This is a genomic window from Micromonospora sp. NPDC047521 (assembly GCF_055587305.1).
Genome location: NZ_JBVJGN010000003.1, coordinates 470,003 through 527,089, shown reverse-complemented (window position 1 = coordinate 527,089; position 57,087 = coordinate 470,003). Strand labels below are relative to the sequence as shown.

Annotated in this window: 52 protein-coding genes and 1 pseudogene (2 of these 53 only partly in view); 13 read left to right on the top strand and 40 right to left on the bottom strand. The window is 73.5% G+C overall.

Features of this window, described 5'->3' with window-relative positions; all coding sequences use genetic code 11:
• The 6 genes in view from ACZ6N8_RS10125 to hisD are tightly spaced (at most 58 nt apart) and all read right to left on the bottom strand, a layout consistent with a single transcriptional unit that may run on beyond the window.
• Nucleotides 1-245, bottom strand: the 5' portion of a protein-coding gene (locus tag ACZ6N8_RS10125) for a hypothetical protein (RefSeq protein ID WP_387120162.1). It extends 79 nt beyond the left edge of the window; the window shows 245 of its 324 coding nt (coding positions 1-245); the start codon lies at nt 243-245; its stop codon lies beyond the left edge, outside the window.
• Nucleotides 246-284: 39 nt separating this feature from the next.
• Entirely contained in the window at nt 285-920 is a 636-nt protein-coding gene (gene hisH, locus ACZ6N8_RS10120) for an imidazole glycerol phosphate synthase subunit HisH (RefSeq protein WP_466008976.1), read from the bottom strand.
• A complete protein-coding gene (locus tag ACZ6N8_RS10115; protein ID WP_357989978.1) occupies nt 917-1,090 on the bottom strand; it encodes a hypothetical protein in 174 nt (57 codons plus the stop codon). The genes hisH and ACZ6N8_RS10115 overlap by 4 nt, the downstream gene beginning before the upstream one ends.
• 58 nt (nt 1,091-1,148) lie before the next feature.
• Nucleotides 1,149-1,760, bottom strand: a complete 612-nt coding sequence (gene hisB / locus ACZ6N8_RS10110) for an imidazoleglycerol-phosphate dehydratase HisB (RefSeq protein WP_357989976.1) — start codon at nt 1,758-1,760, stop codon at nt 1,149-1,151.
• Nucleotides 1,760-2,830 carry a histidinol-phosphate transaminase gene (locus tag ACZ6N8_RS10105; protein WP_466008975.1) on the bottom strand — a complete coding sequence of 357 codons (1,071 nt, stop codon included), beginning with the start codon at nt 2,828-2,830 and terminating at the stop codon, nt 1,760-1,762. Before ACZ6N8_RS10105 ends, hisB begins: the two co-directional genes overlap by 1 nt.
• Complete coding sequence (gene hisD / locus ACZ6N8_RS10100; RefSeq protein WP_466008973.1) at nt 2,827-4,149, bottom strand: histidinol dehydrogenase; 1,323 nt, start codon at nt 4,147-4,149, stop codon at nt 2,827-2,829. Before hisD ends, ACZ6N8_RS10105 begins: the two co-directional genes overlap by 4 nt.
• A gap of 106 nt (nt 4,150-4,255) precedes the next feature.
• Here hisD and ACZ6N8_RS10095 point away from each other — a divergent pair, with 106 nt between their 5' ends.
• The gene (locus ACZ6N8_RS10095) at nt 4,256-4,960 is read left to right on the top strand and encodes an LON peptidase substrate-binding domain-containing protein (RefSeq protein WP_466008972.1); all 705 of its coding nucleotides are present in this window, start codon (nt 4,256-4,258) and stop codon (nt 4,958-4,960) included.
• Here ACZ6N8_RS10095 and ACZ6N8_RS10090 read toward each other — a convergent pair.
• The 25 genes and pseudogenes from ACZ6N8_RS10090 to mraZ all read right to left on the bottom strand — a co-directional run bounded on the left by ACZ6N8_RS10090 (nt 4,875) and on the right by mraZ (nt 31,558).
• Nucleotides 4,875-5,648, bottom strand: a complete 774-nt coding sequence (locus tag ACZ6N8_RS10090; RefSeq protein ID WP_466008970.1) for a DUF2567 domain-containing protein — start codon at nt 5,646-5,648, stop codon at nt 4,875-4,877. The two genes, ACZ6N8_RS10095 and ACZ6N8_RS10090, sit on opposite strands and share 86 nt — an antisense overlap.
• A gap of 56 nt (nt 5,649-5,704) precedes the next feature.
• Nucleotides 5,705-7,387, bottom strand: a complete 1,683-nt coding sequence (locus tag ACZ6N8_RS10085) for a MinD/ParA family ATP-binding protein (protein WP_466008968.1) — start codon at nt 7,385-7,387, stop codon at nt 5,705-5,707.
• Nucleotides 7,388-7,482: 95 nt separating this feature from the next.
• Entirely contained in the window at nt 7,483-8,511 is a 1,029-nt protein-coding gene (locus tag ACZ6N8_RS10080; RefSeq protein WP_466008966.1) for a hypothetical protein, read from the bottom strand.
• A gap of 42 nt (nt 8,512-8,553) precedes the next feature.
• Nucleotides 8,554-9,498, bottom strand: coding sequence for an RluA family pseudouridine synthase (locus tag ACZ6N8_RS10075; RefSeq protein ID WP_364362608.1), 945 nt, complete (start codon nt 9,496-9,498; stop codon nt 8,554-8,556).
• Nucleotides 9,495-10,112, bottom strand: a complete 618-nt coding sequence (gene lspA / locus ACZ6N8_RS10070) for a signal peptidase II (protein ID WP_466008964.1) — start codon at nt 10,110-10,112, stop codon at nt 9,495-9,497. Before lspA ends, ACZ6N8_RS10075 begins: the two co-directional genes overlap by 4 nt.
• Nucleotides 10,113-10,176: 64 nt before the next feature.
• Nucleotides 10,177-10,596: a TraR/DksA family transcriptional regulator gene (locus tag ACZ6N8_RS10065; protein WP_139586058.1), complete on the bottom strand. Its 420-nt coding sequence runs from the start codon at nt 10,594-10,596 to the stop codon at nt 10,177-10,179.
• Between the two features lie 224 nt (nt 10,597-10,820).
• A complete protein-coding gene (locus ACZ6N8_RS10060) occupies nt 10,821-12,320 on the bottom strand; it encodes a potassium/proton antiporter (protein ID WP_364362606.1) in 1,500 nt (499 codons plus the stop codon).
• A gap of 22 nt (nt 12,321-12,342) precedes the next feature.
• Nucleotides 12,343-12,648 (bottom strand): DUF167 domain-containing protein, encoded by a 306-nt coding sequence (locus tag ACZ6N8_RS10055; RefSeq protein ID WP_466008961.1) that lies wholly within the window; start codon nt 12,646-12,648, stop codon nt 12,343-12,345.
• 11 nt (nt 12,649-12,659) lie between these two features.
• Nucleotides 12,660-13,379: a hypothetical protein gene (locus ACZ6N8_RS10050; RefSeq protein WP_466008959.1), complete on the bottom strand. Its 720-nt coding sequence runs from the start codon at nt 13,377-13,379 to the stop codon at nt 12,660-12,662.
• A gap of 75 nt (nt 13,380-13,454) precedes the next feature.
• On the bottom strand, nt 13,455-14,258 hold the full coding sequence (locus ACZ6N8_RS10045; protein ID WP_139586062.1) for a DivIVA domain-containing protein: 804 nt from the start codon (nt 14,256-14,258) through the stop codon (nt 13,455-13,457).
• Nucleotides 14,259-14,302: 44 nt separating this feature from the next.
• Nucleotides 14,303-14,608 (bottom strand): YggT family protein, encoded by a 306-nt coding sequence (locus ACZ6N8_RS10040; RefSeq protein WP_030334503.1) that lies wholly within the window; start codon nt 14,606-14,608, stop codon nt 14,303-14,305.
• A 30-nt stretch (nt 14,609-14,638) separates the two neighbouring features.
• Entirely contained in the window at nt 14,639-15,334 is a 696-nt protein-coding gene (locus tag ACZ6N8_RS10035) for a cell division protein SepF (protein ID WP_466008958.1), read from the bottom strand.
• 192 nt (nt 15,335-15,526) lie between these two features.
• Nucleotides 15,527-16,270, bottom strand: a complete 744-nt coding sequence (locus ACZ6N8_RS10030; protein ID WP_466008956.1) for a YggS family pyridoxal phosphate-dependent enzyme — start codon at nt 16,268-16,270, stop codon at nt 15,527-15,529.
• 9 nt (nt 16,271-16,279) lie between these two features.
• Nucleotides 16,280-17,395 (bottom strand): cell division protein FtsZ, encoded by a 1,116-nt coding sequence (gene ftsZ / locus ACZ6N8_RS10025; protein WP_139586065.1) that lies wholly within the window; start codon nt 17,393-17,395, stop codon nt 16,280-16,282.
• Nucleotides 17,396-17,641: 246 nt separating this feature from the next.
• Nucleotides 17,642-18,460 (bottom strand): cell division protein FtsQ/DivIB, encoded by an 819-nt coding sequence (locus ACZ6N8_RS10020; RefSeq protein ID WP_364362600.1) that lies wholly within the window; start codon nt 18,458-18,460, stop codon nt 17,642-17,644.
• On the bottom strand, nt 18,457-20,022 hold the full coding sequence (gene murC, locus ACZ6N8_RS10015) for a UDP-N-acetylmuramate--L-alanine ligase (protein ID WP_466008954.1): 1,566 nt from the start codon (nt 20,020-20,022) through the stop codon (nt 18,457-18,459). The genes ACZ6N8_RS10020 and murC overlap by 4 nt, the downstream gene beginning before the upstream one ends.
• A complete protein-coding gene (gene murG / locus ACZ6N8_RS10010; protein WP_466008953.1) occupies nt 20,019-21,125 on the bottom strand; it encodes an undecaprenyldiphospho-muramoylpentapeptide beta-N-acetylglucosaminyltransferase in 1,107 nt (368 codons plus the stop codon). Before murG ends, murC begins: the two co-directional genes overlap by 4 nt.
• Nucleotides 21,125-22,651, bottom strand: a complete 1,527-nt coding sequence (locus tag ACZ6N8_RS10005; protein ID WP_466009176.1) for an FtsW/RodA/SpoVE family cell cycle protein — start codon at nt 22,649-22,651, stop codon at nt 21,125-21,127. The genes murG and ACZ6N8_RS10005 overlap by 1 nt, the downstream gene beginning before the upstream one ends.
• A 224-nt stretch (nt 22,652-22,875) precedes the next feature.
• Nucleotides 22,876-24,000 (bottom strand): phospho-N-acetylmuramoyl-pentapeptide-transferase, encoded by a 1,125-nt coding sequence (mraY, locus tag ACZ6N8_RS10000; protein WP_357989944.1) that lies wholly within the window; start codon nt 23,998-24,000, stop codon nt 22,876-22,878.
• Nucleotides 23,997-25,394, bottom strand: a complete 1,398-nt coding sequence (locus ACZ6N8_RS09995; protein WP_466008951.1) for a UDP-N-acetylmuramoyl-tripeptide--D-alanyl-D-alanine ligase — start codon at nt 25,392-25,394, stop codon at nt 23,997-23,999. The genes mraY and ACZ6N8_RS09995 overlap by 4 nt, the downstream gene beginning before the upstream one ends.
• The gene (locus ACZ6N8_RS09990; protein ID WP_466008949.1) at nt 25,391-26,953 is read right to left on the bottom strand and encodes a UDP-N-acetylmuramoyl-L-alanyl-D-glutamate--2,6-diaminopimelate ligase; all 1,563 of its coding nucleotides are present in this window, start codon (nt 26,951-26,953) and stop codon (nt 25,391-25,393) included. Before ACZ6N8_RS09990 ends, ACZ6N8_RS09995 begins: the two co-directional genes overlap by 4 nt.
• A gap of 52 nt (nt 26,954-27,005) precedes the next feature.
• Nucleotides 27,006-29,210, bottom strand: coding sequence for a peptidoglycan D,D-transpeptidase FtsI family protein (locus ACZ6N8_RS09985; protein WP_466008948.1), 2,205 nt, complete (start codon nt 29,208-29,210; stop codon nt 27,006-27,008).
• 2 nt (nt 29,211-29,212) lie between these two features.
• Nucleotides 29,213-29,821 (bottom strand): cell division protein FtsL, encoded by a 609-nt coding sequence (gene ftsL, locus ACZ6N8_RS09980; RefSeq protein ID WP_139587165.1) that lies wholly within the window; start codon nt 29,819-29,821, stop codon nt 29,213-29,215.
• Nucleotides 29,811-30,920, bottom strand: a pseudogene (gene rsmH, locus ACZ6N8_RS09975) (16S rRNA (cytosine(1402)-N(4))-methyltransferase RsmH). Before rsmH ends, ftsL begins: the two are co-directional and overlap by 11 nt.
• A 206-nt stretch (nt 30,921-31,126) precedes the next feature.
• A complete protein-coding gene (gene mraZ / locus ACZ6N8_RS09970) occupies nt 31,127-31,558 on the bottom strand; it encodes a division/cell wall cluster transcriptional repressor MraZ (RefSeq protein ID WP_355049459.1) in 432 nt (143 codons plus the stop codon).
• Between the two features lie 355 nt (nt 31,559-31,913).
• Here mraZ and ACZ6N8_RS09965 point away from each other — a divergent pair, with 355 nt between their 5' ends.
• Genes ACZ6N8_RS09965 through ACZ6N8_RS09950 form a run of 4 tightly spaced genes read left to right on the top strand, consistent with a single transcriptional unit; the run spans nt 31,914 to nt 35,317 of the window.
• Nucleotides 31,914-33,161 carry a MurT ligase domain-containing protein gene (locus ACZ6N8_RS09965; RefSeq protein ID WP_139587178.1) on the top strand — a complete coding sequence of 416 codons (1,248 nt, stop codon included), beginning with the start codon at nt 31,914-31,916 and terminating at the stop codon, nt 33,159-33,161.
• On the top strand, nt 33,151-33,870 hold the full coding sequence (locus ACZ6N8_RS09960) for a type 1 glutamine amidotransferase (RefSeq protein WP_466008945.1): 720 nt from the start codon (nt 33,151-33,153) through the stop codon (nt 33,868-33,870). The genes ACZ6N8_RS09965 and ACZ6N8_RS09960 overlap by 11 nt, the downstream gene beginning before the upstream one ends.
• Nucleotides 33,813-34,553, top strand: a complete 741-nt coding sequence (locus tag ACZ6N8_RS09955) for a TVP38/TMEM64 family protein (protein ID WP_466009174.1) — start codon at nt 33,813-33,815, stop codon at nt 34,551-34,553. The genes ACZ6N8_RS09960 and ACZ6N8_RS09955 overlap by 58 nt, the downstream gene beginning before the upstream one ends.
• Nucleotides 34,550-35,317 (top strand): phosphotransferase, encoded by a 768-nt coding sequence (locus tag ACZ6N8_RS09950; RefSeq protein ID WP_466008943.1) that lies wholly within the window; start codon nt 34,550-34,552, stop codon nt 35,315-35,317. The genes ACZ6N8_RS09955 and ACZ6N8_RS09950 overlap by 4 nt, the downstream gene beginning before the upstream one ends.
• A 73-nt stretch (nt 35,318-35,390) precedes the next feature.
• Here the strand turns inward: ACZ6N8_RS09950 and leuS are convergent, their stop codons facing one another.
• A complete protein-coding gene (gene leuS, locus ACZ6N8_RS09945; RefSeq protein WP_466008942.1) occupies nt 35,391-38,231 on the bottom strand; it encodes a leucine--tRNA ligase in 2,841 nt (946 codons plus the stop codon).
• Between the two features lie 391 nt (nt 38,232-38,622).
• On the opposite strand from leuS, the gene ACZ6N8_RS09940 reads away from it, so the two are divergent.
• Genes ACZ6N8_RS09940 through ACZ6N8_RS09930 form a run of 3 tightly spaced genes read left to right on the top strand, consistent with a single transcriptional unit; the run spans nt 38,623 to nt 43,475 of the window.
• Nucleotides 38,623-39,675, top strand: coding sequence for an AAA family ATPase (locus ACZ6N8_RS09940; RefSeq protein WP_357993461.1), 1,053 nt, complete (start codon nt 38,623-38,625; stop codon nt 39,673-39,675).
• Between the two features lies 1 nt (nt 39,676).
• Entirely contained in the window at nt 39,677-40,975 is a 1,299-nt protein-coding gene (locus ACZ6N8_RS09935) for a DUF58 domain-containing protein (RefSeq protein WP_466008940.1), read from the top strand.
• A gap of 16 nt (nt 40,976-40,991) precedes the next feature.
• Nucleotides 40,992-43,475 (top strand): transglutaminase TgpA family protein, encoded by a 2,484-nt coding sequence (locus tag ACZ6N8_RS09930; protein ID WP_466008939.1) that lies wholly within the window; start codon nt 40,992-40,994, stop codon nt 43,473-43,475.
• A 233-nt stretch (nt 43,476-43,708) separates the two neighbouring features.
• Here ACZ6N8_RS09930 and ACZ6N8_RS09925 read toward each other — a convergent pair whose 3' ends face one another.
• From ACZ6N8_RS09925 to ACZ6N8_RS09890, 8 genes are all read right to left on the bottom strand, one after another.
• Nucleotides 43,709-44,110 carry a DUF3040 domain-containing protein gene (locus tag ACZ6N8_RS09925; protein ID WP_139587174.1) on the bottom strand — a complete coding sequence of 134 codons (402 nt, stop codon included), beginning with the start codon at nt 44,108-44,110 and terminating at the stop codon, nt 43,709-43,711.
• Between the two features lie 116 nt (nt 44,111-44,226).
• Nucleotides 44,227-45,486: a DNA polymerase IV gene (locus ACZ6N8_RS09920; RefSeq protein WP_364362588.1), complete on the bottom strand. Its 1,260-nt coding sequence runs from the start codon at nt 45,484-45,486 to the stop codon at nt 44,227-44,229.
• A gap of 160 nt (nt 45,487-45,646) precedes the next feature.
• Nucleotides 45,647-46,417, bottom strand: coding sequence for a methyltransferase domain-containing protein (locus ACZ6N8_RS09915; RefSeq protein WP_466009172.1), 771 nt, complete (start codon nt 46,415-46,417; stop codon nt 45,647-45,649).
• Nucleotides 46,414-46,593 (bottom strand): hypothetical protein, encoded by a 180-nt coding sequence (locus tag ACZ6N8_RS09910; protein ID WP_466008936.1) that lies wholly within the window; start codon nt 46,591-46,593, stop codon nt 46,414-46,416. The genes ACZ6N8_RS09915 and ACZ6N8_RS09910 overlap by 4 nt, the downstream gene beginning before the upstream one ends.
• Nucleotides 46,594-46,686: 93 nt before the next feature.
• A complete protein-coding gene (locus ACZ6N8_RS09905; RefSeq protein WP_466008934.1) occupies nt 46,687-50,073 on the bottom strand; it encodes an error-prone DNA polymerase in 3,387 nt (1,128 codons plus the stop codon).
• Nucleotides 50,074-50,217: 144 nt separating this feature from the next.
• Entirely contained in the window at nt 50,218-51,780 is a 1,563-nt protein-coding gene (locus tag ACZ6N8_RS09900) for a DNA polymerase Y family protein (RefSeq protein WP_466008932.1), read from the bottom strand.
• A complete protein-coding gene (locus ACZ6N8_RS09895) occupies nt 51,777-52,502 on the bottom strand; it encodes a hypothetical protein (protein WP_466008930.1) in 726 nt (241 codons plus the stop codon). Before ACZ6N8_RS09895 ends, ACZ6N8_RS09900 begins: the two co-directional genes overlap by 4 nt.
• Nucleotides 52,503-52,604: 102 nt before the next feature.
• Nucleotides 52,605-53,054 carry an SAV_6107 family HEPN domain-containing protein gene (locus ACZ6N8_RS09890; RefSeq protein ID WP_139587588.1) on the bottom strand — a complete coding sequence of 150 codons (450 nt, stop codon included), beginning with the start codon at nt 53,052-53,054 and terminating at the stop codon, nt 52,605-52,607.
• 455 nt (nt 53,055-53,509) lie between these two features.
• Here ACZ6N8_RS09890 and ACZ6N8_RS09885 point away from each other — a divergent pair, with 455 nt between their 5' ends.
• The 5 genes in view from ACZ6N8_RS09885 to ACZ6N8_RS09865 are tightly spaced (each overlapping or abutting the next) and all read left to right on the top strand, a layout consistent with a single transcriptional unit that may run on beyond the window.
• On the top strand, nt 53,510-53,998 hold the full coding sequence (locus ACZ6N8_RS09885) for a YbaK/EbsC family protein (protein WP_466008928.1): 489 nt from the start codon (nt 53,510-53,512) through the stop codon (nt 53,996-53,998).
• On the top strand, nt 53,995-54,732 hold the full coding sequence (locus ACZ6N8_RS09880; RefSeq protein ID WP_466008927.1) for a monooxygenase: 738 nt from the start codon (nt 53,995-53,997) through the stop codon (nt 54,730-54,732). Before ACZ6N8_RS09885 ends, ACZ6N8_RS09880 begins: the two co-directional genes overlap by 4 nt.
• On the top strand, nt 54,729-55,280 hold the full coding sequence (locus ACZ6N8_RS09875) for a GNAT family N-acetyltransferase (RefSeq protein WP_364362579.1): 552 nt from the start codon (nt 54,729-54,731) through the stop codon (nt 55,278-55,280). Before ACZ6N8_RS09880 ends, ACZ6N8_RS09875 begins: the two co-directional genes overlap by 4 nt.
• Entirely contained in the window at nt 55,277-56,131 is an 855-nt protein-coding gene (locus ACZ6N8_RS09870; RefSeq protein ID WP_466008926.1) for a carotenoid biosynthesis protein, read from the top strand. Before ACZ6N8_RS09875 ends, ACZ6N8_RS09870 begins: the two co-directional genes overlap by 4 nt.
• Nucleotides 56,128-57,087, top strand: partial view of a glycosyltransferase family 2 protein gene (locus ACZ6N8_RS09865; protein ID WP_466008924.1) — the 5' portion only. Its footprint extends 165 nt past the window's final position; 960 of the gene's 1,125 nt are visible here — the first part of the coding sequence; its start codon is at nt 56,128-56,130; the stop codon falls past the right edge of the window. Before ACZ6N8_RS09870 ends, ACZ6N8_RS09865 begins: the two co-directional genes overlap by 4 nt.

Genomic DNA, 57,087 nt, shown 5'->3' with positions numbered 1-57,087 from the left:
GCCAGATCGTCGACGAACGCCCAGATGAGGATCAGCGCCGCCCCGGTGAGCAGCACGATCGCGGCCCGCTCCCCCCGGGAGTGCCGGGCCAGCCGACCCGACCGGCCCCGGCGCAGCTGCGGCGTCAACCGGCGGACCACCGCCCGGCGGCGCTGCCGGCGAGCCACCCGCCGCTGCCGCACCGCCCGCTCACGCGCCTGCTCCGCCTCACGCTCCGCCCGGCGGCGGGCCCGCTCCCGACTCACCGCGCGCCCCACCGGACGGGCAGCGGGCGCCGACGACCCTCAGCCACCGGTGGACAGCGTGGCGAGCCAGTTGCGCAGCAGCGCGGCACCGGTGTCGGCGGACTTCTCCGGATGGAACTGGGCCGCCGACAACGCACCGCGCTCCACCGCCGCCACGAAATCCGTGTCGTGGTGGGCGGTGGTCACCAACGCGCCGGCCGCGGACAACGCCGCCGGGTCGCCCATCGCGTACGAGTGGACGAAGTAGAACCGGCTCTGCGGCCCCATCCCGGCGAAGAGCACCGACTCCCGGGGCGCCCGCACCGTGTTCCACCCCATGTGCGGCAACCGGGTCGCGGCCAACCGGGTCACCCCGCCCGGCAGCAGCCCGAGCCCCTTGGTCACCACACCGTGCTCGTCACCGTGCTCGAACAGCACCTGCATCCCCACACAGATGCCCAGCACCGGCCGGCCGGCGGCCACCCGCTCGGCGATCACCGGACCCGCCCCGAGCGCCTCGATCCCCGCCATGCACGCGGCGTACGCGCCAACCCCCGGCACCACCAGCCCGTCGGCGGCGGCAGCGGCGGCCAGGTCGTCGGTCACCCGCACGTTCGCACCGGCGGCGGCCAACGCCCGCTCCGCCGACCGCAGGTTGCCCGAACCGTAGTCGAGCACCACCACGTCGGCGCTCACGAGCCCGACCCCGGAATCAGACGCAGCACCCCGGCGGCCGTGGCGAGGACCGCCAGCAGCCCGGTGATGACCACCGCGCCCCTCGGCGCGCCCTGCCGGTGCAGCGACCAGGTGCCGCCCACCAGCACCCCCGCCAGGATCAGCAGCAACGTCGGCAACGCGGCCCCCATCAGAGGCACCTTCCATTCGCGACTGCGGGGCTCCGCTGCGCTGCACTCCTCGCGCTCATCAGAGCGCACCCTTCGTGCTGGGGATCGCACCCGCCGCACGCGGGTCGATCGCGGTGGCCTCGCGCAACGCCCGGGAGACCGCCTTGAACTGTGCCTCCACCACGTGGTGCGCGTCCGGGTGACCACCCGGGCGGGCCGCCCGCAGCACGTCGACGTGCAACGTGACCCGAGCGGCCTGACCGAACGACTCCCAGATGTGCCGGGTCATGCTCGTCGCGTACACCGGCCCGATGTACGGCGCCAGCAGCGGCTCGTCGTGCACCACGTACGGCCGGCCGGACAGGTCGACCGCTGCCCGCACCAGCACCTCGTCCATCGGAACTGTCGCCGAACCGTACCGTCGGATGCCGGCCTTGTCGCCGAGCGCCTGGTCGAACGCGGCGCCCAGGGCCAGCGCGGTGTCCTCCATCGTGTGGTGCGCGTCGATCTCCAGGTCACCCACGGTGCGTACGGTCAGGTCGAAGCCGCCGTGCCTGGCGATCTGGTTGAGCATGTGGTCGTAGAAGCCCACGCCGGTGCTGATCTCGGCGGCGCCGGTGCCGTCGAGGTCGATCTCGACGAGGACCTTGGTCTCCTTGGTGATCCGCTCCACCCGGGCGGTCCGGCTCATCACACAGTCTCCATCGCAGAAAGGAAGGCGTCGGTCTCGGCGGGGGTGCCGGCGGTCACCCGCAGCCAGCCGGGCAGACCGACGTCACGGACCAGCACACCCCGGTCCAGCAGGGCACGCCAGGCGGTGGCCTGGTCGCCACCGGTCTCGAAGAGCACGAAGTTGGCGTCGCTGTCGGCCACCCGCAGACCGCGCTCGCGCAGCGTCGCCACGATCCGGTCCCGCTCCCCCATGATCGCGCTCACCGTACCGAGCAGGGCGTCGCGGTGCGCGAGCGCCGCGCGCGCGGCGGCCTGGGTCAGCGCCGACAGGTGGTACGGCAACCGGACCAGCTGCACCGCCTGCACCACCGCCGCGTCGGCGGCCAGGTAACCCAGCCGGCCGCCGGCGAAGCCGAACGCCTTGCTCATCGTCCGGGTGACCACCAGCCGCGGGTGACCGGGCAGCACCGCGAGGGCGCTGACCGTGCCGGGTCGGGCGAACTCGGCGTACGCCTCGTCGACCACCACCATTCCGGGCGCCGCGTCGAGCACGGCGGCGACCACCGACGGGTCCAGTGCGGTGCCCGTGGGGTTGTTCGGCGAGCAGAGGAACACCACGTCGGGCCGGTGCTCGCGCACCTGGGCGACCGCCTCGTCGGCGGTCAACCCGAAGTCGACGCCGCGCCGCGCCGGCACCCACCGGGTGCCGGTGCCGAGCGCCAGCAGCGGGTGCATCGAGTACGCGGGGACGAAGCCCAACGCGCTGCGCCCCGGGCCACCGAACGCCTGGAGCAGCTGCTGCTGGATCTCGTTGGAGCCGTTGGCCGCCCACACCTGCTCGACGGTGAGCCCGTGCCCCAGGTAGCCGGCCAGGTCGGCGCGTAGCGCCACCGCGTCCCGGTCCGGGTAGCGGTTCAGGTCGCGCAGCTCGGCCGCGAGCGCCTTGCCGATCGCCTCGACCACCGGCTCGGGCAGCGGGTACGAGTTCTCGTTGGTGTTGAGCCGCACCGGCACGTCCAGTTGCGGCGCCCCGTACGGCGTCAGCCCGCGCAGGTCGTCGCGGATCGGCAGATCCTCCAGGCCCGTCACGCCGCTCCTCCCGGGAAGCGGGCCTGGACGGCCTGGCCGTGCGCCGGCAGGTCCTCCACGTTCGCCAGGGTGACCACGTGCGGTGCCACGTCGCGCAGCGCGGCCTCGGTGTACTCGATCAGGTGCACACCGCGCAGGAAGGACTGCACGGACAGCCCGGACGAGTGCCGGGCGCACCCGCCGGTGGGCAGCACGTGGTTGGAGCCGGCGCAGTAGTCGCCGAGCGACACAGGCGACCAGGCGCCCACGAAGATCGCCCCGGCGTTGCGTACCCGCAGCGCCCACTCCCGCGCGTCGGCCGTCTGGATCTCCAGGTGCTCGGCCGCGTACGCGTCGACCACCCGCAGCCCGGCCTCCAGGTCGTCCACCAGGACCACGCCGCTCTGCTCACCGGTCAGCGCGGTGGTCACCCGCTCGGCGTGCTTGGTCGCCGGCACCTGCCGGGCCAGCTCCCGCTCGACCGCCTCGACGAGCGCCGGCGACGGGGTGACGAGCACGCTCGCGGCCAGCGGATCGTGCTCGGCCTGGCTGATCAGGTCGGCGGCGACGTGCGCCGGGTCGGCGGTGTCGTCGGCCAGGATGGCGATCTCGGTCGGGCCGGCCTCGGCGTCGATGCCGACCACGCCGCGCAGCAGCCGCTTCGCCGCGGTCACCCAGATGTTGCCGGGGCCGGTGACCAGGTCGACCGGATCGCACCGCAGCTCACCCGCCGGGTCGACAGCCGAGCCGTACGCCAGCATCGCCACCGCCTGGGCGCCGCCGACGGCGTACACCTCGTCGACGCCGAGCAGCGCGCACGCGGCGAGCACCCGAGGGTCGGGCAGGCCACCGTTGTCCTTCTGCGGCGGGCTGACCACCACCAGCGACCGCACCCCGGCCGCCTGGGCCGGCACCACGTTCATCACAACCGTCGACGGGTACATGGCGAGCCCGCCGGGGACGTAGAGGCCGACCCGGTCGACCGGCAGCCACCGCTCGGTGACGGTGCCACCGGGCACCACCTGGGTGACGTGGTCGGTACGCCGCTGGTCGGCGTGCACCCTGCGGGCCCGGCTGATCGACTCCAGCAGCGCGGCACGCACCGCCGGGTCGAGCACCCCCTCGGCCTCGGTGATCGCCTCGACGGGCACCCGCAGCACCTCCGGCGAGATGCCGTCGAACCGTTCGCTGGCCTCCCGGATCGCCGGGTACCCATGCTCCCGGACCGCCTCCACCAGCGGGCGGATCCGCTCGACGGCCACCGACACGTCGAGCTGGGCACGGGGCAGCAGACGGCGCGGGTCTCCGAGACCGTCGCGCAGGTCGATCCGATTCAGCACCCTTGCGAGTCTAGGCGGCCCGGCCGCAGCTCACCCGAGCCGCCCGCCCGCCGGGACGGTGAGCCGGGCCACGCCCCGCCGGACGGGATTCGTTAGGCTCGACCACGTGACCGCACGGCTGCCGGTGTTCCCGCTCGCAACGGTGCTCTTTCCCGGGTTGGTGCTGCCGCTGCACATCTTCGAGGAGCGTTACCGGGCGCTGGTCCGGCACCTGGTGGACCTGCCCGAGGGTGCCCCGCGCGAGTTCGGCGTGGTGGCCATCCAGGCCGGCTGGGAGGTCGCGCCCGCCGGGCCGGGCGGGCGACCCGTCCCCGGTGTCGGCGAGGTCACCCTGCACGAGGTGGGGTGCACCGCCGAGCTGCGCCAGGTCACCGAGCTCGCCGACGGCGGCTTCGACATCGTCACAGTCGGCCGACGCCGGTTCCGCATCGCGGAGGTCGACGAGAACGCCGCGCCCTTCCTGACCGCCGAGGTCGAGTGGCTGCCCGAGCCGGCCGGCGCGGACGAGGTGGCCGATCTGCTGGCCGCCCGGGTCATCGCGGTGTTCCGGCAGTACCTGGGCCTGGTCCGCTCCGACCCGGAGGAGATCTCCGAACAGCTCCCGGAGGACCCGACGGTGCTGTCGCACCTGGTGGCGGCGACGGCGGCGCTGACCGTCGACGACCGGCAGCGGCTGCTGGCGATCGACGACACCGCGGCCCGGCTCCGCGCCGAGCTGCGGTTGCTCAACCGCGAGGCGGCTCTGTTGCGCCAGGTGCGGGCGGTTCCGGTGCCGCTGTCGGAGCTGGCGTCCCCGCCGACGCCCAACTGAGCGACGCCAACTCGGGCTCCGGCCGCAGCGACGGCCACCGCGACCAGCCCGCCAGCAGGGTGTACGTGATCGCGGCGCCGAACGCCGGCAGCAGCAGGTTGCCGTGCGGCACCGGCAGCACACCGAGCAGCCAGTCGACGCCACCGGCGCGCAGGTCGGCGGGTTTGGTGAACGCCTGACCGTCCGGCGCGGTGTCCAGCAGCCGGTCGAAGGTGGCAAGGCCCACCCGCCGGCCCACCTGCCAGGCCACCGGCGCCGCGGCCACCGCGCCCAGCACCACGGCGAGCAGGCCGACCGGGCCGCGTCGGCGGCGCAGCACGAACCACACGACGAGGGCCGCGAGCACCCCGAAGGCGAGACCGAGCAGGCTGAACCAGCCGTCCGCGGCGATCGGCTGCTCCGGCTGCGGCTCGGCGTAGATCGCCCCCTCGGCGGTCTTGAGCACCGGCGTGTCCGGCGCGAGCGCGGCCCAGAGCAGCCCGAGCGGCGCGCCCAGCACTGCGATCGCGAGCACGAAGCCCAGCACCGTCAGCACCGTGCGCGACTGGCCACGCGGCTCGTCGGGCGGCGCGGGCCGGTCGGTCTCGTCGACAGGCCGGTCGGTCTCGTCGACAGGCCGGTCGGTCTCGTCGACAGGCCGGTCGGTCTCGTCGACGGGCCGCTCGGGGTCGGGGTTGTCCGGGCTCACCCGATGATCCTCTCAGGCCCGGCGGTGGGCCAGGGCGCCGGTGGCGGCAGAGCAGCTCACCGGGCGAACGGCTCCACCATCATCGCCGCCGCGCGCAGCCACGCCTGCCGGGTCTCGGGCTGAAGCTGGTGGTACTCGATGGACGACCCGGTCTCCAGCGCCGGGTCGTACGGCACCACCGCGACACCCCGGGTCCGGGTGGCGAAGTGCCGCTCCAGGTCGTCCTGGAGGGCGGACCGCCCAGCGGTGGGACAGGAGATGAGGGTGATCGCGTTGTCGGCCAGCTCGCTCATGCCCTCCTCGTGCAGCAGGTCGAGCATCCAGTCGGCGCTGAACGCCGCGTCCTCACGGGGCACGGTGGTCACCACCAGCTGGTCGGCGGCCTGCATCACGGTGCGCCAGTTGGGGCTCTCCACGTTGTTGCCGGTGTCCACGCAGACCACGTCGTGGGTCCGGCGCAGCAGCTCCAGCACCCGCCGGACGGTGAACTGGTCGAGTCGCTGCGCGAAGCGCGGGCTCTCCTCGCCGGCCAGCACGTCGTACGAGCCGTCGGAGGCGTGCCTGAGGAAGTCGTCCAGCCGGTCCAGCAGGGTCGCCCCCTCCAGGATCTCGATCTGGGCCAGCTCGCCGATCAGGTGGCGAATGGTCCGGGCGTGCCGGGCGCTGCCGGCGCGCAGCCCGAGGGTGCCGCGCAGTTCGTTGTCGTCCCAGGCCAGCACGCCCCGCCCGCGCACACTGCCGACCGTGGCGGCGGCGAGGACGGTGGCGGTGGTCTTGTGCACCCCGCCCTTGGGGTTGGCGAACGCGAACACCCTTGGCGTGCCCAGGTCCCGGCGGAGCACCCCGGTGGCCCGTTCCACCTCCTGGTCGACGCCCTGCGGCCGCCACTCGATGCGGGGCGGGTAGCCGCGCTCGGCGACCGCCGAGCCGATCGACGGCGCGGGTGGCAGCGTAGGTGGCGGTGCGACCGGCGGGGCGGGTGGCGGGATCACCGGCGGTGCGGGCGGCGCGACGGGAGAGGGCGCGACGGGAGGGGGCGCCGCGACCGGGTAGCCCGTCTCCGGCTGGTAGCCGGTCTCCAGCAACGCGTAGCGCGACTCGACAGGCGGGCCACCCTGGCGGTAGCCGTTGTCCAGCAACGCGTAGCGCGACTCGACCGGCTCGGGTGGCGGTGCCGGCGGCTCGGGTGCGGCCCGGTACGTCGGCTCGGGCCGGTAGTCCGGCTCCGGCCGGTAGGTGGGCTCGGCCCGGTAGGCGGGCTCGGAACGGTAGTCCGGATCGGCCCGGTAGGCGGGTTCGGCCCGGTAGTCCGGCTCCGACCGGTAGGTGGGCCCGGAGCGGTACTCCGGCTCCGAGCGGTAGGCGGGCTCGGCCCGGTAGTCCGGTTCGGCCCGGTAGTCGGGCTCCGCCCGGTAGGCCGGCTCGGCCCGGTAGTCGGGCTCCGCCCGGTAGGCCGGCTCGGCCCGGTACGCGGGGTCGACCCGGTAGGTCGCCTCGGCCCGGTAGGCGGGCTCCGCGCCGTACGACAGCTCGGCCGGATGCCCGATGGCCGGCGCGCGCCCGGCGTAGCCGTTGGGGGCCGCGCGTCGGGGCAGCGGATCCGGTCCTGGCTCCTCGGCCCGCCGGTCGGGCTCGGCCTGCTCGGCGGCACGGCCGCCCAGCCGGGCGCGGTCCAGCAACGCCCGCCACCGCGGCGCTGGTTCGGCCGGCCGGCCCCAGCCGGTCTCACTGCCCTCCACGGCCCGCCCTCCCAGCACCATCGATCTCCGTCTGACAGGCTACGAAGGAAACACTATTCGGACCACACCTCAGGACGCACACCGCCCGGCACAGATCACGACGGGGTGGGGGCGAGCGGGCCGACTTCGGTCACGTCCTGGGAGGTGGTGACGCTCGGCACGGCCGACTCGGTCGCCACCACCGACGACGCGTCCGGTGACGGAATAGTGACGAGCGGTGCGGGTTCCGACGATTCGCCCACCGACGCCGAGGGCAGAGGGGCGGGCCGCGTCGACGCCGTGGCCCCGGCCGGGCGCGACGTCGGGCCCGGTCCGGTGTCGACAGGCGGGCGGACCACGTCGCGCTGTTCGGGAAGCGGCGGGGTGAAGACCGCGCGGTCCAGCCGGTACACCTCGGGGGCCGGGTCGACGGCACGTACCGCCGGCCGGGTTGCCACACCGCGCAGCACCTCGGGGGCGGCCCGGACGACCGCCGCGTACACACAGTCGCAGCCACCCCGGTACGCCGCCGCCTCCGCATCCGCCACCTCGGCGCCGTCGACGTACCGCGCGCGCAGTTCCCGCTCGTCGACGCCGTCGCCTGTCGTCGCGGCGGCCCGCGCCCGGTAGTCGGCGGCCTCGGTGGCCTTGCGGGCGGCAACCTCCGCCATCCCGGCGACGACGTCGTCCGGCACCCGCAGCGCCGGGATCCTGACGATCTCGGTCTGCCGCCCGGGCAGTGGCACCCGCCCGAAGACGGTCGAGACCGGCACGTCGCCGAGCACGTCCCCCAGGCGCTGCGGCGGAAGGTACGCGTCGAACGTGACAAGCGCGTACGTCCCGTCGCCGGTGGACGGCGTCGCGGTGGACAGGGCGGCCAGGTCCGCCGCCGCGGAACGCAGGTAGCCGGGGACGGAGTCGCCGTCGGACACCCCGACCCGGGTCACCTCGCCCACCGTCCGGTCGCCCACCGGGGCGTCGTCGGCCGCCCACACGGCGGTGCCCAGCACCGCCGCCAGGGAGACCAGCGCGGCCCAGGTGAGCACCCCGGACCGCCCCGAGCGGTCACCCAACCGGGCGACGCCCCGGGTCAACGGCGGCAGCAGCCGTTGGTCCAACTGCCGCAGCAGGTCGCCGGCGCGCACGGGCGGATCCCCTCGTCGGATCGGTGTCGGACGGTCGCCGCTCTAGTCACGCAGGATCTGAAGCGCGCGCTCCAGGTCGTCAGGGTAGTCGCTGACGAACCGGACCTCGTCCCCCGAACGGGGGTGCAAAAAGCTCAATTCGCGAGCGTGCAGCCACTGTCGGGCCAGTCCGAGACGGGCCGAGAGGGTGGGGTCGGCACCGTACGTGAGGTCACCCACGCAGGGGTGCCGCAGGGTGGAGAAGTGCACCCGGATCTGGTGGGTCCGGCCGGTCTCCAGCCGCACGTCGACGAGGCTCGCCGCCGGGAACGCCTCAAGCGTGTCGTAGTGGGTGATGCTCGGCTTGCCGCCGGAGACCACAGCCCACCGGTAGTCGTGGGTGGGATGCCTGTCGATCGGCGCGTCGACGGTGCCGCGCAGCGGGTCGAGGTGACCCTGGACCACCGCGTGGTAGCCCTTGTCCACCTCGCGGTACTTGAAGGCGCGCTTCAACGCCGTGTACGCCTGCTCGCTCTTGGCCACCACCATGATCCCGGTGGTGCCCACGTCGAGGCGGTGCACGACACCCTGGCGTTCGGCGGCGCCGCTGGTGGAGATGCGGTGCCCGATGGCGGCGAGGGCGCCGATGACCGTCGGGCCGGTCCAGCCGGGGCTGGGGTGCGCGGCAACGCCCACCGGCTTGTCCACCACCACGATGTCGTCGTCGGCGTACACGACGCGCAGGCCGGGCACCGCCTGCGGCACCACTGTCGGCGGGGCGACCGGGGCGGGCAGGGTGACCTCCAGCCAGGAGCCGGCCTTGACCTTGTGCGAGTTGGCCCGGGCAGTGCCGTCGACAAGCGCGTCCCCGGCGTCGATCAGGGCCGCGGCGGCGGTGCGGGAGAGCCCGAACAGGCGGGAGACGGCCTGGTCCAGGCGCATCCCGTCGAGGCCGTCGGGCACGGGCAGGGAACGGTGGTCGCCGCCGGCGGCGAACGCGGAGGTCATGCCCGCTCCCGCTGGTCGGCGGTGTTCGGGGTGGCGTCCGCGTCGCTCGCGTCACCGTCGCGGCCGGCCCGGCGGCCGTCGCGCTGACGACCTGTCAACTCCAGCAGGACGGCCAGCAGCACGCCGCAGACCAGCGAGCTGTCGGCCAGGTTGAACACCGGCCACACCTGGCCGTACGGGTCGAACAGGCTGATCATGTCGACCACGTGGCCGTGGAACGGCGAGGGTGCCCGGAAGATCCGGTCGACGAGGTTGCCCAGCGCGCCGCCGAGCACCAGGCCCAGGGAGATCGCCCAGGGCAGCGAGCGCAGGCGCAGCGCCATCCACACGATCCAGCCGACCACACCGATGGTGATCAGCGGGAAGATCCAGGTGTGGTCGGAGCCGATGCTCCACGCCGCGCCGCTGTTGCGGGTGAGGCTCAGGTAGACCAGGCCGCCGAGCAGCCGGACCGGCTCCCGGTCGGTCAACGCGCCAAGCGCGAGGTGCTTGGTGACCAGGTCGGCCAGCAGGGCCACCAGGGCGACCCCGGCGAGGATCGCGACGGCCCGGGGCCGGGGCTTGCCGCCACCCGGCTCACTGCGGCCCGGCTCGGCGGACGGTGCTGCGGTCATTCGCTCCCCATCGACAGTCTCGGCGGTGATCGCTCACCGTCCCATCGCCGCCGGGGAACGGACCTCAGCGCCGCTCCTCCAGCTGCTTGCACGTCACACACAGGGTGGCCGACGGGAAGGCGGCGAGGCGCTCGACAGGGATCGGGTTGCCGCACCGCTCGCACCAGCCGTAACCACCCTCGTCCAGGCGCTCGAGGGCGCGCTCGACCTGCGTGATCCGTTCCAGGATGCTGTTGGCGAGTGAGATCTCCTGCTCACGCTCGAACGTCTTGGTGCCGGTGTCGGCCTGGTCGTCCCCGGCCGAGTCGGTCAGCCGGTCGCGCTGCAGCTCGGTGATCTCGCTCAGCGTCTGATCGTACTCGGCGCGAAGCTCGTCCCGCCGCGCCGCCAGCGCCGCGCGGATCTTCTCGGTCTCCGCCGCGCTGCGGGTGACCTTGGCCACCGCCTTGCGGCCGGCGGTCCTCGTGTCGGCTGGCTTCGCCATGGTCGCTCCCTCGGCCGCGGAACCGCGTGGTCCACGGTTCCTGGTCAGGGGGCGCCAACCAGGGCGTCCCCTATGTACAAAAAGGGGCGCACGGCGACGATGGCCGCGCACTCCGGAGGTTCGCAAGGATACGGAACGTACAGGCGTCCGACAACGTGCCGCACCGTCGTACCGCTTAACTGCCCCGAGACCCGCCTAACTGGGGCAAAAGGAACGCTAGCAGATCAACGGTCTGAGTCGTCCCCGTACTCCCCAAACCATCGGGCCAGCCGACCCCGACGGCTGACCGCCCGCAACCGCCGTTCGGCGGCGTCACGCACCCCGGCGGTGGCGACGATCAACAGGCTGTCGCCGGTCTTCAGCCGGGTGTCCGGGCCGGGCACGAACCCCACCCCGTCACGCAGCACCAGGGTCACCGAGGCACCGACCGGCAACCGCAACTCGTCGACGTGCACCCCCGCCAGACGGGACCCCTGCGGCACCTCGAGCTGGAGCAGGTCGGCCCGCATCCGCTCCAGCGGAGCCGTCTCCACGTGGATCTCGCTGGCCTCGGCCGGCGCCGTGATCCCCAGCCGGCGGGCCAGCGGCCCGAGTGTCCCGGTCTGCACAAGCGTGAAGATGACCACCAGCACGAAGACCGCGTCGAACAACCGCTCCGCGCCAGGCACCCGCTCGGAGAGCGGAATGGTGGCCAGCACGATCGGCACCGCACCGCGCAACCCGGCCCAGGACAGGAACGCCTGCTCGCGCAGACCCACCCGGAACGGCACCGCCGACGCCGCCACCGACAACGGTCGCGCCAGCAGCACCAGCGCCAACCCCGCGACCACCGCCGGCAGCACCGCCGCGTCCAGCCGGCCCGGCGAGACCAGCAGACCGAGCAGCACGAACAGGCCGATCTGCGCGAGCCACGCCAACCCGTCGGCGAAGCCGAGGATCGCCCGCCGGTGCGACAGGCGCGCGTTGCCCAGCAGTACCCCAGCCACGTAGACGGCGAGGAACCCGGAGGCGTGCAGCACCGCGCCTGCCGCGTACGCCAGCACCGTGATCCCGACCGCCGCGATCGGGTACAGCCCGGCCGCGGGCAGCGCGGCCCGGCGCAGCGCCCACGTCCCGGCCACGCCGGCGGCCACGCCCACCGCCGCGCCGACCCCCAGCTCGTAGACGACGAGCCCGGCCTCGTACCACCACGGATGCGCCCAGCCCGAATGCGACAGCAGCACCACCAGCAGCACCACTGGGGCATCGTTCATCCCTGACTCGGCCTCCAGCGTGGCCACCAGCCGCGGTGGCAGGCGCAGCCGGCGCAGCGTCGCGAAGACCGCCGCCGCGTCGGTGGACGAGAGCACCGCCCCGTAGAGCAACGCCAGCCGCCAGTCCAGACCCAACAGCAGGTGTACGGCGACACCGACGACCAGGATGCTGACCACCACGCCGACTGTGGAGAGCGCGGAGGCCAGCCCGAGCACCGGGCGCAGCGTGCTCCACCGCGCGGTCAGGCCACCCTCGGCGATGATCACGATCAGGGCGCAGAACCCGAGGGTCCTGGTCAACTCGACGTCGTCGAAGCGGATGCCCAGCCCGCCCTCGCCGATCGCCACACCCAACGCCAGGTAGACGAGCAGGCTTGGCACCCCGAGACGGGTGGAGAGACGCACCGCGCCGACCGCCACCAGCAGCACGCCCGCACCGAGCAGCAGCGCGATGTCCAGCCCCGGTGTCACAGCTGCCCGGCCCGGACGTTCCTCACTCGACGGATCCGTCGCGCAATCGGCTGAGCAGCCCGGACAGCTCCGGGCCGGGCCCGTCGACGAGGAAGAGCTTGTCCCGGCTGGCCGCGCCGGCCCGCAACGACACCGCGGCCTGCCGCACACCCAACGCGCCGGCGAGGGCCCGACGGGCCGCCTCGGTGGCGCGTCCGTCGACGGCCGGCGCGTGCACGGCGATCACCAGAGCCGGACCGTGCGGCCCGTCGAAACGGCCGCCGACCCGGTCCCGGGACGCACCGGGCTTCACCCGTACCGCCACGGTGAGCGTGTCCTGGGCGGGCACCGGAAGCCGCTTCAGATCGGTCGGACGTCGGCGAGCAGGACGGTGGCCGGCGCGCAGCGCGCACACGGGGTGAAGCCCAGCTCGACCGCCTCGGCGACCGGCAGCGTCTCCGCCGCCCGACCGACAAGGTGCGCACAGTGGGCGAGGTGGTAGCGGGGCCTGCCGTCCACCACCTGGACGGGATCGGGCAGCCGGGCCACCCGGGCCGCCTCGGCCGGGGTGACCGGCTGGGCGGCCGGTTCACCTGCCAACGCCTCGGCGGCCACCGCATCGACGGCCGACGCCCCGTCCGACGGCGCCGGACTCACCGGCGGCGACGACGCGCCGTCGACCGGGGCCACGAACGGGGCATCCCGGTCGACCGACGCGTCGAATGGTGAAGCGTGGTCGACCGGCGGCTCGGGTGGTTGCCGCCACCCGGTGCCGCCGGAACCGACAGTCGACGGCATGTGCTGCACCGGCACGTCCGGCTCGACCAGCGGCGGCCCGTGCGGAACACCCGACGTGGCCTGGCTGGCCGTACGGGGTGCGCGGGAGGTGCGCCGGTCGGACCGGCCCGGAGCCGCCGTGGCGCGGTTGGCAGCTGCCTGGCGGGCACCCACCACCAACGCGACGGCGGCCAGCAGACTGGCCGCGATGGAGATGATCAACATGATGCTGGAGCCCCCGGCCAGGCCGAGAACCAGCAGCACCACCGCGACGAGGATGAGCAGGAGACTCGCGACTATCACGGCTCACCCCCGCCGCTTCGTACCGTAAGAGCGGGGCCGGCGACCGTCACCATTGGCGCGATCGCCGGCCGGTGCTCAGCGTCCGGCTTCGAGGGCGCCGGAGCGCCCGCCACCGTACGAACCGGCGAGCCCCGCGGCGGCCAGCCCGTTGCCACCGGCGACCCGGCCCGCCTCGGAGCGGGTCATCTCGGCCTCAAGGCCCTGCCCGCGACCGTCGAGGTCACGCAGCTGGCTCTCCAGGTACGCCTTGAGCCGGGTGCGGTACTCGCGCTCGAACTGCTTGAGCTCCTCGATGTGCTTCTGCAGCGCCGTGCGCTTGGCGTCCAGGCCGCCCATGGCCTCCTGGTGCCGCTGGCGGGCGTCCCGCTCCAGGGCGTCGGCCTTCGCACGAGCCTCGCGGGTCACCTCCTCGGCCTTGCTGCGCGCCTCGGAGAGCAGCTGGTCGGCCTCGCGGCGGGCGTCGGACACGTGGTCGTCGGCGGTGCGCTGGGCCATCATGAGAACCCGCAGCGCCTGCTGCTCGCCGTCACCGGTGACGCCGGCCGGGCCGCCGGTCGCGCGGACCTGCTCCAGCTCGGCCTGCATCGCGCGGGCGGCCTGCTCGGCCGCCGACTTGTCACGCTGCACCCGGTCGAGCTGGGCCTTGACGTCGTTGAGCTCCGCCGCCAGTCGGGCGTCGCCGCCGGGGCCGGCGGGGGCACCGCCACGGCCGCCGCGCTCCACCTGGGCGCGCAGCTCGTTGTTCTCCTCGATGAGACGGGCGAGCTCGCGCTCGACCTCGTCCAGGAAGGCGTCGACCTCCTCCTCGTCATACCCCCGCTTGCCGATCGGCGGCTTTTTGAAGGCGACGTTGTGGACGTCGGCCGGGGTCAGCGGCATCGAAACTCCTCGGGTCAGTTGCGGCCGCGAAAGCGCGTCGGTCATCAGGCAGATGCCCTGATCGACGGCCCTAACACGAACTCCATCAGCACGAACAGGATAACCAGGAGCACAAGGGAGGCCAGGTCGATGCTCACGGTACCAATTCGCAGCGGAGGGATCACACGCCTCAACGCGTTGAGAGGGGGATCAGTGACGCTCCACACGGATTCCAATCCGGCCGACGCTCCACGCCCCGGCTGCCACCGTCGGCCGTACTGCAGGACGGCGCTCAGCACGAACCGGGACAGAAGAAGCAGCAGGAAGACATAAAGGATCAGGTACAACACTTGCAGCAAGATCGACAACACGGTCAGCGACGTCCCTCGGGTCGGGCGGGATCAACTCAGACTGAAAAAACCGCCCTCAGCGATCTTGGCCTTGTCCTCAGCGGTGACCTGGACATTGGCCGGTGAGAGCAGGAACACCCGATTGGTCACGCGCTCGATCGTACCGCGCAGCCCGAACGCCAGCCCGGCGGCGAAGTCCACCAGACGGCGGGCGTCGGCCTCGTCCATCTCGGTGAGGTTGATGATCACCGGGACCCCGTCGCGGAAATGCTCACCGATGGTGCGCGCCTCGCGGTAGGTGGTCGGGTGCAGCGTGGTGATCTGGTAGCGCTGCTCCTCCTCCTGCACCACCGCGCGCTCACGCGTCGTGGCCTGCGGCGCAAGGGCCAGGTTGTCCCGGGTGTGGTAGGTCAGCGCGCCGGACGTCTCGCCGGCCGACGACCGGGTGATCGACCGGACACTCGACCGCTCGACCCGCTCCGGACGCTCACCGTCACCACGGTCGGACTCGCTGACGCGCCCGTTCGACCGCTCGGAGAGCCGACCCCGCTCGCTGACCCGCGGCCGGGGAGCCGGCGGCTCCTCGGTGTCGTCCTCGTCCTCGTCGGCGAACTCCTCGGCGTACCGGCTCTGCCGGTACCGCGAGTCGCGGTAGCCACCCTTGTCGTAGCCACCGTCGTCGTAGGCCCGCTCGTCGTCTTCCTCGACCAGACCGAGCCAGACCCCCGCCTTGCGCAGTGCACCCATCCCGCGCCCTTCCGTCCGCCGTGCGGCACGCGCCCCCGTGCCATGTCGCCCGTCGCGAGTGGACAACCATGCCCATCGGACCGGAACGGCAATCCCCCGGCACGCGATTCGCGTCGCATGCCACGACCCCCCCGACAAGGAGACGCCGTTCCTGAAACAACACTGATGTAATTTGCTTGTCTCGCGGTCAGGCTACCGCAGCGTGGGGCGCATTCCGAGCAACGCGCTACCGACGCGGACATGTGTCGCGCCGTATCGGATCGCGATTTCCAGGTCGCCGCTCATTCCCGCGGACAGCGCGCTCGCTCCCGGATGGACTCTCCGGAACGCCTCGGCCACCTCGGCCAGCCGCTCGAAGGCCCGTTCCGGAGGCCACCCCAGCGGCGCCACAGCCATCAGACCGGCGAGCCGCAACGACGGCGCGGCGGCCACCGCCTCGGCCACCGGCTCCAGGCCACCGCCCGGATCGGCCGAACCGGGCAGCGCCCCACCCCGCGCCGGGTCGCCGTCGATGCTGACCTGCACCAGGGCCTCCAACGGGCGCTCCCGGTCCGCGGCAGCAGTGGCCAGCGCCCGGGCCAGCCGGACACTGTCCACGGAGTGCACCACGTCGGCGTAGCGGACCACCGAGCGGGCCTTGTTGCGCTGCAACTGGCCGATGAAGTGCCACCGCGGGTCGACCCCGGCCGCGGCCACCTCGGCGGCCTTGCCGGCGGCCTCCTGGTCGCGGTTCTCCCCCACGTCGGTCACCCCGAGCCCGGCCAGCGCCAGCACGTCGCCGGCCGGGTAGGTCTTGGTCACCGCGATCATCGTGACCTCGGCGACGTCCCGGCCGGCGTCGGCGCAGGCGCCGGCGATCCGCTCCCGGACGTGGGCCAGGCCGGCCGCGAGTTCGGCGCGCCGGTCCGGTCGTACCGTGGCTGAGCTGTCGGTCATCGGCGGGGCTCAGGACCCGTTCTTGAGAAAGTCGGGCACGTCCACGTCGTCGAAGAGCACCCGACGCGGCGACTGGGTCGGCGCCGGCATGGTGGCCGGCGGCGTGACCGGGGCACTCTGCGGCGCCGGCTGGTTCGTGTTCGTCTTGCGCGCCGGCTCGGCCGCCTTGTACGCGGGCGTGCCGCCGTCGAAACCCGCCGCGATGACAGTCACCCGCACCTCGTCGCCGAGCGCGTCGTCGATCACCGCACCGAAGATAATGTTGGCGTCCGGGTGGGCCGCGTCGGTGACCAGCTGCGCCGCGTCGTTGATCTCGAACAGGCCCAGGTCGGAACCGCCGGCGATGGAGAGCAGCACGCCGCGCGCGCCGTCCATGCTCTGCTCCAGAAGCGGGCTGGAGATGGCCGCCTCGGCCGCCTCGACCGCGCGGTTCTCGCCGCGGGCGCTGCCGATGCCCATCAACGCGCTGCCGGCGCCGCTCATCACGCTCTTGACGTCGGCGAAGTCCAGGTTGATCAGACCCGGGGTCGTGATCAGGTCGGTGATGCCCTGCACACCGGAGAGCAGCACCTGGTCGGCGGTGCGGAACGCGTCCATCATGCTGATGTTGCGGTCGCCCAGCGCCAGCAGCCGGTCGTTCGGAATGACGATCAGGGTGTCGCACTGGTTGCGCAGTTCGTCTATCCCCGACTCGGCCTGCACCTGGCGGCGCTTGCCCTCGAAGGAGAACGGCCGGGTCACCACGCCGATGGTCAGCGCACCGAGCTTACGGGCGATGTTCGCCACCACAGGCGCGCCGCCGGTGCCGGTGCCGCCGCCCTCACCGCAGGTCACGAAGACCATGTCGGCGCCCTTGAGCACCTCCTCGATCTCGTCGCGGTGGTCCTCGGCGGCGTTCTTGCCCACGTCCGGGTTGGCGCCCGCACCGAGTCCACGGGTCAGTTCACGGCCGACGTCGAGCTTGACGTCGGCGTCACTCATCAGCAGCGCCTGGGCATCGGTGTTGATCGCGATGAACTCGACGCCCTTGAGCCCAACCTCGATCATCCGGTTGACGGCGTTGACGCCGCCACCCCCGATGCCGACGACCTTGATGACCGCCAGGTAGTTGTGCGGAGGTGTCATCTCCGGTCCTTTCCATTCGAGATTGGCTTCGGCCGACCGGGTACGGCGTGGCCAGACCAGCGGCCGACGACAGCTGTCACCAGCGAGGATCAGAGGTGAACCCTCACCCTCTACTAGAGGCTTACAGTTATGTCAACCACTGAACCTCTTCGGGGCAACGTAAGCGCCGCCGCGCGATGAGCCAAGGACCCGACCGGCGTGTCGCCGGCCGGAGCGCGACTCGTCACGTCCGGCGCACCTCCCCGGTCAGCGGAAGGTCACCACGTCCGGCGCGCTCACGTCGATCCGGTCGGTCTCCTCACCGAGCAGCGCCGTGGCCACCCGCGCCTTGTCCGTACCCCGTGTCGCGTCTCCCCAGACCACCGTCCGGTCCCCGCGCAGCCGCAGACTGATCCGGGCCAGCCCCTCCACCGTCACGTCCACCAGCTCGGCGCGCAGCTGCGGGGTCAACGCGACGAGCACCTCCAGCGCGGCGCGGGTGTCCGGGTCGTCGCCGGCCGGCCGCGCCACCTTGACCAGCGGCAGCCCGGCGGGCCGGCGGGCCACCGTCCGGAACGCCACCCCGCCACGGTCGATGAGCGTGAACGCCTCCCCCTGGGGCACCGCCGCCACCGGCGTCCGTTCGGTCACCCGGACCACGAGCGCGCCCGGCCAGTCCCGGGAGACCGTCGCCCGCTCCACAGGCGCCAGTTCGCCGACCCGGCGGGCGGCGGCGGCCAGGTCCACCCGGGCCAGCGGCACCCCGTCGGCCACCCCGACCGCGTCGCGTACCTGCACCGGGGTGACCAGGGCGGCACCCTCCACCCGCACCTCGCGGACGCCGAACAGGCCGGTGCCCAGCACCGTCCACGCGACAAGCCCGGCCACCGCCAGCACCCCGGCGGCCACCGCCCACGGCAGCGCGGCGCGCATCCGGCGCTGCCGGGCACGCGCCATGAACCGGCGGGTCGACGGCGGCACCGCGTCGCTGCCCGCCCGCACGAGCTGCCACCGCCGCACCGGTCCACGGCGCGGCGCGCCGCCCTCGGCGGCGCTGGTCCGTCCTCGGGCCGGGCCGGGGCTCATCCGGCCGTGGGCGCCGCGCCGTCCGGAGCGGCGGTGCCACCCAGGGCCGCACCGTCGCCACCGGCCGTGGCGCCACCTGCCACCGGCTCGCCGACGGCCGGGGTCGTCGCCACCGGGTCGACAGTCGCGGTCGGCGCGGCACCGGCGGTACGGGCCAGCAGGCCGGCCAGCAGTTCGTCACCCATCAGCGAGATCGGCGGGGCGCCCATGGTCACCACCACGTCCCCGGGGCGGGCCCGACGGACCACCTCGACAGGCGCCGCCTCCCACGAGTCCACGAAGACCTTCCGCTCGGCGGGCAGCGCCACCGCCTCGATCAGCGCGGCCGAGCCCTCACCGGGCTGGCGCAGCTCACCCGGCCCGAAGACCTCCAGCAGCACCACCTCGTCGGCGATGGCCAACGCCTCGGCGATCTCCGCCTGGTTGTCGCGCGTGCGGTAGAGCCGGTACGGCTGGAAGACGACGATCAGCCGCCCGTCCCCGGCCACCTCGCGCAGCGTCTGCAACGCCAGCGTCATCGAGGTCGGGTGGTACGCGTACTCGTCGTAGACCAGCACGCCGTCCGCGACGCCCTTGCGCTCGAAGCGCCGCCGCACGCCCGGGAACACCGCCAGCGCGGCCTCCGCCGCCCCCAGCGGCAGATCCAGCAGGTACGCGGCGAGCACCGCCGACGCGCTGTTGAGGCCCATGTGCCGCCCGGGCACCGGCAGCCGGAACTCGCCGAGCGACCGACCGTCGATCGCGGCCAGGTAGCGCACCCCGCGCGACGAGGAGGAGATCTCGCTCAGCCGCAGGTCGGCGTCGGCCGCCTCGCCGTACGTGTGGACCCGCCGGCCCTCGGCGCGAAGCGTCTCGGCCAGCCGGCGACCACCCGGGTCGTCGGCGCAGGTGATGATGAACCCCTCCGGGTCGGTGAGGCGGGCGAACTCGACGAACGCGGCCTCCAGCGTCGCGTAGTCGCCGTAGGTGTTCAGGTGGTCCGCCTCGACGTTCGTGATGATCGACACGAACGGGCGGTAGATGAGGAACGAGCGGTCGCTCTCGTCCGCCTCGACCACGAAGTACTCGCCGGTGCCGTGGTGGGCGCCCGAGCCGACCTCGGAGATCTCCCCGCCGATCACGAAGGACGGGTCCACACCGGCCTGCTGGAGCACCATCGTCACCATCGAGGTGGTGGTGGTCTTGCCGTGGGTGCCGGCGACAGCTATCGCCCGGCGGCCGGTCATCGCCGCCGCGAGCGCCTCCGAGCGGTGCAGCACCCGCAGGCCACGCCGACGCGCCTCGACCAGTTCCAGGTGGTCCTGCGGGATGGCCGACGAGTAGACCACTGTGTCCACACCGTCGAGGTTCGTCGCCTCGTGGCTGAGATAGATGGTGCCGCCGAGCGCCCGCAGACCCGCAAGCGAGGGCCACTCGCGCAGGTCGCTGCCGGAGACCCGGATGCCCCGGGTGAGCAGCAGTCGGGCCACGCCGAGCATGCCCACCCCGCCCACGCCGATCAGGTGGACGGCGCCCAGGTCCTCGGCGGTCAGCGTGCCGGCCGGGGTGAACTGCGCGGTCATCGGGCCACCGCCGCGAGCACGAAGGACCGCAGCGCCTCGTCACCGTCACGCCGCCCGTACGCGGCGGCCGCCGCGCCCATCGCGTACAGCCGCTGCGGGTCGCGGATCAGCGGGATGACCGTGCGCTCCAGCCAGTCCGGAGTGAGTTCGGCGTCGTCGACGAGCACCCCGCCGCCGGCCTCCACCACGGGCAGCGCGTTGCGCTTCTGCTCCTGGTTGCTGTGCGGGTACGGCACGTAGATCGTGGGCAGGCCGATCGCGGCCACCTCGGCGACCGTCATCGCCCCGCCCCGGGCCAGCATCAGATCGGCGGCGGCGTAGCCCAGCTCCATCTCGGACAGGTAGGGAAGCGTCACGTACGGCACCGGCAGGTCGGTGGGGATCGGCACCGGCTCGTTGCGGGCACCCATCACGTGCAGCACCTGCACGCCGTTGCGGGCCAGTTCCTTGGCCGCGCCGGAGACCGCCAGGTTGATCGAGCGGGCGCCCGACGAGCCGCCGGCGACGAAGAGCACAGGCAGGTCGGGGCGGAGCCCGAGGTGGGCGCGGGCGGCGTTGCGCAGCGCGTACCTGTCGAGCGTGGCGATGCTGCGGCGCAGCGGAACCCCGACGACTGTGGCGTCGCGCAGCGACTCGGCCTGGCTCGGCTGGTGCGGGAAACCGACGGCGATGTTCTTGGTGAACTTCATGCCGAGGCGGTTGGCCACACCCGGCGGCACGTTCACCTCGTGGATCACCATGGGCATCTCCCGACGCCACGCGGCCAGGTACGCCGGCACCGAGACGTACCCGCCGAAGCCGACCACCGCGTCGGCGCGCACCTCGTCGATCACCTTGCCGGCGGCGCGGGCCGCGGTCCACATCCGGCCCGGGGTACGCACCAGGTTCATGTTCACCGACCGGGGCAGCTGGTACGCCGGGATCTGCCGCAGGTCGTAGCCGTGCGGCGGGATCAGCTCGTTCTCCATGCCCTTGGGTGTGCCGAGGCAGGTGATCCGGACGCCGGGGTCGTGTCGGCGCAGGCAGTCGGCGAAGGCGAGCAGCGGGTAGATGTGCCCCCCGGTGCCACCTCCCGCGAGCACCACCGAACGCAGCGGACCCATCAGCGTCTCCTCTCGCTCGCCGTACCCCCGCGGGCCCGGCCCTGCCGGACGCCGCGCGGTGCGGCCTGGTCGTCCTTCCGCCGCTCCCGCGACCGGGGCACGGGCCCTCGGGCCGCGGGCGGTGTCGCCGGGCGGCGACGCCGGCCGGGAAGCGGCGGTAACGGGGCCCAGAGTAGTCGGACCCACCGGGCCGGCGGACGGGCATGCAGGGCTCTGGCCGCATCGGGTTCGGCGCGGGCGAAGGATGCCAGCATCCCGATCGCGGCCAGCGTCACGACCAGGGCACTTCCGCCGTCGGAGATGAACGGCAGCGGCAGGCCGGTGATCGGCAGCAGCCCGACCACCCCACCAATGTTGATCACGGCCTGGCTGACCAGCCAGGTGGTGACAGCGGCGGCGGCGAGCCGCCGGAACGGGTCGTCCACCCGCCGGGCGATCCGCAGCCCGGTGTACGCGAGCACGGCGAACAGGGCGAGCACCACGGCGCAGCCGATGACGCCCAGCTCCTCGGCGATGATCGCGAAGATGAAGTCGTTGTGCGCCTCGGGCAGCCAGTCCCACTTGACGCTGCCCTTGCCCAGTCCGACGCCGAACCAGCCACCGTGCTCGATGGCCAGCCGGCCCTGGTAGAGCTGGAGGCAGCCGTCGAGCTTGCACTCCTGCGGGTCGGGCGGGTTGATGAACGCGGTCAGCCGGGCCAGCCGGTAGTTGTCCGCGCCGCGCTCGCCGGAGCCGGCGCCGAGCGAGGCGACCGCGATGAGCAGGCCGACGCCGAGCAGACCGACAACGGTCAGTGCCCCGAAGACCCGCATCCGCACCCCGGCGGCCCAGAGCAGGCCGACCACCAGGGCCAGCAGGCAGAGCATCGTGCCGGTGTCGTTGTAGCCGACAAGCACGAAGAGCAGGCCGACCATCGGGAAGAGCGGCGTGGCCAGCTCCCGCCACCAGCCCAGCGCGGCGCCCTTGCGGGCGATCACGTGCGCGCCCCACAGGACCAGCGCGAATTTGGCGAGCTCGGACGGCTGCACCTGGGTCCCGCCGATGAACAGCCAGTTCAGCCGCGCCTCGATCGGCCCGAACCCGACCGACCGCTGGCCGGTGAGCCGGCCGTAGGCCACCAGCAGGTTGAGCACCAGCAGCAGCGCCACCGCGGTGAACAGCAGCGGCCGGCCCAGGGACCGGTAGGTGCTGGCGGGCAGCCGCTGGCAGACCCAGAACGCCCCGATGCCGATCACCGCGAAGATGGCCTGCTTGGTCAGCGAGGCCGATGCGTTGCCGTCCTCGGCGTAGTCCTTCACGCTTGTCGCCGAGAAGACCATTGTCAACCCGATGAGCAGCAGCAGACCGGCGCTGGACAGCAGTAGGTAGTAGGAGGCGAGCGGCCGGTCCAGCAGGCCCCGCAAGGCCGCCAGACCGCCGGCCGCGTCGAGCCCGCGTAGCGGTGCCGGCGCGACGCCCTCCGGCCCGCGTGGTGCCACACCCGGCTCCGGGCCCCGCGCGTCGTCGGGTGGCGCTGCGGCCTCCACGGTGCGCGTCGGGCCCGGTGACCGTCGCGGCCGACCGGCTGTCCTGTCCTCGGTGCCTGGTTCCTCCCCCACCCGCACATCATCACCGCTCGGCGCGCCCGTCAGGCCCACAACGGCGCACCGGGCGTGTCGGGCTCACGTCTGGCTCGCTGATGATCCGCTCCAGACCGCCGAATGGGGGCGTCCGGACGTCGGACACCCCCACATCGCCGGCCTGGAGTCGGTCAGGTCATGTTGGCGAGGAACTCGCTGTAGAACAGGCCCAGGGCGATGGCCACGCCGATGCCGGCGATGATCCAGAAGCGGACCACGATGTTGACCTCGCTCCAGCCGGCCAACTCGAAGTGGTGCTGGAGCGGCGACATCCGGAACACCCGTTTGCCTGTGGTCTTGAAGGAGATGATCTGGATCACCACGGACATCGTGATGATCACGAAGAGCCCGCCGATGATCGGCAGCAGCAGGATGGTGCGGGTCGACATCGCCATGCCGGCGATCAGGCCGCCCAGCCCCAGCGCTCCCGTGTCACCCATGAAGATCCGCGCCGGCGAGGTGTTCCACCACAGGAAGCCCACACAGGCCCCGGCCGCCGCACCGGCGATCAGCGCGATCTCCAACGGGTCGCGCACCGCGTAGCAGTAGTCCTGGGTGTAGCTAGGGTCGGCGCACCAGTGCCGGTACTGCCAGAACGCGATGAGCGCGTACGCGGCGAGCACCATCACCGAGGCGCCGGTCGCCAGACCGTCCAGACCGTCGGTGAGGTTGACGCCGTTCGTCGCGGCCATCACCACGAAGATGAAGATGATCACCGCGCCGATCTTGCTGACCTCCAGGGCGTCGATGTCCCTGATGAAGCTCAGCGTCGTGCTGCCCACCGTCTCGGTGTTGGTCTTCGCGCCCGTCGCGTCGGTCATCGTGCTCGGGAAGTACAGCGCGACCACGCCGAAGACCGCGCCGACCAGGATCTGACCGAGCAGCTTGCCGCGCTTGTTCAGACCGGCGCTGTTGCGCTTGCGCACCTTGAGGAAGTCGTCGAGGAAGCCCACCGCGCCGGAGAACACCATGAGCCCCAGCAGCACCAGCGCGGTGATGGTCGGCTCCACCTGGGCGATCTGCAGATCCGGCAGGGTGGTCAGCGCCAGGTGCCCGGCCACGTACGCGATCACCGTGGCCAGGATGAAGACCACGCCGCCCATCGTGGGCGTGCCCTTCTTGCCCTGGTGCATGGCGGGGCCGTCGGACCGGATCGGCTGGCCGGCCTTGAGCCGGGTGAACACCTTGATGGCGATCGGGGTGCAGAACAGCGAGACCAGGAAGGCCACCCCGATGGCGACGATGACCGCCCTCATCGGGTGGACTCCCCACCGGCGTCGGCGCGCAGGGCGTCGGCCACCTCCCAGGTCCGGTAGCGGGAGCCCTTGACCAGGACGACATCGCCCGGTCGTAGATCGCCCCGCAGCACCTCGACGGCCGCCGCCTGATCGGTGAGCAGCACCGACTCTCCTCCCCAGTCACCTACTGATGTGGCGCCCTCGTGGATCGGCGCCGCCAGCTCGCCCACCACGAGCAGCCGGTCCACGCCCAGCTCAGCCGCGAGACGGCCGGTCTGCGCGTGGCCGTCGGACTCGAACGGGCCCAGCTCGGCCATGTAACCCAGCACCGCGACGGTACGCCGGCCCCGGCCGATGCTTGCCAGCGCCCGCAGCGCCACCGCCATGGAGGCCGGGTTCGCGTTGTACGAGTCGTCGATCACGGTCACCCCGTCGGGACGGTCGAAGACGTCCATCCGCCGGGTGGAGACCAGCTTCAGCTCGCCCAGGGCGGGGGCCAGCTCGGCCAGCGGCATGCCCAGCTCGCGCGCCACAGCCGCCGCCGCGAGGGTGTTGCCGACCTGGTGCCGGCCGGTCACCCCGAGCCGGACGGGCGCGCGGCCCTCCGGAACGACGAGGGTGTACGACGCGCGCCCCCGCTCGTCGAGCGTGACGTCCTCGGCCCGCACGTCCGCGTCGGGCGCCTCGCCGTAGCGGACCACCCGGGCGCGCGTACGGCCCGCCATCGCGTCCACCCGCGGGTCGTCGGCGTTGAGCACGGCCAGCCCGTCCGGCGGCAGCGCCTCGACCAGTTCGCCCTTGGCCTGGGCGATGGCGTCCTGCGAACCGAACTCGCCGATGTGCGACGTGCCGACGTTGAGCACCACGGAGATCCGGGGCGGCACCAGCTCGCACAGGTAACGCACGTGCCCGATCCCCCGGGCGCCCTTCTCCATCACCAGGTACCTGGTGTCCGGTCCCGCCCGCAGCGCGGTGTACGGGTGCCCCAGCTCGTTGTTGAACGAACCGGGCGGCGCCACGGTAGCGCCGAGCCGGGTGGTGAGCTGGCCGATCAGGTCCTTGGTGGTGGTCTTGCCGGACGAGCCGGTCACGCCGATCACGGTCAGCCCGGGCAGCCGGTCCACGGCCGCGCGGGCCAGCCGGCCCATGGCGGCCAGCGCGTCGTCGACAAGCACCATCGGTACGCCGGGCACCTCACGGCTGCCGAGCACCGCCACGGCGCCGGCCTGGATCGCCGTCTGCGCGTAGTCGTGCCCGTCGACCTTCTCACCAGGGAACGCCACGAAGAGCGACCCGGCTCCCACCTTGCGCGAGTCGAACTCGACGCTGCCGGTGACGGTGGCTGCCGGATCGGCGGCGACGAGCCGCCCGTCGACCGCGGTGGCCACCTCGGCCAGGCTCAGCGCGATCACCGCTGACCCGCCAGATCCCCGAAGCGGGCCCGCAACGCGTCGGCCAGTTCCGTGCTGTCGTCGAAGGGGAACACCTCGCCCGCCACCTCCTGGCCACGCTCGTGGCCCTTGCCGAGCAGCGCGATGACGTCGCCCGGCTCGGCGAGCCGGACCGCCTCGTCGATCGCCGCCCGGCGACCGGCCACCTCGATGATCCGGGCGGCCGCGCCGGCCCGGTACGCCCCGGCGAGCACCTCGGCGCGGATCTCCGCCGGGTCCTCGGTGCGCGGGTTGTCGTCGGTCACCAGCACCACGTCTGCCCCCTGCGCCGCGGCGGCGCCCATCACCGGCCGTTTGCCCCGGTCCCGGTCTCCACCGGCGCCGATCACACAGATCAACCGACCGGCGCTCAGCTCCCGCAGCGCGGCAAGCGCGGCCACGATGGCGTCGGACTTGTGCGCGTAGTCGACCACTCCGCGCACCGGCGCGGCGACGTCGACCAGCTGCAACCGGCCGGGCACCCCGCCGCAGGCGGCCACGCCGGCGGCGGCGGTCGCCGGGTCCACCCCGGCGGCGACGAGCGTGGCGATGGCCAGCAGGGCGTTCGCCACGTTGTGCCGACCCGGCAACGCCACCCCGGCGGGCACGACGAGGCCGTCCGGGCCGTGCGCGGTGAACCGCTGCGCGTACCCCTCGCCGCCGACACCGTCGGCCCACCACGTCGCGGACGGGTCGCCGGCCGCCGAGTAGGTGACGGTCGCCGGCTTGTACAGCGGCTTGAGCGCCGGATCGTCGTGGTTGAGCACCTCGACGGCACACCGGCCGTCGAAGAGCTGCGCCTTCGCGGCGAAGTAGTCGGCGCTGTCGGCGTGGAAGTCCAGGTGGTCGGAGCCGAAGTTGGTGTAGCCGCCCACGTCGAACCGGACACCACCCACCCGGCCCATCGCCAGGGCGTGACTGGAGACCTCCATGACCACTGCGGTCACCCCCCGCTCGCGGGCGGTGGCCAGCATGGCGTGCAGGTCGGTGGCCTCCGGCGTGGTCCGCACACTGTCGATCACCAGGTCGCCGAGGCGGGTCTCCACGGTGCCGATCAGCCCGGTGGTGTGCCCCGCGGCCCGCAGCCCCGACTCGACGAGGTACGCGGTGGACGTCTTGCCTGCCGTGCCGGTCACCCCGATCACTGTCAGCCCCGCCGTCGGGTCGCCGTACACGGCCGAGGCCAGCTCACCGAGGACCGCGCGCGGGTCGGGCACCACCAGGGCGGGCAGGCCCGTCCCCGCCGCCAGCTCCGCGCCCGCGGCGTCGGTCAGCAGCGCGACCGCGCCGGCCTCGGCTGCGGCGGCAGCGAACTCCGCGCCGTGCCGGCGGGCGCCGGGCAGCGCCGCGTACAGGTCGCCGGGATGGACCTCCTGGCTGGCGTGGGTCGCCCCGGTGACGATCACGTCGGCGGTGTCCGCCGGAAGGTCGACGGCGAGCCGGACGGCGAGATCACCGAGCCGGACTCCGGTCACGGTACGTGGACGTGGATTGCCGGGCACGGCGTCAGACCCTACCCGGTCGTCCGGTTCCGGCCGCACAGCCGCCCCGGTGGTTCGTCGGCACTCACCGATGATGTCCCGCCGTCGCTGCTCAGCGCGGATAGACCACGAACTTGGGCTTCGAAGCACCGCTGGAGGGCGGTACGCGGTAGTGACGCAGAGTGAACTGCATCATGTCCCGGAACGCCGGTCCGGCGATCGCGGCTCCCCCGCCGCCTGGCGCGTACACGAAGACCGCGATGACGTACCGGGGCTTCTCCGAGGGGGCCATGCCGATGAAGGAGGACACCTCGCCTGGCTGCTTCTTGCCGTCCACCAACCGCCAACCGGTGCCGGTCTTGCCGGCGACCCGGTAGCCGGGGACGGCGGCGGTGAGCCCGGTGGCGCCGTCGACAGTGGTGACGGCCTCCAGCATGGTGCGCAGCGCCGCCGCGTTCTGCGGGCTGAGCACCGATCGGGTCACCGGAGCGGGCGCGGGCGTACGCCTGCCGTCCGGGCCGATCGTCTCCTTCACCAGGTGCGGCTGCACGTAGGTGCCGTCGTTGGCGATGGCGGCGTACGCGGCGGCCATCTGCAGGGGCGTGGCGTCCACGCTGTGCCCGATCGGCACCGAGCCCTCCGACGAGTCGCTCCACTCGTCGGCGGGCAGCAGCCGGCCGCTGGCCTCGCCGGGCAGCCCCTCACCCGTGGGCTGGCCGAGCCCGAACCGCTTCTGGTAGTCGATCAGCCGGTCGCGGCCGAGCCGGTCGGCTATGGTGATCGTGCCGACGTTCGACGAGTACGCGAGCATGCCGGGCACGCTCATCTTCCGACCGTTCGCCGGATGGGTGTCGGAGAACCAGGTGTCACCCTTCTTGATGCTGTTCGCGATGGGCAGCGCGGTGTCCGGGGTGATCACCCCCTCCTGCAACGCCGCGCCGTAGGTGATCGCCTTGTGCACCGAACCCGGGTCGACCACGAAGCTCGTCGCGGCGTCCTCCCGGGCGACCGGGTCGCTCGGCAGTGGCTTGGCCGCGTTGTAGGTGGGGTCGCTGGCCTGGGACAGCACCTCGCCCGTGGGAACGTCGATGATCACCGCCGCGGCGGTGCCGCCACGCTGCTGCGCCATCGCCGCGCTGAGAATCTGCTGCGTCTTGAACTGCAGGTCGCGGTCGAGGGTGAGCGCCAGCGAGCTGCCCGGCTTGGCCGGGGTGGTCTTGCTGTAGCCGCCCGGGATCGGCGCGGCGAGGTCGCCGAGGCCCGCCTCGTACACCCGCCGGCCGTCCTGCCCGGCGAGCAGCTCGTCGTAGCGGGCCTCCAGCCCCTCCAGCCCGTCCATGTCCTGGCTGGTGAAACCGATCAGGTTGGCCGCCAGGTCGCCGCCGGGAACCTCCCGGCGCTCGTCCCGGTGCACACCGATGCCGGGCAGCTCCAGCGCCTGCACCCGCTTGGCGGCCGGGATCTCCACCCCCCGGGCCAGGTACTCGAACCGGGACGGCTTGCCGTTCTCCAGCTTGCGGGGCTTCATCAGCTCGGTGAGCTTGGACGCCGGGATGCCGAGCAGCGGGGACAGCGCCTTCGCGGTGGTGGCGGCGTCAGTGATCTCGATCGGGTCGGCGAACACGTACCGTGCCTCGACGCTGTGTGCCAGCTCGGCGCCGGTCCGGTCGTAGATCGCGCCGCGCGGCGCGGGCAGCTCGACCGTGCGGGTCCGGTCGGCGACGCCACCGCCGGCGTACGCCGGGGTGTCGACCGCCTGGAGGAACACCAGCCGCACGCCGATCACGGCGAACAGCGCCAGGGTGAGCGCGGTGCCCAGCCGTAGCCGCAGTCGCGGGTCGGCGAGTTTCGGCGGACGCGGCGGCTTGCGCGACGGCCGGCGGCCCGCCGGCCGGTCGGCGCGGCGCGGCGCGCGCGGGGTGGTCCGGCGGCGCGGTGGCGGCTCGTCGCCCACCGGCCCCCGCGGGTTGCGCGGCGCGACGGTCCGCACGACCCCGCCGCGGCCGGCCGCGGGCGCGTCCCGCCGGGCGGCCCGCGCGGCGGCGGCGCGGCCACCGTCGAGCACCTGCAACGCCGGCCGGAACGGGTCGCCCGAGCGGGTGCTGCGGGGGGTACGCCGCTGCTCGGCGCCGCGCGCCGGCACGCCGCGCTCCTCGCGGACCGTCCGACCCCGAGGGGTGTACGCCCGAGCGCCGGAGATCCCGCCGATGCCCGGCTCGTCGGTGCGCGACTCGCCGTCGGCGGGCGCGGTGTCACGCGAAGAACCGCGCCGGGACCCCGTGGGGTTCCGGCGCGGCTCGTCCGACCTCGGTGGCACTGTCAGCCTCCCGCGCCCTGGCTGGTAACCGACGGCTCGCCGGTAGCCGGCTTCGGCACGCCGAGCGGCAGCTTGCCGTCCGGCAGCCGGACGTACCCCGGCTCCCCGGCGTCCACCAGCCCCAGTCGACGCGCCTCGGCGGTCAGGTTCCCCGGCGCCTCGGCCTCGGCGATCTGCTTGTCGAGCTGCTGCTTCTCCAGGTCCAGTCGGGCCTGCTGCTGCTGCAGCTTCTCCAACCGGAACGCGTTCTCATTGATCTTGGTGTTGACCGCGAGGATGCCCAGCACCCCACCGACCACCAGGACCACGATCAGGGCCGCGAACGGCGCCCGCGGCACCGACACCGGCGCCGGCGGCGCCACCCGCAGCCGGGGCGGACGGGCGGTCGCCGCGACGCCGGTCTTCTCGACCGGACGCAACGCGGCGCTGCCCTGGGTCGGGAACTCGCGCGCCCCCCGGGCGCGAGCCTCCCCCTGCCGATTCACTCGATCGATGCGTGGCGTACCGTTCCCCACGCGCGGAGCCCGCTCCGCCGCGGTCCGGCCCCCCGACCGCGGTGCGCGCTGCCCGCCGCCGGTGACGTCCCGGCGGTCGCGCTTGTCAATGTTCATGTCCCTCCCCCTCAACATCCGTCCCTCTACGGTCGCGGCGCCCCTGACCCCCCACGGATCAGGCGGACCCCGCGCCCGGTTGGTGCATTCCCTTCACCCTTCGGCGAGACCGTTCGCGGTCGGTCCGCCCCTGTTCTGTCGCGTTCGGGTCGAGTCGTTCCGCGGCCCGCAGCCGCACCGAGGCGGCGCGCGGGTTCGCGGCGACCTCCTCCTCCCCGGGCAGTTCGGCGCCCCGGCTCAGCAGCCGGAACGTCGGACCGGACCCGGGCAGCTCAACCGGGAGGTCGACAGGGCCCTTACTGCGGACCCGGTCCGCGAGCGCCGCCTTGGTGAGCCGGTCCTCCAGCGAGTGGTAGGACAGGACCACCATGCGACCGCCCACGGTCAGTGCGTCGAGCGCGGATGGCAACGCTGTCTCCAGCGCTGCCAGCTCTCTGTTTACCTCGATCCGTAAAGCCTGAAACGTTCTCTTTGCCGGGTGTCCGCCCGTTCGTCGGGCTGGCGCCGGAATGGAGTCCCGGACCAGCTCCGCCAGCCGCGCGGACGAGGTGATCCGGGCGCGTTCCCGCTCCCGGATGATCGCCGAGGCGATCCGGCCGGCGAACTTCTCCTCGCCGTACACCCGCAGCACCCGGGCCAGGTCCGGGTGGGCGTACGTGTTGACCACCTCCTCGGCGGTCACCCCCCGCGTCTGGTCCATCCGCATGTCGAGTGGCGCGTCCTGCGCGTAGGCGAACCCGCGGTCGGGCGCGTCCAGTTGCAGCGACGACACCCCCAGGTCGAACAGGATCCCGTCGATGCCCGGATAGCCCAGCCGCTCCAGCACCTCGGGCAGCTCGTCGTAGACGGCGTGCTCCAGGTGGATGCGGTCGGCGAACCGGGCCAGCCTGACCCGCGCGTGCGCCAGCGCCTCGGTGTCCCGGTCGAGCCCGATGAGGACCGTCTCCGGGTGCGCCTGGAGCACCGCCTCCGCATGCCCGGCCAGGCCGAGCGTGGCGTCGACGTGCACCGTCCGGCCGCCTCGACCCAGCGCGGGGGCCAGCAGCTCGAGACACCGCTCGAGCAGCACCGGCACGTGCGTGCCGCGCAACTCCCCCATGTCGACCCCCACTGGTTGAAACGTCCGTTCTTCTCGCGCGCCTGCCGTGGAGACGGCGCTGCCGTCGTACCGCCAGATCCCCATCCGCTCCCGCCGGCCACCGGGTTCGGACCCGATAACTGGATCGTGCGCCTGGCACCGGGGAAGGGATGCCAGGAACTCGAAAGCGGCTGGAGATCTCGCAGTACGTCGGGCGCCGTTCCGCCCTACAGACCGCCGGGCAGCACCCCCTCCTCGATGTCGGCGAAGTCGTCTTCGCTCTCGGCGAGGTAGGTCTCCCAGGCGACCTTGTCCCAGATCTCCACCCGCGTGCTCGCGCCGATCACGACGAGGTCGCGGTCCAGCGCGGCATACTCCCGCAGGTGGGCCGGGATCGTCACCCGACCCTGCTTGTCCGGCACCTCGTCGTGCGCGCTGGCGAAGAAGACCCGGCTGTAGGCCCGGGCCGCCTTGTGCGTCATCGGCTGCGCGCGCAACTGCTCCGCGATCCGCTGGAACTCGGGTGTCGGGAAGACGTAGAGACAGCGATCCTGCCCTTTGGTGACCACGACACCCCCCGCCAGCTCATCCCGGAACTTGGCCGGAAGGATCAACCGGCCCTTTTCGTCCAGGCGTGGAGTGTGGGTGCCGAGGAACATCGGCCCTACCCCCTCGCCCCTGAGCGGCGTTCGCGGCGCCGCTGACCCCCCGGGCCGGTGAGCCCTCCCGGCCTCACCATTGGCCACCACTCTACTCCACTTCCCTCCACCCGCAACCAGATTCGCCCGCGTGGCGCGTCTGATCCGACGGCAAAACCGCACGTCACACGGGGTGGAGCGGAGTGGAGGGCCACAGCGCCCCTCCGGCGTGGTCCGCTTTCCGACATAGATCGACTCCGTCCGACGGACGCCGACCGGGCCGCCCACGCGGATGCCACGGCCGAACGGTTCACCGTCGGCGGCGATCTGGCGAGGCGGGCGGTCCGGTAACCTCGCTCGCGTGACGGACGCGAAAATGCCCCTACGGGCCAAGGTGGCCAGCTCCGTGTCACGGACCGCCGCGGCGCTCTCCCGGGCGGCCGGCCGTGGCGACGGTTCGGTGATCGGCGGGTGGATCGGGCTGAAGATCGACCCGGACCTGCTGGCCCACCTGTCGGCCGGGCGCGCGATCGCGCTCGTCTCCGGCACCAACGGCAAGACCACAACGACGCGCCTGACCGCCGCCGCGGTCGGTGTGCTCGGGCGGGTCGCCACCAACTCGTTCGGCGCCAACATGCCCACCGGGCACACCTCGGCGCTGGCCAAGGCCGGCAGCACCCCGTACGCGGTGCTGGAGGTCGACGAGCACTACCTGGCCCAGGTGCTGGAGGCGACCGAACCGCACGTCGTCGCCCTGCTGAACCTGTCCCGCGACCAACTGGACCGCGCCAAGGAGGTCGCCATGATGGCGCAGCTCTGGCGCGCGGCGCTGGTCCGGCACACCGACGTGCGGGTGGTGGCGAACGCCGACGACCCGATGGTCGTGTGGGCCGCCACCCCTCCGGCGGACCCGGCCCGGGGCATCAACCCGCCCCACGTGACCTGGTTCAGCGCCGGCCAGCGCTGGCACGACGACTCCTGGGTCTGCCCCGAGTGCGGCTCGACCATCCAGCGCTCCGGCGGCCAGTGGTGGTGCACCGGCTGCCCGCTGCGCCGACCGGAGCCGCAGTGGGTCGTCGAGGACGAGGGGGTGCTCGACCCCACCGGCGCCTGGCACAAGGTCTCCCTGCAACTGCCCGGCAAGGTCAACCTCGGTAACGCGGCGACCGCGCTGGCCGTGGCCGCCGAGTTCGGCGTACGCCCGGTCGACGCGGTGTCCCGCCTCGGCATCGTCACCTCGGTGGCGGGCCGCTACGCGCAGGTGGACAAGGACGGGCGCAACATCCGGCTGCTGCTGGCCAAGAACCCGGCCAGTTGGCTGGAGGCGTTCGACATGGCCGACGAGGCGCCGACGCTGCTCTCCATCAACGCGCGCGACCCCGACGGACTGGACACCTCCTGGCTCTTCGACGTCGACTTCGCGCCGCTGCGCGGCCGGCAGGTGCTGATCACCGGCGACCGGGCGTACGACCTGGCGGTCCGGCTGGACGTCAACGACGTGCCCTTCCAGCACGTACGCACCTTCGACGACGCGATCCGGTCGGTCCCGCCCGGGCGGCTGGAGGTCATCGCGAACTACACCGCGTTCCAGGACATCCGAGCGGAGTTGGACCGTGTCAACTGAGAGCCTGCGTATCGTCTGGATCTACCCCGACCTGCTGTCCACCTACGGCGACCGGGGCAACGCGCTGATCCTGGCCCGGCGGGCACGCCAACGGGGCATGCCGGTGGAGGTGCTGGAGGTCCGCTCCGACGAGCGGCTGCCGGCGACCGCCGACATCTACCTGGTCGGCGGCGGCGAGGACGGGCCGCAGGCGCTCGGCGCGCAGCGGCTGATCGCCGACGGCGGTCTGCACCGCGCGGTGGCACAGGGTTCGGTGGTGTTCGGCGTCTGCGCCGGCTACCAGCTGCTCGGCACGTCCTTCTTCGCCAAGGGCGTGCAGTGCCGTGGCCTGGAGCTGCTCGACCTCCAGTCCGACAGGGGTCCGAGCCGGGCCGTCGGCGAGCTGGCCGGCGAGATCGACCCCCGGCTGGGTCTGCCCGCCCTGACCGGCTTCGAGAACCACGGCGGCCGTACCCACCTCGGCCCGGAGGTCTCTCCGCTCGCCCGGGTCACCGCCGGGGTGGGCAACGACGGTGCCACCGAGGGCGCCTGGCGCGGCAAGTTGCTGGGCACCTACTCGCACGGTCCCGCGCTGGCCCGCAACCCGGCCCTGGCCGACCTGCTGCTGCGCTGGGCCACCGGAGCGCACCAGCTTCCGCCGCTTGACGACACCTGGTCCGACCGGCTCCGCAACGAGCGTCGCGCCGCGGTGGCCGCCGCCCGGGCATGATCCGCGCCGTCCGGCGGCTGCTGCGGCAGCCGTCGGCCGCCCGGTTCTCTCTGCTCGTCCTGCTCATCGGCGCCTGCGGGCTGCTGCTGCTCCTGGTGCCCCGACCGGATCCGGAGCAGCTTCCGGCGCTGGCCGACCGGTTGGGTGACCTCGCCCCGGTGGCCGCGATCCTCGGCGGTGCGCTGCTGCTTGTCGCGCTGGTCCCGCGGACGTTCATCACGCTCGCCGCCGGCGCGATCTTCGGCCCCCTGGAGGGCGCCGCGTACGCCCTGGGCGCCGCGCTGGTGGCGGCGGCGATCGGGTTCACCGTCGGCCGGCTGCTCGGCCGGGAGTTCGTCGCCGAGCGCGTCCGGGGCCGGCTGGCCCGCCTCGACAGGTGGTTCGCGCGGCAGAGCGTGTTCGGCGTGGTGACCGTCCGGCTGCTGCCGATCGCCGGCTTCGGGCTTGTCAGTTACGGCTACGGCACGACCGGCGCGCGGGTCCTGCCGTTCCTGGCCGGAAGCGTCATCGCCTCGGCGCCGACCGCCTTCGGGTACGCCGCCATCGGCGCGGCGGTCAGCTCCCCCGGCCACGTCAACTGGTACGCCGCCGCCCCCGCCAGCCTCGGCCTCATCGCCAGCCTGGTGCTGGCCCACCAGTGGTGGCGGGCCGAACGGCAGCGCCGCTCGACGATGCCGGTGTGACCGGGTCGACCGGCTCCGCCGAGGAGCCGCTGACCGGCGGATTCGTGGCCGACGTGGTCCGGGTCGGCGACACGGTGCGCCGTACCCCGCCGGCCGACCTGGAGTTCGTCTCCGCGCTGCTGCGCCACCTGGCCGCGAGGGGCGCGGACCTCGCGCCCCGCCACCTCGGTGTCGACGACCGGGGCCGGCAGATGCTCGGCTACGTCGCCGGCCGGGTGCCGTGGCGGGACCGGGAGGATCCGGCTTTCTTCGCCGATCCGGCGCTGGTGCGGCTGGCCGAGCTGATCCGCCTGTTGCACGACGCGTGCGCGGGAACTGACCTGGCCGGTGCCGCCGAGACGGTGTGCCACCGCGACCTCTCCCCGAAGAACACGGTGTACCGGGACTTCCCGAGCGGGCCGCTCCCGGTGGCCTTCCTGGACTGGGACCTGGCCGGGCCGGGCCGGCGGATCGAGGATGTGGCGTTCGCCGGTTGGCACTGGGCTCCGCTGGGCGAGGGTGCCGACCCCGCCGAGCTGGGCCGGCGGTGTCGGGTCCTCTGCGGCGCCTACGAGGCGGGTTCGCCAGCACTGGACCGCAGTGAGCTGGTGGACGTGATGCTCCACCAGATCGGGGACACCTGGCGGGGCATCGAGGCCGGCGCCGACCGGGGTGAGCCGGCTCTGCGCCGGCTGCGCGACGCGGGCGTGCCCGACGGGGTACGCCGCTGGCAGGAGTGGTTGCACGGCCACCGTCCGGTCGTGACGGCGGCGCTGACCGGCTGACCCGCGCGGCGGGCGGGCGGCGGCGGGGCGGTGCCCGCCGCCGCCGGCCCGACCGCCCCGCCGACGCTTACCGTCAGGCGACGACCGAGACCAGCCGGCCCGGGACCACGATGACCTTGCGGGGCTCCTTGCCAGCCAGCGTGGCGGCGACCGCGTCCAGGGCCGCCGCGCGGACGGTCTCCTCGGACGCGTCGGCGGGCACCTCGACGCGGCCCCGGACCTTCCCGTTGACCTGCACCGGGTAGGTCACCGTGTCGGCCATCAGCAGCGCCGGGTCGGCGGTCGGGAAGTCCGCGTACGTCAGCGAGGTGTCGTGCCCCATCCGACGCCACAACTCCTCGGCGATGTGCGGGGCGAACGGCGCCACCATCAGCACCAGCGGCTCGGCCACCTCGCGGGGCGTCGCCGACAGCCCGGTCAGCCCGTTGGTCAGCTGGATCAGCTTGGCGATCGCCGTGTTGAACCGGATGGCGTCCATGTCGACACGGACCCCGTCGATGACCTTGTGCAGCAGCCGACGGGTCGCCTCGTCGGCCGGGTCGTCGGTGACCCGCAGCGCGCCTGTCTGCTCGTCGACAACGGCCCGCCAGACCCGCTGCAGGAACCGGTACGAGCCGACCACCGCCCGGGTCTCCCACGGGCGGGACACCTCCAGCGGGCCCATCGACATCTCGTACACCCGGAAGGTGTCCGCACCGTACGCGGCGCACATGTCGTCGGGCGTCACCACGTTCTTCAGGGACTTGCCCATCTTGCCGTACTCGCGGTTGACCACCAGGTCGCCCAGGTAGTAGGCGCCGTCACGCTCGACGACCTCCTCGGCCTGCACGTAGCTGCCGCGCGAGTCGGTGTACGCGTACGCCTGGATCATGCCCTGGTTGAACAGCTTGCGGAACGGCTCGAACGACGACACGTGCCCCAGGTCGTACAGCACCTTGTGCCAGAACCGCGCGTACAGCAGGTGCAGCACGGCGTGCTCGGCGCCACCGACGTACAGGTCGGTGCCCCCGCAGTCGCCCGCGCCGCGCGGACCCATCCAGTACCGCTCGTTCTCCTCGTCCACGAACCGCGAGCTGTTCGTCGGGTCCAGGTAGCGCAGCTCGTACCAGCAGGAGCCGGCCCACTGCGGCATCACGTTGGTCTCGCGGGTGTAGCGCTTCGGCCCGTCGCCCAGGTCCAGTTCCACCTCGACCCAGTCGCGCCGTCGCGACAGCGGGGTCTCCGGGTTGGAGCCCGCGTCGTCCGGGTCGAACGTCTTCGGGGAGAAGTCGTCCACCTCGGGCAGCTCGACCGGCAGCATCTCCTCCGGCAGGGCGATTGCCGCGCCTGTCTCGTCGTACACGATCGGGAACGGCTCACCCCAGTAGCGCTGCCGGGAGAACAGCCAGTCCCGCAGCCGGTAGGTCACCGCGCCGGCGCCGTGCCCGTTCGCCTCCAGCCACGCGATGATCGCCGCCTTGGCGTCGGCGACCCCCAGGCCGTTCAGGTCCAGGCCGCGGTCGGGCGCAGCGCTGTTGATGGCCGGGCCGTCACCTGTGTACGCCTTGCCGTCGAAGCCCTCCGCCGGCTGCACGGTCCGCACGATGGGCAGCTCGAAGACCTCGGCGAACGCCCAGTCCCGCTCGTCCTGCGCCGGCACCGCCATGATCGCGCCGGTGCCGTAGCCGGCCAGCACGTAGTCGGCGATGAAGATCGGGACCTGCCCGCCGGTGACCGGGTTGGTGGCGTACGCCCCGATGAAGACGCCTGTCTTCTCCTTGGTGTCGGACTGCCGCTCGACGTCGGTCTTGGCCGCCGCCGCCTTGCGGTACGCCTCGACGGCCACCCGGGGGCTGGCGTGCCCACCGGTCCAGGCGTCCCTGGTCCCCTCCGGCCAGGCCGCCGGCACCAGCGCGTCGACCAGCTCGTGCTCGGGCGCCAGCACCATGTAGGTGGCGCCGAAGATGGTGTCCGGACGGGTCGTGAACACCCGCACCGGCTCCTGGGCGGTCGGGAAGTCGATGTGCGCACCTGTCGAGCGACCGATCCAGTTGCGCTGCATGTGCTTGATCGGCTCCGGCCAGTCCAGGCTGTCCAGGTCGTCCAGCAGCCGGTCGCCGTACGCGGTGATCCGCATCATCCACTGCTTCAGGTTGCGCTTGAAGACCGGGAAGTTGCCCCGCTCGGAGCGGCCGTCGGCGGTGACCTCCTCGTTGGCCAGCACGGTGCCCAGGCCGGGGCACCAGTTGACCGGGGCGTGCGACACGTACGCCAGGCGGTGGTCGTCGACGACCTGGCGGCGCTCGGCGACACTCAGCTCGGCCCAGGCCCGACCGTCGGGGGTGGACCGGTTGCCGCCCTCGAACTCGGCGATCAGCTCGGCGATCGGGCGGGCGCGCCGGGCGTCGCGGTCGTACCAGGAGTTGAAGATCTGCAGGAAGATCCACTGGGTCCAGCGGTAGAAGTCGGTGTCGATCGTCGCCACCGAGCGCCGCTCGTCGTGGGCCAGCCCCAGGCGGCGCAGCTGCGCCTTGTACCGCTCGATGTTCGCCACTGTGGTCGTACGCGGGTGGGTGCCGGTCTGCACCGCGTACTGCTCGGCGGGCAGGCCGAACGCGTCGAAGCCCATCGCGTGCAGCACGTTGCGCCCGGCCATCCGCTGGTAGCGGGCGTACGAGTCGGTGCCGATGTAGCCCAGCGGGTGACCCACGTGCAGGCCGGCGCCCGACGGGTACGGGAACATGTCCAGCACGTACAGCTTCTCCGCGCCGGCGCGGGGGTGGTTCGGGTCGGCCAGCGGGCCGGTCGGGTTCGGTGCGTGGAAGGTGCCCTCGCGTGCCCAGATGTCCTGCCAACGATTCTCGATCTCGTCGGCCAGGGCCGCGGTGTACCGGTACGGGGGAATGTCGCCCGCCGGTGCGGCTGCCTCACTCATCGTCTCTCCTCGCTTCGCTTCGCTTCGTCTCGGCGTCGCCGGGCCGGACCGGCGACGGGCACAAAAAAGCCCCTCGCGCAGGAGGGGCCGCCGTGCTGTCGCGCGTTCAGCGCATCAGCACGGCCCGGTAAGAAGCAGGAAGACTCCGGCCATGCCCCGCAGTGTACCTCGCCGGGAGTTTTCCCGATCGACGCCGTACCCCGTCCCCCGACCTGGCGAAAAACGCTGCGTAACCGACGGACCACCTGCGGGGGTCGGCGATAACGACAAACATGGTTAGCCTGAGAGGCCAGTGAGAATCCTGCGGCAAACGAGGCTCGACGTCGCGAACCCAACGGCGGGTCCAGGTGCTCTATTCAGAGCTGCCGTGACGGCGACGAGGAGGAGGCCCGTGACACAACAGACCTGGGACGAGGTGGGCGGCCTGTTGCCGCACGACGAGTTCCGCGCCGCCAGCGAGGCCATCGTGGCCAACATCGAGCAGGTCATCGAGGGAAAGACCGCCACCGTGCGGCTCGCCCTGGCCGTCCTGCTCGCCGAGGGTCACCTCCTGATCGAAGACGTCCCCGGCGTCGGAAAGACCAAGCTGGCCAAGGCCCTGGCGCGGTCCATCGACTGCACCGTGCGCCGGATCCAGTTCACCCCCGACCTGCTGCCCAGCGACGTCACCGGCGTCAGCGTCTACAACCAGGAGACGCACGACTTCGAGTTCCGCCCGGGCGCCGTCTTCGCCAACCTGGTCGTCGGCGACGAGATCAACAGGGCCTCGCCGAAGACCCAGTCGGCGTTGCTGGAGTGCATGGAGGAACGCCAGGTCACCGTCGACGGCGTCACCTACCAGCTCCAGACCCCGTTCATGGTCATCGCCACCCAGAACCCGATCGAGATGGAGGGGACGTACCCGCTGCCCGAGGCGCAGCGCGACCGGTTCACCGCCCGGATCGCCATGGGCTACCCCGACTCGGGGGCCGAGCTGGCCATGCTCGACGGGCACGGCGCCACGGACCCGCTGCACGAGCTGCGTCCGGTCTCCGACGCGGACATCGTCCGACAGCTCATCGCCACAGTCCGTCAGGTGCACGTCGCCGACGCCGTCAAGCAGTACGCCATCGACCTGGTCACCGCCACCCGCGAGGCCCCGGACCTGCGCCTGGGCGCCTCCCCCCGGGCGACCCTGCAACTGCTGCGCACCGCCCGGGCCGTCGCCGCCCTGGAGGGGCGCGACTACGTCCTGCCGGACGACCTGCAGGCCCTCGCCGTGCCCGTGCTGGCACACCGGATCATCCCCACCGCCGACGCGCAGCTCGCCCGACGTACCACCGACGCGATCGTCTCCGAGCTGGTGCACCGGCTGCCGCTGCCGCACGACAGGCAGCGCAACCCGTACGACACCCGGCCCGCCACCGGCAACGGTCGCGCCCCCTACGAGCCGCGGAGGCCGTGACGTGCGTGCCGGGCTACGCGGTCTGACCACCCGCGGGCGCTCCTTCCTCGCCGCCGCCGTCGCGGCGGCACTCTCGGCCGGCATCCTCGGCGAGAAGGACCTGCTGCGGGTGGCCGTGCTGCTGGCCATCCTTCCGCTACTGGCCGCCGCCTACGTCGGGCGCAGCCGCTACAAATTGGCCTGCAACCGCTCGCTTGATCCGCACCGGGTTCCGGTCGGGGCCAACTCCCGGGTGGTGCTGCGCCTGCAGAACCTGTCCCGCCTGCCCACCGGCACCCTGCTCCTGGAGGACCGGCTGCCCTACGCGCTGGGCAGCCGACCCCGCGTGGTGCTGGAACGCCTCGGCGCACACCAGGCCAGCTCCGTGGCGTACACGGTGCGGGCCGATGTGCGGGGCCGCTACGACGTGGGCCCGCTTGTGGTCCGGATGACCGACCCGTTCGGTCTCTGCGAACTCAGCCGGGCGTTCCCCAGCACCGACCACCTGACCGTCATCCCGCAGGTCACGCCCCTGCCGTCGGTCCGGCTCCCCGGGGAGTACGCGGGCAGCGGCGACAGCCGGGCCCGGTCGGTGGCGGTGCACGGCGAGGACGACGCGGCGACCCGGGAGTACCGGCGTGGCGACGACCTGCGCCGGGTGCACTGGAAGTCCACGGCGCGTACCGGCGAGCTGATGGTGCGCCGCGAGGAGCAGCCGTGGGAGAGTCGTGCCACTGTCGTCCTGGACACCCGCGCGTACGGCCACCGGGGTGACGGGCCGACGGCGAGTTTCGAGTGGGCCGTGTCCGCCGCCGCGAGCATCGCGGTGCACCTGCGCCAGGCCGGCTACAAGCTGCGCCTGGTCACCGGCTCGGGGGTGGACGTGGACGCCTCGGAGGCCGGCGGCGACGGGGCGCTGCTCGACCACCTGGCCGAGGTGCGACTGGACCAGCGCGCCGACGTGACCGAGCTGGTGCAGCGGGTCCGCCAGCGCGCCGACGGCGGTCTGATCATCGGGCTGTTCGGCGCGGTGAGCGTGGCCGAGGCCGAGTTGCTGGCCGGGTTGCGGGGCAACGGCGCCACCTGCGTCGGTTTCCTGTTGGACAGCTCCACCTGGCTCAGTCTGCCGGAGAAGGCGCGGGCCGAGGCGGAGCGCACCCACGGCACCGCCGCGCTCGCCCTGTTGCAGAGCGGCTGGCGGGTGGTCGGCGTCGACCACGGCAGCCGGCTGCCGGCGTTGTGGCCGCAGGCGGGCCGGGGCTCTCAGGGCTTCGCCCTGCGCGCCGCGCTCGCCGAGACGGTCGCCGGCGGCGTGCGATGAACGGAAGGTTCCCCTCATGATCGCCAGTCGGAACACAGGCGCGGTGGCGGCCGCCGCCACGCTGCTCGCCGCCGCGCCGCTGTCAGCCATCTTCCAGAGCTGGACGTGGCTGATCCAGTCGGCGATCGCGGTGGCCGTGGTCGCCGGGGTGGCCGCGCTGACCCGGCTCGTCCGGGCACCGCTGTGGGGTCAGGTGCTGGGCATGCTCGCCGCCCTGTTGCTCGCCCTGACCTGGCTGTTCCCCAGCGGCTCGGAGCTGCTCGCGTTCCTGCCCTCGACGGGCACCATCAGCCACTTCGCCGACCTGCTCAACGGCTCCATGCAGGACATGCGCTCGTACGGCGTCGAGGTCCCCGACACCGACCCGCTGCTGTTCATCACCGTGCTCGGCGTCGGCGGCGTGGCCGTGCTGGTCGACGTCCTGGCGGTGGGCCTGCGCCGGCCCGCGCTGGCCGGGCTGCCGATGCTCGCCATCTACTCGGTGCCGGTCGCCGTCTACGTGGACAGCGTCCCCGCGACGCCCTTCGTGGTGGGCGCCGCCGGATACCTCTGGCTGCTGGTGACCGACAACGTCGACCGGGTACGCCGGTTCGGCCGCCGGTTCACAGGTGACGGCCGCGACGTCGACGTGTGGGAGGCGTCCCCGTTGGCGTCGGCCGGCCGCCGGCTCGCGGTGGTCGGTGTGGCGCTGGCCGTCGCGGTGCCGCTGGCCGTGCCGGGCATGACCGGCGGGCTACTGGACACGCTCACCGAGGGAACGGGCAACGGCACCGGCAACGGCCGTTCGGGCTCCGGTGGCACGTCAGGGCGGATCGACCTGTTCGCCGCGCTGGCCGGCCAGCTCAACCAGTCCGAGGTGGCCGACCTGGTCAAGGTGACCACCTCCGAACCCAACCCGTTCTACCTGCGCTACGCGGTCGCCGACGAGCTGCGTCCGAACGGGTTCCAGGCGCGCACCCCCAGCGGCAGGGCGGCCAACCGGGACCTGCCGGACCCGACCGAGCGGGCCGGTCGAGGGGTGCAGCAGACCCCGTACCGGGCGACCGTCGAGGTGACCAAGAGCCTGAGCATGTCCCTGATGCCCGTGTACGCCGAGCCGACCCGCACCGACGACCTGAGCGGCAACTGGCTGTACGACCCCAACCAGCAGGTCGTCTTCTCCAACCGGGAGAGTTCCCGGGGGCGCAAGTACTCGTTCGACTACATCCGTTCGACGTACACCCCCGCCGTGCTGCGGGCCGCGCAGCCGCTGCCGGCCGACCACCCGGTACGCCGGCAGCTGACCGCCACCCCCGGCGCGGTGCCCGAGGTGGAGGAACTGGTCAAGGGGCTGGTCCAGGGCAAGCGCACCGACTACGACCGGGTGTTGGCGATCTACCAGCACTTCTCCGCGGACAACGGGTTCAGCTACCGGCTCAGCACCCAGAGCGGCAGCAGCGGCCAGGACATCGTCAACTTCCTGACCAACAAGGTCGGCTACTGCCAGCAGTACGCGGCGGCGATGGCCTGGCTGGTCCGTACGGCCGGCATCCCGGCCCGCGTGGCGTTCGGCTTCACCAACGGCAGCAAGCGCGACGGCGACACGTACACGCTTACCAACCTCAACCTGCACGCCTGGACCGAGGTCTACTTCGACGGCATCGGTTGGGTGCCGTTCGACGCCACCCCGTCGTACGGGGTTCCCGGCTCCACCCGGTCGTCGTGGGCTCCGGACACGGACGCGCCGGAACCGACCACCCCGGGCGCCGGTACGGCGGACACTCCGCAGGGCCCGGACGCGACGGCCGGTCCGGCCGACCGGGACAACGCCGACCGGGACACCGACACCGGCCTGGCCCTGGGCGAGCAGACCCCGACCGAGGAACCTCCGGTGTGGCCGTGGTGGGCGGCGGGTCTGCTGGCGCTGTTGGCGCTGCTCGCGGTGCCCGCGCTGCGCCGGCTGGCGCTGCGGCGTCGGCGCGGTGGCCGGGCGGCGGCCGCCACTGTGGCATCGCCCGCCGCCGGGGACGGCGACGGCGCCGGAGCGCCGGAGGCACGGGTGGTGGTCGTGGCGGACGCCCACCAGGCCCGTGCGGACGCGCACGCCGCCTGGGCGGAACTGCTCGACACGTTGGTGGACTTCAAGGTCCGGGTGGACCAGACCGAGACTCCCCGGGCCACCGCGGACCGGCTGGTCCGGGAAACCCTCGCCGACGACGTCGACGCGGTGGGCGCGGCGCGGTTGCTGGGCCGGGCCGAGGAGCGGGCCCGGTACGCCAGGGATCCGCTGACCGGCGAACGTCTGCTGCCGGCGCTGCGCGCGGTCCGGAGTGCGCTCGCCACCCGGGCGGACCGCAGGACCAGGGTGCTCGCCGCTCTGCTGCCGCCGTCGGTGCTGCTGCGCTGGCGGACGGCCCTTGCGGACAGCTCCAGCCGGATGGTGGCGCTGACCGGCCGCGTCAGGTACCGCCTGCTGCGCTGGAATCCGCGTCGCCTGCTGGCCGACCGAACGGCCCGCTGAGCACCGACTGTCCGGGGGCGGTGGCGACCTGCCGCCGCCCCCGCACCGTCACCGCCCCCGATGGCGACGCCGTGCCGTGGCCACGGGCCAGGGCACGGGGTGAGGTTGACGCGGGGCCGGGTGTGCGATGCCTGCGGCGGCGGACGAGGGCGCGCGGATACGGCAGGGGTCGCCGGGACTGCCCGGCGACCCGCTCGTCGCGGTGTACGGCCCGCCTCAGCGGCGGGACGGGCTCAGCGGTGCCCCTCCGGGCGCTGCCGCCACCTGTCCTCCATGCGGTCCAGAAGTGACGGCCGGCGACCGGATCGGCCACCGCCGCGGGGACGACGACGACTCGTCGTGCCGCCCACCACGTGCAGGTCGGGTGACTGCGCCCGACGGTGCGACTGCACCGCGAACGCGGCCGAGGCCAGCATGACGACGAAGCCCGCCACCGCCAGCGGTGGAGTCTTGATCACCGCGCCATAGACCAGTAGAGCCAAACCAGCGATGATCACGCCGGCAGCGACGAGCAGGCGACGCCGCGCATGGAAGCGCGGATCGCTGGCGCGCACGGCCGAGGCGAATTTGGGGTCCTCGGCAAGCGACCGCTCGATCTGCTCGAACAGCCGCTGCTCGTGCTCCGAGAGCGGCACGGCACTCCTCCCCGGTCACGTTGGTCGGGCCCACTCGGGCCGACAGACCGTGGCAGCCAACCGGCTGCTTACCCGCAAGTCTACGAGGGGGGTCGCGCGTCGGAAAGCGGGACGACCTACGGGTGGGGTGGATTTTCGTTTCGACGGGGATCACGGTCGCCCATCAGACTGGCCGGACCTATGACGGACCGCCCGAATCGGGCAGCAGCGGCGTCCGCGGCAGCTTCCGCCTCGCGCCAACCGCGCTCGGGCGCGCCGAGGGTGAGCTGCCGGGGTGCGCCCTGCGCGGGAGCGAGGCCCTCCACCCGGACGCCGACGAGGCGGATCCGCTCGCCCGGGTCCAGCGTGGTGTAGAGCGCCCACACCGTGTCGAACATCTCTCGGGCGGTGTCGGTGGCGACGCCGAGGGTGCGGGAGCGGTTGACGGTGCGGAAGTCGGCAAGCCTGACCTTGAGGGTGACCGTGCGCCCCACCTGCCCGGAGCCCCGCAGTCGTACGCCGACCTTCGCGCTGAGCGCGAGCAGGGCGCGACGGATCTCCAGCGGGTCGGCCACGTCGGCGTCGAAGGTCACCTCGGCGCCGATGGACTTGTCGACGTGCTCGGGGCTGACGCGGCGCGGATCCCGGCCCCAGGCCAGCTCGTGCAGGTGGGCCGCCGACGCCGCGCCGACCGCCCGGCGGAGCATCCCGGGCGGGGCCTCGGCCAGGTCGCCGACGGTGGCCAGGCCGAGCCGGCGCAGCGTCTCGGCGGCCCGCTCCCCCACCCCCCAGAGCGCGTCGACAGGCAGCGGGTGCAGGAAGTCGAGGACCTGCCCCGGCGGCACGACCAGCAGGCCGTCCGGCTTGGCGCGGGTGGAGCCGAGCTTGGCCACGAACTTGCTCGGCGCCACCCCGACCGAGCAGGTCAGCCCCTGCTCGTCGGCGACCCGGCGGCGGATCAGCCGGGCAATGGTGGCGGGGGAACCGAACAGTCGGCGGGCGCCTGTGACGTCGAGGAACGCCTCGTCGAGGGAGAGCGGCTCGACCAGCGGGGTGACGTCCCGGAAGATCTGCATGACCGCCCGCGAGGCGGCCGTGTAGGCGGTGAAATCCGGTGCCAGGTAGACGGCGTGCGGGCAGCGCGCCCGGGCCTGACTGGTCGGCATCGCGCTGCGTACGCCGTAGCGGCGGGCCTCGTAGCTGGCCGAGCTGACCACGCCCCGCGGCCCGATGCCGCCGACGATCACGGGTCGCCCACGCAGCTCGGGTCGGCGGCGCACCTCGACGGCGGCGAAGAAGGCGTCCATGTCGACGTGCAGGATCGGGCTGGCGGAGTCGTCGGCGTCCGGCCCGAAGCGTGGATCCCCGCCCCGGGGCAACGACTGGCTGCGGCCCATCCCGGCAGGTTAACCCGGGGGTACGACAACACCAGCGACCAACCGGCCGGGCCGTACGTTCCACAGCCCCGTACGACCACCAGCGGCACGGTCAGCTCGGCCGCATGCGCGGGGTGGCCCGGGGACCGTCAGCGGCGCGGGGGAACCACCGGGCGCGGACTCAGGCCGGTCGGCGGGCGAACAGGTGCAGCTGGGCGGCCAGGTCCCGGTACGGGGGTTGGGCCGCGAGCACACGTTCCAACTCGACCAGGGCGGCGGACTGCCCGTCGGCGACGGCTGCCGGCAGCAGGTCGGCCAGCACGCGTACCCCGTGGATCTCCTCGACCACGAGCCCGGCGGCGGCGAGCAGCGCGGCGGCGCCTGGGGCGTCGTAGCGACGGCGCAACGTGTCGCGCGGTCCGGCGGTGCCGGCCGGGTCGGCGGCCAGGGCGGTCGCGACGTCCAGGTGGCCGTTCATCGCCCGACCCAGAACGGCGGCTGCCCGGCCGGCCACCAGCACACTTGCCGCGCCGCCGGGACGCAGCGCGGTGGCCAGCGCGGTCACCACCGGCGTCGGGTCGTCGACGACCTCCAGCACGGCGTGGCAGAGCACCAGGTCGACGCCGGCCGGCTCGACCAGGCCGGCGAGGGCGTCGCCGTCGCCCTGCACGGCCGCGATCCGGTCGGCGACCCCGGCCTCGGCGGCCCGGCGGGTGAGCGCGGCCAACGCGTCGGGGCTGGCGTCGACCACCGTGACGCGGTGCCCGGCGCTGGCCAGAGGGACGGCGAACCCGCCGGTGCCGCCGCCCACGTCCAGCACGGTGAGCTCGGTGTCGCCACGCCGGTCCAGCTCGGCGCGGAGCACCGACCAGATCACTGCGGTACGGGCGGTCAGCGGCGGCCCGGCGAACCGGCCTCGGGTCTGCTCCACCCGGTCGAGCCTAGTGGTCAGGACTCAACGCCCTCGACAGCGTCCTCAGCCCGGGACCGGCGCTCGTTGGCCACCGGACCGTTTGTCACCTCGTACTCACGGGGGTCGGTGAGGTGCGACGGCATCCAACCGGCGCCCAGCCGGGTCCGGCGGGCGTTGGCGATTCCACCGCCGGTGTAGGTGTGGTTCCCCATCACTTGTCATTCCCCCTCATGGATCACGGGCCGCTCTGCCCGTTCGACACGAGTCTCCCGCCCGGGGGCGTCAGAAACCGTAATGTGGATCACTGGTCAGCGGAAGTCACGGGAGGCGGGACTGACCGGCGGCTCGATGGCGTCCAGCCGGTCGGCCACCAGGTTGGTCACCCCCTCGTGCCGCTGCAACCGCCCCCGCACCACGAGCGCGGCGCTGGTCCGGGCCACCCGCCGGTAGCGCTGCCACAGCCCCGGCGAACAGGTGACGTTGAGCATCCCGGTCTCGTCCTCCAGGTTGAGGAAGGTCACCCCGCCCGCGGTCGCCGGGCGCTGCCGGTGGGTGACGATGCCGCCGACCCGGATCCGCTGCCCCGGCTCCACCCGGCCCAGCCGGGCGATCGGCACCGCGCCGAGCACGTCGAGCTGCCCCCTGATGAACCGGGCCGGATGGCTCTCCGGCGACAACCCGGTGGCCCACACGTCGGCGACCAGCCGGTCCACCGCCTCCATCCCGGGCAGCATCGGCGCCGCCGCGCCGCTCACCGTGCCGGGGAGTCGACCCGGCCGGTCCTGGGCCGCCGCACCGGCGGCCCACAGCGCCTCCCGCCGGGTCAGCCCGAAACAGGCGAAGGCGTCCGCAGTGGCCAGCGCCTCCATCTGCGCGGCGGTGAGACCGACCCGCCGGGCCAGATCCGGCATGTCACGGTACGGCCCGCGGGCCGCCCGCTCGGCCTCGATGCGCTCGGCCACCTCGGAGCCGAGGGTACGCACGCTGGACAGCCCCAACCGGACCGCCGGGCCGCCCAGCCCCCAGGCGTGCGGCGGCTCCCCCGGCCCGCTGCCCCACCGGGTGTCCGGGGTGGACTCCAGCACCGCCTTCGCGCCGCTGGCGTTGATGTCCGGGCGGCGGACCTCCACCCCGTGCCGGCGGGCGTCGTCGACGAGGGTCTGCGGGGAGTAGAAGCCCATCGGCTGGGCGTTGAGCAGCGCCGCCAGGAACGGCGCCGGGTGGTAGCGCTTGAGCCAGGAGCTGGCGTACACCAGGTAGGCGAAGCTCATCGCGTGGCTCTCCGGGAAGCCGTAGCTCGCGAACGCGGTGAGCTTGCGGTAGACGTCGTCGGCCAGCTCGCCGGTGATGCCCCGCTCGGCCATCCCGGCGTAGAGCCGGTCGGCGATGCGGGCCATCCGCTCGACCGAACGCTTCGCGCCCATCGCCCGGCGCAGCTGGTCGGCCTCGGCCGCGTCGAAGCCGGCCAGGTCGATGGCGAGCTGCATCAACTGCTCCTGGAACAACGGAACGCCCAGGGTCTTCTCCAACGCGTTGCGCATCAGCGGGTGCGCGAAGGTCACCGGCTCCTGGCCGTTCTTGCGCCTGATGAACGGGTGCACCGAGCCGCCCTGGATCGGACCGGGCCGGATCAGCGCCACCTCGACCACCAGGTCGTAGAACTCGCGGGGCTTGAGCCGGGGCAGGGTGGCCATCTGGGCGCGGCTCTCCACCTGGAACACCCCTACCGAGTCGGCCCGGCAGAGCATGTCGTAGACCTCCGGGTCGTCCAGGGTCATGTCACCCAGGTCCAGTCTGGAGCCGATCATGTCGTAGCCGTAGTGCAGCGCCGACAGCATCCCGAGGCCGAGCAGGTCGAACTTGACCAGGCCGACCGCCGCGCAGTCGTCCTTGTCCCACTGCAGGACGCTGCGCCCCGGCATCCGCCCCCACTCCACCGGGCACACCTCGATCACCGGCCGGTCGCAGATCACCATGCCGCCGGAGTGGATGCCCAGGTGCCGGGGGAACGTCTGCAACTCGTTGGCGTACTCCACCACCTGCTCGGGGATGTCCTCGACGTCGACGGTGGCGACCGAACCCCACCTGTCGATCTGCTTGCTCCAGGCGTCCTGCTGCCCAGGTGAGAAGCCGAACGCCTTGGCCACGTCCCGTACCGCCGAGCGGGGCCGGTAGGAGATCACGTTGGCGACCTGGGCTGCGTGCTCCCGGCCGTAGCGGGTGTAGACGTGCTGGATCACCTCCTCCCGCCGGTCGGACTCGATGTCCACGTCGATGTCCGGAGGGCCGTCCCGCTCCGGGGCGAGGAAGCGCTCGAAGAGCAGCCGGTGCCGGACGGCGTCCACGTTGGTGATCCGCAGCGCGTAGCAGACCGCCGAGTTGGCCGCCGAGCCCCGGCCCTGGCAGTAGATGTCCTGCTCGCGGCAGAACGAGACGATGTCGTAGACCACAAGGAAGTAGCCGGGGAAGCCCAACTCCTCGATCATGTTCAGTTCGTGGTCGAGCTGCGCGTACGCCGTCGGGTGCGCCTGCGGCGGGCCGTAACGCTCCCGCGCCCCGTCGGCGGTCAGCTTGCGCAGCCAGCTCATCTCGGTGTGCCCCGGCGGCACCGGGTACGCCGGCAGCTGCGGCGCGACGAGCTGGAGGTCGAAGGCCAACTCGGCGCCGAACTCGGCGGCCCGCGCCACCGCGCCGGGGTACGCGGCGAACCGGGCCGCCATCTCCGCGCCGCTGCGCAGGTGGGCGGTGGCCGCCGCGGGCAGCCAGCCGTCGATCTCGTCCAGGCTGCGCCGGGCCCGGACGGCGGCGACAGTGGTGGCCAGCCGACGCCGGCCAGGGCTGGCGTAGTGCACGTTGTTGCTGGCCACCGTCGGCAGCCCGGCCGCCGACGCCAGGTCGGCGAGCGCGTCGTTGCGGTCGGCGTCGACCGGATGCCCGTGGTCGGTCAGCTCCACCGCCACCGTCTCCGCGCCGAAGAGCGCGGTCAGCCGGTCCAACTCGCGGGCCGCCGCATCCACCCCCTCGGTGAGCAACGCCCCCGGCACGTGCCCCTTGCGGCAGCCGGTCAGCACCAGCACGTGGTCACGCAGCTCGGCGGCGACCTCCTCCAGGTCCCCGTACACCGGGCGGCCCTTCTCCCCGCCGCGCAGCTGGGCGCGGGCGATGGTGGTGGCCAGCCGGGCGTACCCCTCGTGGCCGTGCGCGAGCACCAGCAGGTGCGCGCCGTGCGGGTCGGGTTCGCCGTTCTGCGGGCCGGGCAGCCCGAGGGACAGCTCCGCGCCGAAGATGGTCGGCAGGCCCAGCGTGCGGGCCGCCTCGGCGAACCGGACCACCCCGTAGAAGCCGTCATGGTCGGTGACGGCGAGCGCGGTGAGCCCCAGCCGGGCGGCCTCCTCGGCCAGCTCCTCGGGGTGGCTGGCGCCGTCGAGGAAGCTGAAGTTGGTGTGCGCGTGCAGCTCCGCGTAGGGCACCACGCCGTCGGGGCGGGCCAGCTCCGGCGGCTGGTACGGCTCGCGACGGCGGCTCCAGGCCGGGGAGTCTCCCCCGTCGGCGTCCACGGCGAGCGGGTCCACCACGTGCAGGTGCCGCTCCTCGCGCGGCCGCCCGCCGCCCGACCGGCCGGAGCCGCCGCTGGCCCGGCCGGAGAGCACCCGCTCCAGCTCCGACCAGGGCATCTTCGGGTTGTGAAAGCTCATCGAGCCGCTCTCACGGATGGCGGGATCCGGACGGCCGGATCCGCAGGCGAGCGGGTCGGTGAGCGATATACCTGGGAGTCATAAATATGCCTGACAGTCATATCGCTCGTCGGTGCATCCGCCTCCGGCCTGGGAGACACCGGCTCAGTCATAGATCGCCTCCACCAGCCACTGCCCGGCCTCGACGGCCAGCAGCAGGGCGGCACCGTCGGCCAGGCTGACCTGGAACCGGGCCCGCCGGCGGGCCTCGACCGGCGCCCACCACCGCTCGTCCACCGGCCACGGGCCGGCCCAGCCCACGATCTCCGCCGGCTGGCCGGCGCCGACCACCAGCCGGGCGGGGGCGGCGCTCACCGCCAGGCGCGCGCTGATCACCACCGGCTCGCCGGCGGCGTCGTGCACGGTCGCCGCGAGCGGGCTGGGCAGCACCACCGCCGGCGCGGGCGCCGGCAGCCGGCCCGGCCACGGCGGAGCGTCGGGACGGACGGGCAGGCGTTCGTCGCCCCACGGCACGAGTCGCACCTGGTCGGCCGGGGAACGCCCACCGCCGAGCACCGCCGTGACCACCGCCTCCGGACCGAGGATGCCCTGCACCCGGCTCAACGCCCGGTGCGCCCGCTCCCGCTCCTCGCCGGTCTCCCCCCAGAGGCCGGTCTGCAGACCGGCCTGGGCGATGACCCCGTCCGGGATCAGTCGCAACCGGATGATGCCGGACGACGGCCGGGCCGGTCGGGCACCGGCGCGGCCGTTGCTGCCGGAGAGCCAACCGTCGAGCTGCCAGCGCACCCGGTCGGCGATGGCGGAGGCGGTGAGCAGCCCGTCGTGCCGCCACACCCGGTGCAGCTCCTGCCCGTGCGCGGTGACCGCCTCGATGCCGAGCCGGGTGCAGGCCAGCCCGTGCCCGGCCAACCGGTCGTGCAACTGCTCGGCCAGCGCACGGGCGGCGAACGCCGCCGCGTCGACCCGGTCGACCGGATCGTCGTACTCGCCGGTCACCGTCAGGTCGGCCGGTGGCTGCCGGACGGCGAGCGGGCGGTGGTCACGCCCGGCGGCGAGCCGGTGGGCCAGCGCACCGTCGAACCCGAACCGGGCCAGCACGTCACCGGCCGGCAGCGCGGCGAAGTCGCCGAGGGTCCGCACTCCCAGCCGGCGCAGCAGGTCCGCCAGCGCGGAGCGGCCGAGCGCCTCGACCGGCAGCCCGGCCAGGAACTCGGGCGTGCCGCCCGGTGCCACCACCTGACCGGCACGGGCGGCCAGCCCGGCGGCGAACACCCCGTCGGCGATGCCGACCTGGCTCTCCACCAGGCACGACTGGGCGACGTGCTCGATGATCCGTTCGGCGGCCGCCTCCTCACCACCGAGGTAACGGCTCGGCCCCCGGGCCGCCACCGCGCAGGACCCCGGACGCACCACCTCGACACCGGCGACCAGTTCCTCCACCGCGGCGACCACCGGCTCGAACGCCCGGGCGTCCCGGCCGGGGTCGTACTCCACGACCGTCAACTGTGGGCAGCGGCCCTGCGCCTCCCGTTTGCGCAGCCCTCGACGGACCCCCTCGGCGCGGGCACGCTCGGAGCAGGCGACCACCCGGTTGGCGTGCAGTACGGCGACCGGGCCGGTGGCCGGCACCCCCTCGACGATCTCGGCGGCGAGCACGGGCCAGTCCGGGCACCACAGCAGCAGGGTTCGTGCCGGTGAGCCGGTCATCCCCGCCCGACCAGGGCCAGCGGCACGGCCTGTCGACCCCCGGTCGACCGCACCGTCCGGGGGATCACCCGGGTGAGCTCGTCACCAGGGAGCCAGACCTTGATCTCCTTGGGCCGGGCCGCCGCCCCGCGCCCGCGCGCCGAGACGGTGACCTCCCGGCGGCGCAACCTCCCCCGGCCCTGCCCGAGCCCCTCCCAGACCCCACGGACCACCTGCAACGTCACGTCCGCGCCGTCCCACCGGCCGTACGGGACCAGCACGCTGCCGCGCTGCCGGGCCCGGGCGGCCAGCCGGGTGGCGACCGAGGCGGAGACCGTGGCCGGCACGGTGGTCACGACGACATCCACCCCGTCGATCAGCGCGGCGACCACTGTGGCCCACTCGGGGCCGGGATTCGGCACCAGGGCCAGCCGATCCAGGGCGATACCCAGTTCGGCAGCCGCGCCCGCACCGAAGGTCGGCACACCCACCACGGCACACCACGAGCCGGCCCGGGACGCCTCGGCGAGCAGGGCCAGCACCAGCGAGGTGCCGCCGCTGCGCCGAGGTTGACCTGCGGCGACCGCGATGGTGCTGCCCCGGCGCAGGCCCCGGTTGGGCAGCAGACCCGTCAGCTCGGGTGTCACCGGCAGCACCCGGTGACCACCGACCGGATCGGGTGCGCTCGCCGGGCGTACCAGATCGGCAAGCGCGGCGGAACCGACCACCATGCGGCCCGCCATTGGACCAACTCCCCCGTCGTTGCTGTGGATCAGATCAGGACCGGCACGCTGTGACGCCGGCCGCCCGGCTCCCCCCGCCGGGCGGCCGGCGTCACGGCGGGATCATGCGGCGAGGCCGTCCAGGGTGGGTTGGTGGGCCATGCCGAGCGCGGTCTCCACCACCGTGACGAACTGCTCGGCGGCGCGGAGCAGGTCGTCGGCCTCCCGGGCGCTGACCACCCGGGGGATGCCGGCCTCGGCGGCGGCCCGCTTGCTGGCCCCCGCGGCGAAGAACCGGGCCCACTCGTCGAGCTCGGGGGCGACGGCGCAGAGCAGGACCCAGACGCTGGTGATCCGGTTACGGCGGCTCGGCGCGGGCCGGGCGCGGGCGGCGAGCAGGGCGGCCGCCGCACGCAGCGCCGCCAGGTGGGCGGCCGCGTAACGCAGGCCGTCGGGGCGGGTCTGGCCAGCCTCGACCAGCCCGCGCCGGGCCAACGTGAGGAGCTGGGCAGGGGTGCGGTGCGGCAGCACGTGCGCCGGCACCGTCGGTGCCTGAGCCGGGTTGGTCGGCATGGACTGTCTCCTCCACGTGGCCGGGCGTCGTCTCCGGCGCGGTGGAGCCGCCGATGAGACGCCGAGTCGGTGTGGTGCGGAGGAAGACGCACCGGGTGTGGCCGGCCGGGTGTGGATGCTTCCCCACACCACACCCGGCCGGCGTACCGGCGGGTTCGTCGCCCGCCGCCCGGGGGTCGTGGGCGGCGGGCGACGCTCCTGCCTGATGGGACCGGGCTCGCGACTGCCCGGAAACCCAGGTGCGGCCCGCGGAGCCGCACCGCCCGGAGCTGGCGCCGCGAAACACCTCGCTCCGGCTGGTTGGAACGGGCGTTCGAGGCAATCGAACACTCGTTCTAACTGCTGCTGACAGTACACCTCCCCTCCGACGAAAATGCAACGTGTGACGCGCCGCGGCTCGCCGTCCGGACGCACCGGGGTGAACGGGCACCGGACGGACCGGGAAGAATGTCCCCATGCAGCCACACCCGAACGTACGGGCGGTGCAGGACGCGCTCACCGCCGCCGGCACGCGCAACGGCGTCGGCGAGCCCAGCACCGTCCGCCTGCTGCCGGACGCGGTGCACACCGCGGCGGCCGCCGCCGAGGCGCTCGGCGTCGAGGTCGGCCAGATCGCCAACTCGCTGATCTTCGACGCGGACGACGTGCCCCTGCTCGTGCTCACCTCCGGCGCGCACCGGGTGGACACCGCCGGCCTGGCCGCGTCGATAGGGGTCACCCGGCTGCGCCGGGCCACCCCGGAGTTCGTCCGGACGCACACCGGGCAGCCGATCGGCGGGGTCGCCCCGCTCGGGCACCCGCGAGCACTGCGCACCCTGGTGGACACGGCCCTGGCGGCGTACCCGGAGATCTGGGCCGCCGGCGGCGTACCGCAGGCGGTCTTCCCGACCACCTACACCGAACTGCTGCGGGTCACCTCCGGCACCCCGGCCGAGGTGGCGTGAGCACCACTCCGGAGCTGGTCACCCTGCACGTGTGGCGGGTGCCCCGCGGCGCGCTGCCCCGGGCGCTGACCCGGATGGCGGTGGACCCGCGCCGCCTGCGCGCCCTGCCGGGCGTCCGGTTCGGCAAGCTGCTGGGCACCGGGACCGGCACCAGCTTCGGGCCGGGTGACGCCGACCTCACCCGCTGGGCGGCGCTCACCGTCTGGGACTCCCCCGCCGCGGCGGCCGGCTTCGACGACTCACCTGTCGGACGCTCCTGGGCACGCATCGCCCACGCCGCCGTCCGGGTCGACCTGCGACCGCTGAGCAGCCGGGGCGAGTGGTCCGGGCAGCGGCCGTTCGGCGACCCACCGGGCGGACGGGTCACCGGGCCGGTGCTGGCGCTGACCCGGGCGCGCCTGCGGGCCCGCCGTGCGGCCACCTTCTGGCGGGCGGTCCCACCGGTGGCGGCGGCCCTGCGGGAGGCACCCGGACTGCTGGCCCGGTTCGGCGTCGGCGAGGCGCCGCTGGGATGGCAGGGCACGGTGAGCGTGTGGCGCGACCCGACGGACCTGGTGGCGTTCGCGTACCGTCACCCGGAGCACCGGGCGGCGATCATGCGTACCCCCACCGCGGGCTGGTACGCCGAGGAACTGTTCGCCCGGTTCGAGGTGCGCGAGGTGGTCGGCGACCGGACGGTGCTCGGGTGGGTCGCCGACGGCGGTCCGGGAACGGTGAAGGGTGGACGGGCATGAGGTTGGTGCGCTGGACGCCGGACGATCTGGTCCGGCGGCTGGACGACGTGGTGGCCGTCTACGGCGAGGCGATGGGATACCGCACCGACCTGCTGGAAGCCCGGCGCGGCTACATCGCCACCCACGTCCGCCGCCCCGGGTTCCGGGCCGTGGCGAGCCTGACCAGCGAGGGTCACCTGGCCGGCTTCGGCTACGGCTACCTGGGCGCCGCCGGTCAGTGGTGGCACGACCAGGTGCACCGGGCGTTGGACGCGCCGGCCCGCAAGCGGTGGCTCACCCACTGCTTCGAGGTGGTCGAGCTGCACGTCAGGCCACCGGCGCAGGGGCACGGCCTGGGCGCCGGCCAGCTGCGGGCGCTGCTCGGCATGGCCGAGGGCGACACGACGCTGCTGTCCACCCCGGAGGCCGTGGAGCAGACCTCCCGGGCCTGGCGGCTGTACCGGCGGTTCGGCTTCGTCGACGTGCTGCGCGACTTCCACTTCCCCGGCGACGAGCGGCCGTTCGGCGTACTCGGTCGGGACCTGCCGCTCGAGCCCCCCGCGGCATGACCCGACGGATCTCCTGGGCGCTGCTCGCCGTCCTGGTGCTCGCCCAGATCTGCTACCCGCTGACCACAGGCGCCACCAGGGCCGGGCTGACCGTGGCCACGGTGGTGATCGGCTGGCTGCTCTCGGTGGGCCACGCCCTGCTCAGCCGGGGTCCCCGGGTCGCGGCGGCGCTTGTCGCGGTGGCCACCGGTGGCGGGTTCGCGATCGAGGCGATCGGGGTGGCCACCGGTGTGCCGTTCGGCAGCTACGACTACTCAGGTGAGCTGGGCCCCAAACTGGCCGGGGTGCCGCTGATCATCCCGCTGGCCTGGACCTGGATGGCCTGGCCGGCCTGGCTGGCGGCGGTCCGGCTGACCGGCGGCGGTTCGACGGCCGGCGGCGGCGGTTCGACGGCCGGCCGATGGGCGGGGCGGATCGCGCTGGCCACTGTGGGGCTGGCCGCCTGGGATCTCTTCCTCGACCCGCAGATGGTGGCCGAGGGTTACTGGGTGTGGCGGGACGCCGTCCCGGCGCTGCCCGGCCTGCCCGGCATCCCGGTCAGCAACTACCTGGGCTGGCTGCTCTTCGCGGTGCTGATGATGAGCGCGCTGCGCCCGCTGGCCGGCCCGGCCGTGGAGCACACCGACCGGCGGGACCACCCGATGGTCGCGCTGTACCTGTGGACGTACTTCTCCAGCATCCTGGCCCACGCGGTCTTCCTCGACCTGCCCGCCTCGGCGCTGTGGGGCGCCGCCGGCATGTCGGTGACCGCCGTGCCGCTGGTGGTCACCCTGCTGCGCGACCGCCGGAGCCGCGACGCGGACCGGGAGGCACACGAGCCGCGCCGTACCGGCGTCGACGCCACCCGATGACCGCCCTGCTCGCCCTGCTGCTCGCCGTCGCCGCGTTGACCGGGCACACCTGGCTCAACGCCGCCCGCTGGCTGCGCCGGCCCACCGACCGGCCGGACGAGGTCGACGAGCCGGTGGCCGTGCTGCTGCCGCTTCGCGACGAGGCCGCCCGGGTCACCCCCTGCCTGCGTGCCCTGCTCGCCCAGCGCGGCGTACCCGGGCTGCGCGTACTGGTCCTCGACGACGGGTCCACCGACGGCACCGCCGACGTGGTCCGCGAGGTGGTCGGCGACGACCCCCGGGTGACGCTGCTCAGCGGGGTCGCCCCGCCGCCGGGCTGGCTGGGCAAACCACACGCCTGCTGGCAGCTGGCCACCCGGGCCGACCCGGACGCCACCGCGCTGGTCTTCGTCGACGCCGACGTGGTGCTCGCCCCGCACGCCGTGGCGGCCGCCGTCACCGAGCTGCGCGCCGCCCGCGCGACCCTGCTGTCGCCGTACCCCCGGATCGTGGTGGCGACGGCGGCCGACCGGCTGGTCCAGCCGCTGTTGCAGTGGCTCTGGCTGACGTTCCTGCCGCTGCGCGCGATGGAGCGCTCGCCGCGGCCGTCGCTGGCCGCGGCGGGCGGGCAGTTCCTGGTGGTGGACCGGGCCGGCTACACCGCCGCCGGCGGGCACGCCGCGGTCGCCGACAAGATCCTGGAGGACGTCGAGCTGGCCCGGGCGGTCAAGCGGGCCGGCGGGCGGATCGCCCTGGCCGACGGCTCCCGGCTGGCCACCTGCCGGATGTACGACGACTGGCCGCAGCTGCGCGACGGGTACTCGAAGTCGCTGTGGGCGTCGTTCGGGCACCCGGGCGCGGCGGCGGCAGTGGTCGCGGCGCTGCTGCTGCTCTACACCGCCCCGCCGCTCGTCGCGGTGGGGTTCGCCTCGACAGCTCCCCGGGTGTCAATGGTTGCGCTCATCGCATACCTGCTC

What these genes read in the sequence shown, in the direction of transcription:
- ACZ6N8_RS10115 (WP_357989978.1), bottom strand. Translation starts at nt 1,090, where the DNA reads ATGGGGGCCGCGTTGCCGACGTTGCTGCTGATCCTGGCGGGGGTGCTG.
- hisB (WP_357989976.1), bottom strand. Translation starts at nt 1,760, where the DNA reads ATGAGCCGGACCGCCCGGGTGGAGCGGATCACCAAGGAGACCAAGGTC.
- ACZ6N8_RS10075 (WP_364362608.1), bottom strand. Translation starts at nt 9,498, where the DNA reads ATGACCTCCGCGTTCGCCGCCGGCGGCGACCACCGTTCCCTGCCCGTG.
- lspA (WP_466008964.1), bottom strand. Translation starts at nt 10,112, where the DNA reads ATGACCGCAGCACCGTCCGCCGAGCCGGGCCGCAGTGAGCCGGGTGGC.
- ACZ6N8_RS10065 (WP_139586058.1), bottom strand. Translation starts at nt 10,596, where the DNA reads ATGGCGAAGCCAGCCGACACGAGGACCGCCGGCCGCAAGGCGGTGGCC.
- ACZ6N8_RS10045 (WP_139586062.1), bottom strand. Translation starts at nt 14,258, where the DNA reads ATGCCGCTGACCCCGGCCGACGTCCACAACGTCGCCTTCAAAAAGCCG.
- ACZ6N8_RS10035 (WP_466008958.1), bottom strand. Translation starts at nt 15,334, where the DNA reads ATGGGTGCACTGCGCAAGGCGGGGGTCTGGCTCGGTCTGGTCGAGGAA.
- ACZ6N8_RS10030 (WP_466008956.1), bottom strand. Translation starts at nt 16,270, where the DNA reads ATGACCGACAGCTCAGCCACGGTACGACCGGACCGGCGCGCCGAACTC.
- ftsZ (WP_139586065.1), bottom strand. Translation starts at nt 17,395, where the DNA reads ATGACACCTCCGCACAACTACCTGGCGGTCATCAAGGTCGTCGGCATC.
- ACZ6N8_RS10020 (WP_364362600.1), bottom strand. Translation starts at nt 18,460, where the DNA reads ATGAGCCCCGGCCCGGCCCGAGGACGGACCAGCGCCGCCGAGGGCGGC.
- murC (WP_466008954.1), bottom strand. Translation starts at nt 20,022, where the DNA reads ATGACCGCGCAGTTCACCCCGGCCGGCACGCTGACCGCCGAGGACCTG.
- murG (WP_466008953.1), bottom strand. Translation starts at nt 21,125, where the DNA reads ATGGGTCCGCTGCGTTCGGTGGTGCTCGCGGGAGGTGGCACCGGGGGG.
- mraY (WP_357989944.1), bottom strand. Translation starts at nt 24,000, where the DNA reads ATGAGGGCGGTCATCGTCGCCATCGGGGTGGCCTTCCTGGTCTCGCTG.
- ftsL (WP_139587165.1), bottom strand. Translation starts at nt 29,821, where the DNA reads ATGAACATTGACAAGCGCGACCGCCGGGACGTCACCGGCGGCGGGCAG.
- mraZ (WP_355049459.1), bottom strand. Translation starts at nt 31,558, where the DNA reads ATGTTCCTCGGCACCCACACTCCACGCCTGGACGAAAAGGGCCGGTTG.
- ACZ6N8_RS09965 (WP_139587178.1), top strand. Translation starts at nt 31,914, where the DNA reads ATGCCCCTACGGGCCAAGGTGGCCAGCTCCGTGTCACGGACCGCCGCG.
- leuS (WP_466008942.1), bottom strand. Translation starts at nt 38,231, where the DNA reads ATGAGTGAGGCAGCCGCACCGGCGGGCGACATTCCCCCGTACCGGTAC.
- ACZ6N8_RS09930 (WP_466008939.1), top strand. Translation starts at nt 40,992, where the DNA reads ATGATCGCCAGTCGGAACACAGGCGCGGTGGCGGCCGCCGCCACGCTG.
- ACZ6N8_RS09920 (WP_364362588.1), bottom strand. Translation starts at nt 45,486, where the DNA reads ATGGGCCGCAGCCAGTCGTTGCCCCGGGGCGGGGATCCACGCTTCGGG.
- ACZ6N8_RS09905 (WP_466008934.1), bottom strand. Translation starts at nt 50,073, where the DNA reads ATGAGCTTTCACAACCCGAAGATGCCCTGGTCGGAGCTGGAGCGGGTG.
- ACZ6N8_RS09900 (WP_466008932.1), bottom strand. Translation starts at nt 51,780, where the DNA reads ATGACCGGCTCACCGGCACGAACCCTGCTGCTGTGGTGCCCGGACTGG.
- ACZ6N8_RS09895 (WP_466008930.1), bottom strand. Translation starts at nt 52,502, where the DNA reads ATGGCGGGCCGCATGGTGGTCGGTTCCGCCGCGCTTGCCGATCTGGTA.
- ACZ6N8_RS09890 (WP_139587588.1), bottom strand. Translation starts at nt 53,054, where the DNA reads ATGCCGACCAACCCGGCTCAGGCACCGACGGTGCCGGCGCACGTGCTG.
- ACZ6N8_RS09885 (WP_466008928.1), top strand. Translation starts at nt 53,510, where the DNA reads ATGCAGCCACACCCGAACGTACGGGCGGTGCAGGACGCGCTCACCGCC.
- ACZ6N8_RS09875 (WP_364362579.1), top strand. Translation starts at nt 54,729, where the DNA reads ATGAGGTTGGTGCGCTGGACGCCGGACGATCTGGTCCGGCGGCTGGAC.
- ACZ6N8_RS09870 (WP_466008926.1), top strand. Translation starts at nt 55,277, where the DNA reads ATGACCCGACGGATCTCCTGGGCGCTGCTCGCCGTCCTGGTGCTCGCC.